The following is a 56,299-nucleotide window of genomic DNA, read 5'->3' on the forward strand; positions in this document are numbered from 1 at the left end:
GTGGGGATCGGCGCGGGCTCAGTGCCGGCGCGGGCGAGCCGCTGGCCGAGCCGGCGCAGGCGCTCCTCGACCGCCGGGCGGGTCAGCGCGGTATCGCCGCCCGCCGTGTTGGTGACCCCGGCGATACCGCGCGTGAGCAGGGCGTCCGTGACCTGGGGCCGGTACGGCGGCGGCGGGCCGCGGTGCCAGGCCGGCGGGAAAGACGTCGCGACCCGGTGGCCGGCCCTTGACGCGGCCCCGGGCTGCCAGGCACGCTGACACCAGCAAGACCTTCCGCGCTTGCGACGGCCACCACGTGGGTAATGCGGCACCGGCACCATCGGCCGCAGCACCTAGGCGGCCCGGCAGGGCGTTGCGTTCCGAGCGGCCCGGTTGACCCGGTTTTCCGGCGTCCCGAGGCACGTTCCGCAATGACCTGCGGGGTGGGCTGGACAGCGGTTAGCCTCTCGGCTACACTGCTAGTTTGCGCTGCCTTCCGTCTTGACCCCTGCGCGGAAATGTCCGTTTGCGGATATTTCTGGTGGGGTCATTGGAGTGCACGCGTACCAGCCGTTCTGCAGCACCGGTCCTCGGAAGGACGCATCTTGGCAGCTTCCCGCCCTGCGAAGACCAGTCGTACGTCGAGCGCTTTCGCTCCCCGCCGAGTTTCATTCGGCAGGATCACCGAACACCTCGAGGTCCCCAACCTCCTCGCCATCCAGAACGAGTCCTTCGACTGGCTCGTCGGCAACGAGGCTTGGCAGGGCCGGTCGGCGGACGACCCGCACGCACGCTCGGGTCTCGCGGAGATCCTCGACGAGATCAGTCCCATTGAGGACTTCTCCGGCACCATGTCGCTCTCCTTCTCGGCTCCGCGCTTCGACGAGGTCAAGGCCTCGATCGAGGAGTGCAAGGAGAAGGACCTGACCTACTGTGCCCCGCTGTTCGTGACCGCGGAGTTCACCAACAACACCACTGGCGAGATCAAGAGCCAGACGGTGTTCATGGGTGACTTCCCGATGATGACGCCCAAGGGCACCTTCATCATCAACGGCACCGAGCGCGTGGTGGTCAGCCAGCTCGTCCGGTCCCCGGGCGTCTACTTCGACAAGCAGCCGGACAAGACCTCCGACCGCGACCTCTCCAGCGTCAAGGTCATCCCCAGCCGGGGTGCCTGGCTGGAGTTCGACATCGACAAGCGCGACACGGTCGGCGTCCGCATCGACCGCAAGCGTCGGCAGGCCGTCACGGTCCTGCTCAAGGCCATCGGATGGTCGGCCGAGCGCATCCGCGAGCGGTTCGGCTGGTCCGAGCTGATGATGACCACGCTCGAGAAGGACCACATCGCCGGCGCCGACGAGGCGCTGCTAGACATCTACCGCAAGCTGCGCCCTGGCGAGCCGCCGACGCGCGAGAACGCCCAGACCCTGCTCGACAACCTCTTCTTCAACCCGAAGCGGTACGACGTCGCCAAGGTCGGTCGTTACAAGTTCAACAAGAAGCTCGAGCTGGAAGTGCCGATCACCACCGGCACGCTGACCGAGGACGACATCGTCGCCACCGTGGAGTACCTCTGCCGGCTGCACGCCGGTGAGGAGGGCTACGAGGCCGACGACATCGACCACTTCGGCAACCGGCGCCTGCGTACCGTGGGCGAGCTGATCCAGAACCAGGTCCGGGTCGGCCTGTCCCGGATGGAGCGGGTCGTCCGCGAGCGGATGACCACGCAGGACGTCGAGGCGATCACGCCGCAGACCCTGATCAACATCCGCCCGGTGGTGGCGGCGATCAAGGAGTTCTTCGGTACGTCGCAGCTGTCCCAGTTCATGGACCAGACCAACCCGCTGGCGGGTCTGACCCACCGGCGCCGGCTGAGCGCGCTCGGCCCGGGTGGTCTGTCCCGGGAGCGGGCCGGCTTCGAGGTCCGCGACGTGCACCCGTCCCACTACGGCCGGATGTGCCCGATCGAGACGCCAGAAGGCCCGAACATCGGCCTGATCGGCGCGCTCTCCACCTTCGCCCGGGTCAACCCGTTCGGCTTCATCGAGACGCCGTACCGGAAGGTCGTCGAGGGTCGGGTCACCGACCAGATCGACTACCTGACCGCGGACGAGGAGGACCGGTTCGTCAAGGCCCAGGCCAACGCGCCGCTGAAGGCCGACGGCACGTTCGCCGAGGATCGCGTCCTGGTCCGCCGTAAGGGCGGCGAGACCGAGGACGTCGCGCCGGGCGCCGTGGACTACATGGACGTGTCGCCGCGGCAGATGACCTCGGTCGCCACCGCGATGATCCCGTTCCTCGAGCACGACGACGCCAACCGGGCGCTGATGGGCGCGAACATGCAGCGCCAGGCGGTGCCGCTGGTCAAGGCCGAGTCGCCGCTGGTCGGTACCGGCATGGAGTACCGGGCCGCCGTCGACGCCGGTGACGTGGTCGTCGCCGAGGTCGGCGGGGTCATCGAGGACCTCTGCGCCGACTACATCACCGTGCACCAGGACGACGGCCACCGCCGGACCTACCTGCTGCACAAGTTCCGCCGCTCCAACGCCGGCTCCTGCGTCAACCAGAAGCCGGTGGTCTTCGAGGGCGACCGCGTCGAGGCCGGTCAGGTCATCGCCGACGGTCCGTGCACCGACGAGGGCGAGATGGCACTCGGGCGCAACCTGCTCGTGGCCTTCATGACCTGGGAGGGGCACAACTACGAGGACGCGATCATCCTGTCGCAGCGCCTCGTGCAGCAGGACGTGCTCACCTCGATCCACATCGAGGAGCACGAGGTCGACGCCCGGGACACCAAGCTCGGTCCGGAGGAGATCACCCGCGACATCCCGAACGTCAGCGAGGAAATGCTCGCCGACCTCGACGAGCGCGGCATCATCCGGATCGGCGCCGAGGTCGTCCCCGGCGACATCCTGGTCGGCAAGGTCACGCCCAAGGGTGAGACCGAGCTGACCCCGGAGGAGCGGCTGCTCCGCGCGATCTTCGGCGAGAAGGCGCGCGAGGTCCGGGACACCTCGCTGAAGGTGCCGCACGGTGAGACCGGAACGGTCATCGGCGTGCGTACCTTCTCCCGCGAGGACGGCGACGAGCTGCCGCCGGGTGTCAACGAGCTGGTACGGGTCTACGTCGCCCAGAAGCGGAAGATCCAGGACGGCGACAAGCTCGCCGGCCGGCACGGCAACAAGGGCGTCATCTCCAAGATCCTCCCGATCGAGGACATGCCGTTCCTTGAGGACGGCACCCCGGTCGACATCGTGCTCAACCCGCTCGGCGTGCCGAGCCGGATGAACATCGGTCAGGTCCTGGAGACCCACCTCGGGTGGGTGGCCAAGACCGGCTGGAAGGTCGACGGCGAGGACACCGACTGGAAGCGTCAGCTCCACTCGATCGGCGCCAACGAGTCCGAGCCGGACACCAACGTGGCCACTCCGGTCTTCGACGGTGCCCGCGAGGCGGAGATCTCCGGTCTGCTCGCGTCGACCCTGCCCAACCGGGACGGCAACCAGCTGATCGGCTCCAGCGGCAAGGCGCAGCTGTTCGACGGTCGCTCCGGCGAGCCGCTGCCGGACCCGATCGCGGTCGGCTACATCTACATCCTGAAGCTCAACCACCTGGTCGACGACAAGATCCACGCTCGGTCGACCGGTCCGTACTCGATGATCACGCAGCAGCCGCTGGGTGGTAAGGCGCAGTTCGGTGGCCAGCGCTTCGGTGAGATGGAGTGCTGGGCGATGCAGGCGTACGGCGCCGCGTACGCCCTGCAGGAGCTGCTGACGATCAAGTCCGACGACGTTCTCGGCCGGGTGAAGGTCTACGAGGCCATCGTCAAGGGCGAGAACATCCCGGAGCCGGGCATCCCGGAGTCGTTCAAGGTGCTCCTCAAGGAGCTGCAGTCGCTGTGCCTCAATGTCGAGGTGCTCTCCAGCGACGGCGTGGCCCTGGAGATGCGCGAGACCGACGACGAGGTGTTCCGGGCCGCCGAGGAGCTGGGCATCGACCTGTCCCGGCGCGAGCCGAGCTCGGTCGAGGAAGTGTGACGTCGAGGTTCCGGGGGCGGGTCACCGCCCCCGGAACCCCGACCCCGATGAGCTGCTGGCGCACAAGCGACGTGTGAGGGATATATAACGTGCTCGACGTCAACTTTTTCGACGAGTTGCGAATTGGGCTGGCGACCGCCGACGACATCCGTCAGTGGTCGCACGGCGAGGTCAAGAAGCCGGAAACCATCAACTACCGCACCCTGAAGCCGGAGAAGGACGGGCTCTTCTGCGAGAAGATCTTCGGTCCGCAGCGGGACTGGGAGTGCTACTGCGGTAAGTACAAGCGGGTCCGGTTCAAGGGCATCATCTGCGAGCGCTGCGGCGTCGAGGTGACCCGGTCCAAGGTCCGCCGCGAGCGGATGGGCCACATCGAGCTGGCCGCTCCGGTCACCCACATCTGGTACTTCAAGGGCGTACCGAGCCGGCTGGGCTACCTGCTGGACCTCGCCCCCAAGGACCTCGAGAAGATCATCTACTTCGCCTCGTACGTCGTGACGAGCGTGGACGCCGAGTCGCGTCACCGTGACCTCTCGACGATCGAGAACGAGATCCTGGCCGAGAAGCGGCAGGCCGAGAACAGCCGCGACTCGGAGATCGAGAAGCGGGCCGCCAAGCTCGAGGCCGACCTGGCCGAGCTTGAGGCCGAGGGTGCCAAGGCGGACGTCCGGCGCAAGGTCAAGGAGGGCGGAGAGCGCGAGATGCGCCAGATCCGCGACCGGGCCCAGCGCGAGATCGACCGCCTGGACGAGGTGCTGGACACCTTCCGCAAGCTCGAGCCGAAGCAGCTGGTCACCGACGAGCTGCTCTACCGCGAGCTGCGGGACCGGTTCGGCGAGTACTTCACCGGCAGCATGGGCGCCGAGGCGATCAAGGCGCTGGTCCAGAACATGGACCTCGACGCCGAGGCGGAGAACCTTCGCGAGACCATCCGCTCCGGCAAGGGGCAGCGGAAGATCCGGGCGCTCAAGCGGCTCAAGGTCGTGGCGGCGTTCCTGAACACCCGCAACTCGCCGCTCGGCATGGTGCTCGACTGCGTGCCGGTCATCCCGCCGGACCTGCGTCCGATGGTGCAGCTGGACGGTGGCCGCTTCGCGACCTCCGACCTGAACGACCTGTACCGCCGGGTGATCAACCGGAACAACCGCCTCAAGCGGCTGATCGACCTCGGCGCGCCCGAGATCATCGTCAACAACGAGAAGCGGATGCTCCAGGAGGCCGTCGACGCGCTGTTCGACAACGGCCGCCGCGGCCGGCCGGTCACCGGTCCGGGTAACCGTCCGCTGAAGTCGCTCTCCGACATGCTCAAGGGCAAGCAGGGCCGGTTCCGGCAGAACCTGCTGGGCAAGCGCGTCGACTACTCCGGCCGTTCGGTCATCGTGGTCGGCCCGAAGCTCAAGCTGCACCAGTGCGGCCTGCCCAAGCAGATGGCGCTGGAGCTGTTCAAGCCGTTCGTGATGAAGCGGCTGGTCGACCTCAACCACGCACAGAACATCAAGTCCGCCAAGCGGATGGTCGAGCGGCAGCGTCCGGTCGTCTGGGACGTGCTGGAAGAGGTCATCGGCGAGCACCCGGTGCTGCTCAACCGGGCGCCGACCCTGCACCGCCTGGGCATCCAGGCCTTCGAGCCGCAGCTGGTCGAGGGCAAGGCGATCCAGATCCACCCGCTGGTCTGCACCGCGTTCAACGCCGACTTCGACGGTGACCAGATGGCGGTGCACGTGCCGCTCTCCGCCGAGGCCCAGGCCGAGGCGCGGATCCTGATGCTGTCGTCGAACAACATCCTCAAGCCGGCCGACGGCAAGCCGGTCACCATGCCCACCCAGGACATGGTCATCGGCCTCTACCACCTCACCCACCTCACCCCTGGTGGGAAGGGCGAGGGCCGGGCGTTCAGCTCGGACGCCGAGGCGCGGATGGCGTACGACAACGGCGAGCTGCACCTGCAGACCCCGGTGAAGATCCGGCTGCGGGACGTCGTCGGTGTCGACAACGGCGCCGGCGCGGAGCCGTGGACCGCCCCGGAGGGCTGGACCGAGGGCGACACGCTGACCGTGGAGACCACGCTCGGCCGGGTCCTGTTCAACGAGACGCTGCCCCCGGGCTACCGCTTCGTGAACTACGAGATCCGCAAGGGTCAGCTCTCCGCGATCGTCAACGACCTCGCCGAGCGCTTCCCGAAGGTGGCGCTGGCCGCCACCCTCGACGGGCTCAAGGAGGCCGGTTTCCACTGGGCCACCTGGTCCGGCGTGACGATCGGCATGGAGGACGTCATCGCGCCGCCGCGCAAGGCGGAGATCCTGGCTCGGTACGAGAAGGAAGCCGACCAGATCGACAAGCAGTACCAGCGTGGTCTGATGACCCCGGAGGAGCGTCGCGGCGAGCTCATCCAGATCTGGACCCGGGCGACCAACGAGGTCGCCAAGGAGATGGACACCGCGCTGCCGCAGGAGAACCCGCTGTGGAAGATGATCAACTCGGGTGCTCGCGGTAACCTGCTCCAGCTCCGGCAGATCGCGGCGATCCGTGGTCTGGTGGCCAACCCGAAGGGTGAGATCATCCCGCGGCCGATCAAGGCCAGCTACCGGGAGGGTCTCTCCGTGCTGGAGTACTTCATCTCCACGCACGGTGCCCGTAAGGGTCTCGCCGACACCGCGCTGCGTACCGCCGACTCGGGTTACCTGACCCGTCGTCTGGTGGACGTGTCGCAGGACGTCATCATCCGCGAGGAAGACTGCGGCACCGACCGGGCGATCCCGATGCAGATCGGCGAGCGGGTGGACGGCAAGCTGGTCGTGCACGAGCACGCCGAGACCAGCGTGCACGCCCGTACCCTGGCCGACGACATCAAGGGGCCGGACGGCACCGTCGTCGCCGAGCGGGGTCAGGACATCAACTCCATCGGGGTCGACAAGATCGTCGCCGCCGGGGTGGAGACGGTCCGGGTGCGCAGCGTGCTCACCTGCGAGTCGAAGCTGGGCGTCTGCGGTGCGTGCTACGGCCGCTCGCTGCCGACCGGCAAGACCGTGGACGTCGGCGAGGCGGTCGGCATCATCGCCGCCCAGTCGATCGGTGAGCCGGGTACCCAGCTGACGATGCGTACCTTCCACACCGGTGGTGTCGCGGGTGAGGACATCACCCAGGGTCTGCCGCGTGTCCAGGAAATCTTCGAGGCCCGGGTTCCGAAGGGTAAGGCGCCCATCGCCGACACCCCCGGCCGGATCCGGATCGAGGACGGCGAGCGCTCGCGGAAGATCATCGTGGTGCCGGACGACGGCAGCGACGAGATCGTCTACGACAAGATCTCCAAGCGGGTCCGGCTGCGGACCCACGACGGCGGTCACGTCGAGGTCGGCGAGAAGCTCACCGAGGGCACCATCGACCCGCACGAGCTGCTGCGCATCCTCGGTCCGCGCGCGGTCCAGGTCCACCTGACCCAGGAGGTCCAGGAGGTCTACCGCTCGCAGGGCGTGCTCATCCACGACAAGCACATCGAGATCATCATTCGCCAGATGCTCAAGCGGGTGACGGTCATCGACTCCGGCGCGACCGAGTTCCTGCCGGGTGTGCTGGTCGACCGGGCGCTGTTCGAGTCGGAGAACCGCCGACTCGTCTCGGAGGGCGGCGAGCCCGCCGCCGGTCGTCCGGTGCTGATGGGTATCACCAAGGCCTCGCTGGCCACCGACTCCTGGCTCTCGGCGGCCTCCTTCCAGGAGACCACCCGGGTGCTGACCGACGCTGCGATCAACTCGCGCAGCGACTCGCTGGTCGGCCTCAAGGAGAACGTGATCATCGGTAAGCTCATCCCGGCCGGTACCGGCATCAGCAAGTACCGCAACGTCCGGGTGGAGCCGACCGAGGAGGCGAAGGCCAAGGTCTACTCGATGACCGGCTACCCGGAGACCGACTACGGGTTCGGGCCGGCCAGCGGGCAGGCGGTTCCGCTGGACGACTTCGACTTCGGGTCGTACCGCTAAGCAGCACGAACGACGAGGCCCCCGGCACCTGCCGGGGGCCTCGTCGCGTCCGGACCGGTACGCGGCCGCCGCCCGGTTCGGCATGATGGGGGTATGACGACCGCTCCCGGGCAGGCACCCGTCGCGGAGCACGGGACGCGCCACCCGCTGGACCCCGACCCGGTCCGCACGACGAAGGCCAGGGCCGTCTTCGCGCTCGGCCTGATCGCCGCGCTGACCGGCCTGTTCATCGGCGGACTGGTACCGGCCACGGTGGCGCTCCAGCTCGCCCGGCAGGCGCGTCGCGAGGCGTACGCCTCGGGGGGTTTCCTGACCGGCGCGGCCTGGCTGCGACGGGGGGAGCGGCTCGCCTGGGCCGGGCTGGTGCTCGCCGCGGTCAGCCTGGTGGCCGTGGTGGTGATCGCGGTGGTCCGGCTGGCCGAAGCGCCGTTCGGGCACGACTATCCCGCGAACGTTGACTGACCGACGGGGGAGCGGCCCGCACCGGCTGCGGGCGTGTTCCCCGGCGGTAGCCTGGCCGGTGTCCGTCGCGTCGGTGGCGGCCCTGTCGAGGAGGAGAAGCCCGTGACGGAACCGGCGCGGCCCCCATCGGGTGACCCCACGCGTCCGTCCGACCTCCCGGACCCGGGCGCGTCCGGCCCCGCGGACTCCCCGGACCGGACGGGCGAGCCGCCGGCCGGCTTCGCGCCGCCGCCGTCGGGCGGCGCACCGCAACCGCCACCGCCGGGCGGAGACACCTCGCCCATGCCGGCAGCCGGCTGGGGTGCCCCCGGGCCGGCGCCGGGTGCTCCGGGATCGCCGGGCTGGGGTGCGCCGCCGACAGCGGCCGACTGGGGTCCGCCGCCGGTGCCCGCCGGCTGGGGCCCGCCGACGGCGTGGGGTGCGCAGCACCCGCCCGGCTGGGGTACGCCCCCGAACCCGTCCGGCGGGGCCTCGCCGGTGCCGTTCGGCCCGGGCGCGCCGACGGCGTGGAATGCGCAGCAACCGCCCGGCTGGGGTACCGCGTCGGGCCCTTCGGGCGGGGGACCGCTGGTGCCGGCCGGCCACGGCGCGGCGCACGGGCCCGTCCCCGCCGGCTGGGGCGCGCCGCCCGCCTCGTCGCCGGGATCGCAGCTGCCGCCGCCGCCCACGGACGCTCAGCGCCTTCCGCCGAAGCGGGTGGAGGTGGTGCCCGGCACCCCGTACGGCGTGGTGCACCTCGACGTGCCGCCGGTCACCTCCGGGCTGGCGGTGGGCGCGTTGGTGGTGGGCATCGTCTCGATCCTGGTCTCGTTGCTGGTCATCTGCTTCGGCGTGACCGGGTCCAGCTGGACCGGCGTCTGGGCCGCCGGCGCGTTCACCCTGCTCGGCGCGCTCACCGGGGCCGGCGCGATCGTTGCCGGCCTGTTCGCCATGCGCCAGATCCGCCGTCCCGCGCCGCCGCCGGCGGTGCGCTTCAGCGGCCGGGGACTCGCCGTGGCCGGGGTGAGCTGCGGCGGCACCGGCCTGCTGCTCAGCCTGCTCGGCCTGGGCCTGGCCCTGCTCGTCTCCCTGACCTGACAGCGCCGCCCCGGGTCGGCGGGCCCCAGCTTGATCGACCCCGGGTCGCCGACCTGGGTGTGTCCTGGGCCCCGGGACAGCCCCAGGTCGGCGAATGGAGTCGACCAGGCCGGATCGGACCCCGCCGGCCCGATGGCGGGCCCGCCGGTATCACGCGGCCCGTGCGGGTGACTCGTCTCACTCGCGGCGGATCGGCCGTGCCGGCCGGACCGGGACGGCGGCGACGCCGCGGGGTTCTGGGCCGAGGGAGGCCGGTGGTGGGGGGTCGAGCGGCCGGATTGGTGCTGCCGGTGCCGGTGGGGTGGCACTGACCTCCCGGGGCCGACGGGCCGCACTCCGGCGAAGCCGGTACACTTGTATCCGTAGGTGCCCATCAGGGGTGCGCAGGCGGGACAGATCCCGACGGCCGCGGCGGCGTGGTTCGGCGGACCACTCCGTTTTGACCTGGGCGGCTGTGGTAGGTAACCTTTCCCCTTGTGCCCGGGCCTGCCCGGGCAACTCGTGCGTGCGCTGGAGCCGGTGATCCGGAGATCGAGCGACAGCACGACACAAGCCAAAGACCCGGCTCGGGGCGACCCGCGTGCCGGTGACAGACCCCGGTACGCGCGCGAGCGTCGACACCGGGACCGTGAGCTGGGCGACACGCCCGACCGCGGGTGCCGGGACCTCCCTGCGGGGCCCTGGTCGGAATGTAGGAGAGCCGATCATCAGGTCGGCTTCGGCAGACGGCGCGGCCGCGACATCGCGGCCGAAGGGAGCGGAGAAACCCGGTGCCCACGATCCAGCAGCTGGTCCGAAAGGGCCGCCAGGCTAAGACGAGCAAGACCAAGACCCCGGCGCTGAAGGGTTCCCCTCAGCGGCGCGGCGTGTGCACCCGCGTGTACACCACCACCCCCAAGAAGCCGAACTCGGCGCTGCGCAAGGTCGCTCGTGTCAAGCTCAGCAGCCAGATCGAGGTGACCGCCTACATCCCGGGCGTGGGGCACAACCTGCAGGAGCACTCGATCGTGCTCGTCCGCGGTGGTCGTGTGAAGGACCTCCCCGGCGTGCGTTACAAGATCGTTCGCGGTTCGCTGGACACCCAGGGTGTCCGTAACCGCAAGCAGGCGCGCAGCCGTTACGGCGCGAAGAAGGAGAAGAGCTGACATGCCGCGTAAGGGACCCGCTCCGCGGAAGCCGCTGGTCGCTGACCCGGTGTACAACTCGCCGTTGGTCACCCAGCTGGTGAACAAGATCCTGATGCGCGGCAAGCGTCAGCTCGCCGAGCGCATCGTGTACGCCGCCCTGGAGGGCTGCCGCGAGAAGTCCGGCACCGACCCGGTCGTCACCCTGAAGCGGGCGATGGACAACGTCAAGCCGACCCTCGAGGTGCGCAGCCGCCGTGTCGGTGGCGCGACCTACCAGGTGCCGGTCGAGGTCCGTCCGGCCCGCGCGACCACCCTCGGCCTGCGCTGGCTGGTGACGTACTCCAAGGCCCGTCGCGAGAAGACCATGATCGAGCGGCTGATGAACGAGCTGCTGGACGCGAGCAACGGTCTGGGTGCCGCCGTCAAGCGGCGCGAGGACACGCACAAGATGGCCGAGTCCAACAAGGCCTTCGCGCACTACCGCTGGTAACACCCTGGTTCCGGCGCCGGACCGGCGCCGGAACCGCCACCAGTTGAGTCGAGACGACGATAAGTAGGGATTGAAGTGGCCGCCGCAGACGCGCTCGCCAACGTACGCAACATCGGCATCATGGCGCACATCGATGCCGGTAAGACCACGACCACCGAGCGGATCCTGTTCTACACCGGTATCACGTACAAGATCGGTGAGGTCCACGAGGGCGCTGCCGTCATGGACTGGATGGAGCAGGAGCAGGAGCGTGGCATCACCATCACCTCCGCTGCCACCAAGTGTGAGTGGAAGGGCCACACGATCCAGATCATCGACACGCCCGGTCACGTCGACTTCACGGTCGAGGTCGAGCGGTCGCTGCGGGTGCTGGACGGTGCGGTCGCGGTCTACGACGGCGTCGCCGGCGTGGAGCCGCAGACGGAGAACGTCTGGCGGCAGGCCGACAAGTACCACGTCCCCCGGATGTGCTTCGTCAACAAGCTCGACCGGACCGGTGCCGACTTCTTCCGCTGCGTGCAGATGATGATCGACCGGCTCAACGCCACCCCGCTGGTGCTCCAGATCCCGATCGGCCTCGAGGGCGACCACATCGGTGTCGTCGACCTGATCGGCATGCGCGCCCTCACCTGGCGCGGGGAGACCCAGAAGGGTGAGGACTACGCCATCGAGGAGATCCCGGCCGAGCTGGCCGACTCCGCGGCGGAGTGGCGCGAGAAGCTGATGGAGACCCTGGCCGACGTCGATGACGCGGTGATGGAGAAGTACCTGGAGGGCGAGGAGATCTCCGTCGAGGAGATCAAGGCCGCCATCCGGCGCGCCACCATCGCCAGCAAGGCCAACCCGGTGCTCTGCGGCTCGGCGTTCAAGAACAAGGGCGTGCAGCCCATGCTCGACGCCGTCGTCGACTTCCTGCCCTCGCCGCTGGACGTTCCGGCGATCGAGGGTACGGCCACCGACGGCGAGACCCCGATGCAGCGGAAGCCGTCCAAGTCGGAGCCCTTCTCCGGCCTGGCCTTCAAGATCCAGACCGACAAGCACCTTGGCAAGCTCACCTACGTCCGGGTCTACTCCGGCGTGGTCGAGACCGGCACCCAGGTGGTCAACTCCACCAAGGACCGCAAGGAGCGCATCGGCAAGATCTACCAGATGCACGCCAACAAGCGGGAAGAGCGCGGCTCGGCCCAGGCTGGCGACATCATCGCGGTGCAGGGTCTCAAGCAGACCACCACCGGTGACACGCTGTGCGACCCGGCGAACCCGGTCATCCTGGAGTCGATGACCTTCCCGGAGCCGGTCATCGAGGTCGCCATCGAGCCGAAGACCAAGGCCGACCAGGAGAAGCTCAGCACCGCCATCCAGCGGCTGGCCGAGGAGGACCCGACCTTCCGCGTCAAGCTGGACGAGGAGACCGGTCAGACGGTCATCTCCGGCATGGGTGAGCTGCACCTGGACATCCTGGTCGACCGGATGCGCCGCGAGTTCAACGTCGAGGCGAACATCGGTAAGCCGCAGGTGGCGTACCGCGAGACGATCCGCCGCAAGGTGGAGAAGATCGAGTACACCCACAAGAAGCAGACCGGTGGTTCCGGCCAGTACGCCCGCGTGATCGTGAGCGTCGAGCCGCTGCCGCTGGACAACGACTCGCCGACCTACGAGTTCGCCAACGCCGTCACCGGTGGTCGCATCCCCCGGGAGTTCATCCCGTCGGTGGACGCGGGCGCCCAGGACGCGATGCAGTACGGCATTCTCGCCGGCTTCCCGCTGGTGGGTGTCAAGCTGACGCTGCTGGACGGTCAGTACCACGAGGTCGACTCGTCGGAAATGGCATTCAAGATCGCCGGCTCGATGGTGATGAAGGAGGCGGCTCGCAAGGCCGACCCCGCGCTGCTCGAGCCGATGATGGCTGTTGAGGTCACCACTCCTGAGGAGAACATGGGTGACGTCATCGGCGACCTCAACTCCCGCCGCGGCATCATCCAGGCGATGGAGGAGCGCAGCGGCGCCCGCATCGTCCGGGCCCTGGTGCCGTTGTCGGAGATGTTCGGCTACGTCGGCGACCTGCGGTCGAAGACCCAGGGCCGGGCTAGCTACAGCATGCAGTTCGACTCCTACGCCGAGGTTCCGCAGAGCGTGGCGAAGGAGATCATCGCCAAGGCGACGGGTGAGTAATCACCTGAGCTGATGGTCCGTGGACGGTCGCGGGAGGATCTTCCCGCCCGCGACCACCACGGTCGGGTTGCGTGAGACCGGGCCTGTAGGCTTCACCGCCGCAGAACCCACAAAGCTCTCCGGCCGCCAGGCCGGAAAGGCTGTCGACAGAGTCCTAAGCGCCGACCGGCGCGCCGGGCGTACGAACCAAGAAGTCCACAGGAGGACACCAGTGGCGAAGGCGAAGTTCGAGCGGACTAAGCCGCACGTCAACATCGGCACCATTGGTCACATCGACCACGGTAAGACGACGCTGACGGCGGCCATCACCAAGGTCCTGCACGACCAGTTCCCGGACCTGAACCCGTACACGCCGTTCGACGAGATCGACAAGGCGCCGGAGGAGAAGGCCCGCGGCATCACGATCTCGATCGCGCACGTCGAGTACCAGACCGAGGCGCGGCACTACGCGCACGTTGACTGCCCCGGTCACGCTGACTACATCAAGAACATGATCACCGGTGCCGCGCAGATGGACGGCGCGATCCTGGTGGTGGCGGCGACCGACGGCCCGATGCCGCAGACCCGCGAGCACGTGCTGCTGGCCCGTCAGGTCGGTGTGCCGTACATCGTCGTGGCGCTCAACAAGAGCGACATGGTCGACGACGAGGAGCTCCTGGAGCTCGTCGAGCTCGAGGTCCGCGAGCTGCTCTCCTCGCAGGAGTACCCGGGTGACGACCTGCCGGTCGTCCGGGTCTCGGCGCTGAAGGCCCTCGAGGGTGACCCCGAGTGGACCGGCAAGCTCATGGACCTGATGACCGCGGTCGACACCGCGATCCCGCAGCCGGAGCGCGAGACCGAGAAGCCGTTCCTGATGCCGATCGAGGACGTCTTCACGATCACCGGTCGTGGCACGGTCGTCACCGGTCGCGCGGAGCGCGGCATCCTCAAGCCGAACGAGGAGGTGGAGATCGTCGGTATCCGCGAGAAGTCGCAGAAGACGGTCTGCACCGGCATCGAGATGTTCCGCAAGCTGCTCGACGAGGCCCGCGCGGGCGAGAACGTCGGTCTGCTGCTGCGTGGCATCAAGCGCGAGGACGTCGAGCGCGGCATGGTGGTCGTCAAGCCGGGCACCACGACCCCGCACACGGAGTTCGAGGCGACCGTCTACATCCTCTCCAAGGAGGAGGGCGGCCGGCACACCCCGTTCTTCCAGAACTACCGTCCGCAGTTCTACTTCCGGACCACGGACGTCACCGGTGTCGTCACGCTCCCCGAGGGCACCGAGATGGTCATGCCGGGTGACAACACCACCATGACGGTGAAGCTGATCCAGCCCATCGCCATGGAGGAGAACCTCAAGTTCGCGATCCGCGAGGGTGGCCGCACCGTCGGCGCCGGGTTCGTCACCAAGATCATCAAGTGAGCTAGGTAACCCCGATTAGACCCGCCGCCGGTCGTGCGGCATACTAGTCAGGTTGCGTAACGGCAGTTCGTTGCCCGTGTTCGGCTACGTCGAACCTCCGGGCGGCAGGACAGTCGAGCGTGGGGTGGTTGGCAGCCTCGCTGCCAACCACCCTCGCACGGCGTTCAGGTCGCGGTAGCGCGATCGACGCCTTGACCCACCGCGTGGTCGGACCGCTCCGGAGCTCGGGGCGGAGCCTGGCCCGAGGGCGCGACACGCCCGACCGCGGGGGTCGGCGAAGTGGGCCTGTGCCAGCCGGCACAGGCGCCCGCAACACAGCGGCATCGAGAGAAGGAACAGAAGCCACCATGGCGGGACAGAAGATCCGCATCCGGCTCAAGGCCTATGACCACGAGGTCGTCGACTCCTCGGCTCGGAAGATCGTCGAGACGGTGACGCGTACCGGGGCGCAGGTCGCTGGCCCGGTGCCGCTGCCCACGGAGATCAACCGTTTCTGCGTCATCCGCTCGCCGCACAAGTACAAGGACTCGCGCGAGCACTTCGAGATGCGTACGCACAAGCGGCTGATCGACATCATCGACCCGACCCCCAAGACGGTCGACTCGCTCATGCGCCTCGACCTGCCGGCTGGCGTCGACATCGAGATCAAGCTGTAGGGACCGGACAAATGGACAGGCAAGTTAAGGGGATCCTGGGCGCAAAGCTCGGCATGACCCAGGTCTGGGACAACAACCGCGTTGTGCCCGTGACCGTGGTGGAGGCCGGCCCGTGCGTCATCAGCCAGATTCGTGACGCCAACAAGGACGGTTACTCCGCGGTCCAGCTGGCGTACGGCACGATCGACCCGCGCAAGGTGAAGAAGCCGATCAGCGGGCACTACGCCAAGGCGGACGTCGCGCCGCGCCGGCACATCGTGGAGCTGCGCACCAGCGACGCCGCCGACTACTCGCTCGGCCAGGAGGTCACGGTCGAGGAGTTCCCGGCGGGCGTCTCGATCGACGTGACCGGTCGCACCAAGGGCAAGGGTTACGCCGGCCCGATGAAGCGGCACGGCTTCCACGGTCTGCGCGCCAGCCACGGTGTCGAGCGCAAGCACCGCTCGCCCGGCTCGATCGGCGCCTGCGCCACCCCGGGTCGCGTCTTCAAGGGCACCCGGATGGCGGGCCGGATGGGTGGCGTGCGCTACACCGTCCAGAACCTGACCGTCCAGGCGGTCGACACCGAGAACAACCTCCTGCTCGTCCGTGGCGCCATCCCCGGCCCCAAGGGCGCGGTGGTTCTGGTCCGCACGGCGGCCAAGACCAAGGCGAAGAAGGGCGGTGTGGCCAAGTGACCACCGTTGACGTCCTCACCGTCGAAGGCACCAAGAGCGGCTCCGTCGAGCTGCCGGGCGACATCTTCGACGCGCAGGCCAACGTTGCGCTGATGCACCAGGTCGTGGTGGCCCAGCTCGCGGCGGCCCGACAGGGCACGCACAAGACCAAGACCCGCGGCGAGGTCGCCGGCGGCGGCAAGAAGCCGTACAAGCAGAAGGGCACCGGTCGCGCCCGGCAGGGCTCGATCCGCGCGCCGCAGTTCGCCGGCGGTGGCGTGGTGCACGGTCCCGTGCCGCGCGACTACAGCCAGCGGACCCCGAAGAAGATGAAGGCTGCCGCGCTGCGTGGCGCCCTCTCCGACCGGGCCCGCGCCGGGCAGGTGCACGTCGTCGAGGCGTTCGTCTCGGGCGAGAAGCCGTCGACCAAGGCGGCCCTGGCCACGCTGGCCAAGCTCACCGAGGCCCGTCGGGTCCTGGTCGTGCTGAGCAGCACCGACGAGCTGAACTGGGTGTCGCTGCGCAACGAGCCGCGGGTGCACCTGATCGAGTCCGGCCAGCTCAACACGTACGACGTGCTGGTGGCCGACGACGTGGTCTTCACCAAGGACGCCCTGGACGAGTTCCTGGGCGTGCCCGCCGAGACCACCGAGGAGGGTGGCAAGTGAGCACGATCGCCGACCCGCGCGACATCATCGTGGCGCCGGTCGTCTCGGAGAAGAGCTACAGCGAGCTGAACCGGAACTGGTACACCTTCCTGGTGCACCCGGACGCGAACAAGACCGAGATCAAGATCGCTATCCAGCAGATCTTCAACGTCCGCGTCCTGACGGTCAACACGCTCAACCGCCAGGGTAAGCGCAAGCGCACCAAGACCGGCTTCGGTCAGCGCAAGGCGACCAAGCGGGCGATCGTGAAGCTGGCTGACGGTGACCGTATCGAGGCCTTCGGCGGCCCGGTCAGCTGAGGGGTGTAGACAATGGCTATCCGTAAGTACAAGCCGACGACGCCGGGCCGGCGTGGCTCGAGCGTTGCCGACTTCGCCGAGATCACCCGGTCGACGCCCGAGAAGTCGCTGCTGGCTCCGCTGCCGAAGAAGGGCGGACGCAACGCCCACGGCCGGATCACCACGCGCCACCACGGTGGCGGCCACAAGCGGCAGTACCGTCTGATCGACTTCAAGCGGGTCGACAAGGACGGCGTGCCGGCGAAGGTCGCGCACATCGAGTACGACCCGAACCGCACCGCGCGGATCGCGCTGCTGCACTACGCCGACGGCGAGAAGCGGTACATCATCGCGCCGAAGGACCTGAAGCAGGGCGACGCCGTCGAGTCGGGCCCGAGCGCGGACATCAAGCCGGGTAACAACCTGCCGCTGCGCAACATCCCGGTCGGTACCACCATCCACAACGTGGAGCTGCGTCCGGGCGGCGGCGCCAAGCTGGCCCGCTCGGCCGGCGTCGGCATCCAGCTGCTCGGCCGCGAGGGCGCGTACGCGACCCTGCGTATGCCGTCCGGTGAGATCCGGCGGGTCGACGTGCGCTGCCGGGCCAGCATCGGCGAGATCGGCAACGCCGACCAGTCGAACATCAACTGGGGTAAGGCCGGCCGGATGCGGTGGAAGGGCAAGCGCCCGACCGTCCGTGGTGTCGCCATGAACCCGGTCGACCACCCGCACGGTGGTGGTGAGGGTAAGACCTCCGGCGGTCGCCACCCGGTCAACCCGCAGGGTAAGCCCGAGGGCCGCACCCGTCGTAAGGGCCAGCCGAGTGACCGGCTGATCGTCCGCCGCCGCTACGCCACGCGTAAGCGCGGCTGAGGGAGATAAGACATGCCTCGCAGCCTGAAGAAGGGCCCGTTCGTCGACGACCACCTGATCAAGAAGGTGGAGACGCAGAACGACAAGGGCACCAAGAACGTCATCAAGACCTGGTCGCGGCGCTCGACGATCATCCCTGAGATGCTCGGGCACACGATCGCCGTGCACGACGGGCGCAAGCACGTCCCGGTGTTCGTGACCGAGGCCATGGTCGGGCACAAGCTCGGCGAGTTCGCGCTGACCCGGACGTTCAAGGGTCACGAAAAGGACGACCGGAAGAGCCGTCGGCGCTGACGCCGCGGGCATACGGATAGAGGATCAAGGGGTTACAGCGATGCCAGGAAAGGGCGACGCTCCGGTGCTTCCGGGCGCGCGGGCGGTTGCGCGGCACGTGCGCATCTCGCCGATGAAGGCGCGCCGGGTGGTCAACCTCGTCCGCGGCCTGCCCGCGAAGGAGGCGCTCACGGTGCTGCAGTTCGCGCCGCAGGCTGCGAGCGAGCAGGTGTACAAGGTGCTCGCGAGCGCGATCGCCAACGCGGAGAACAACGAGCGGCTGGACCCCGACGCGCTGCTCGTCAGCGAGGCGTTCGTGGACGAGGGCCCGACCATGAAGCGGTTCCAGCCGCGGGCGCAGGGCCGGGCCTACCGGATCCGCAAGCGCACCTGCCACATCACCGTGGCGGTCGAGGCGGTCGCGCCGGCAGCGCCGAGGAAGGCCGCGGCGAAGAAGGCCGCCCCGGCGACGCAGGCCGCACCGGCCGAGACGGAGAGCAAGACGGAGGACGCCGAGTAATGGGTCAGAAGGTTCACCCCACTGGGTTCCGGCTCGGCATCTCGACCGACTGGAAGTCCCGCTGGTTCGCGGACAAGCTCTACAAGGACTACATCGGCGAGGATGTCAAGATCCGCCGGATGATGTCCAAGGGCCTCGAGCGCGCCGGCATTTCCAAGGTCGACATCGAGCGCACCCGCGACCGGGTCCGGGTCGACATCCACACCGCCCGGCCGGGCATCGTCATCGGCCGTAAGGGTGCGGAGGCCGACCGGATCCGCGGCGAGCTGGAGAAGCTCACCGGCAAGCAGGTGCAGCTGAACATCATCGAGGTGAAGAACCCCGAGTCGGACGCGCAGCTGGTCGCCCAGGGCGTGGCCGAGCAGCTGTCCAGCCGGGTCAGCTTCCGTCGGGCGATGCGCAAGGCGATGCAGTCGGCGATGAAGAACCCGGCCTGCAAGGGCATCCGGGTTCAGGTCTCGGGTCGCCTCGGCGGCGCCGAGATGAGCCGGACCGAGTTCTACCGCGAGGGCCGGGTTCCGCTGCACACGCTGCGGGCCAACATCGAGTACGGCTTCTTCGAGGCCCGTACCACCTTCGGCCGGATCGGCGTGAAGGTCTGGATCTACAAGGGCGATGCGGTTCCGGGCCGGGAGGCTCCGGCCGAGGCCGGTCCGTCGCGCCCGCGTCGTGGTGAGCGTGGCGACCGTCCCGAGCGTCCGCGCCGTGGCCGGTCGGGTTCGTCCGGCACGACGGCTGGTGGCACCGAGGCCGGCCGGGCTGCCGCGACCACCATCGCGCAGCAGGCCGAGACGCCGAGCGGCGAGCCGGTCGACAGCGCTGCTGTCGCCGCCACGGCTTCCGCTCCGGCAGAAACGCAGCAGGAGGGCTGACAGATGCTGATGCCGCGCAAGCCCCCGAAGGGCTTCCGCAAGCCGCACCACCCGGACCGCCACGGCGCGTCCAAGGGTGGTAACCGGGTGGTGTTCGGCGAGTTCGGGATCCAGGCTCTCGAGCCGGCGTACGTGACCAACCGCCAGATCGAGTCGGCGCGTATCGCGATGACCCGTCACATCAAGCGTGGCGGCAAGGTCTGGATCACGATCTTCCCGGACCAGGCCCTCACCAAGAAGCCCGCCGAGACCCGGATGGGTTCCGGTAAGGGCTCGCCCGAGTGGTGGGTCGCGAACGTGAAGCCGGGGCGGGTTCTCTTCGAGATGTCCTTCCCGAACGAGCAGATCGCGCGAGAGGCGATGCGTCGCGCGATCCACAAGCTCCCGATGAAGTGCCGCATTGTTACGCGCGAAGTGGGTGAATCCTGATGGCAGCGGGCGTTAAGGCGACCGAGCTGCGTGAGCTCTCCGAGGAGGAGCTGGTCACGAAGCTGCGGGAGGCCAAGGCGGAGCTGTTCAACCTCCGCGTGCAGGCCGCAACCGGGCAGCTGGACAACAACCGGCGGCTGCAGGTCATCCGTCGGGAGATCGCCCGGATCTACACGATCATGCGTGAGCGCGAGCTGGGGCTCTCTGCCGCGCCGACTGAGGTGACTGCATCATGACCGAGAACACCACCGCCGCCGCGCGTTCGCGCCGCAAGGTCCGTGAGGGCCTGGTGGTCAGCGACAAGATGGACAAGACCGTCGTCGTCGAGGTCGAGGACCGGGTCAAGCACGCGCTGTACGGCAAGATCATGCGCCGGACCAGCAAGCTCAAGGTGCACGACGAGCAGAACAGCGCCGGCACCGGCGACCGGGTCCTGATCATGGAGACCCGGCCGCTCTCCGCCACCAAGCGTTGGCGGGTCGTGGAGATCCTGGAAAAGGCCAAGTAGCGAAGGCTCGAGCTCGCCCGGCGTCGCGTCGGGCGCGGGTTCCGCCAGGCTCCGGCCGCTACGGCGGCCGGAGAACCGGCAGACATAGGAGATAGACGTGATTCAGCAGGAGTCGCGACTGCGCGTCGCCGACAACACGGGTGCCCGGGAGATCCTGTGCATCCGGGTTCTCGGTGGCTCCGGTCGGCGCTACGCGAGCATCGGCGACGTCATCGTGGCCACCGTCAAGGACGCGATCCCCGGTGCCGGTGTGAAGAAGGGCGACGTCGTCAAGGCCGTCGTCGTTCGCACCGCCAAGGAGAAGCGGCGGCCGGACGGCTCGTACATCCGCTTCGACGAGAACGCCGCCGTCATCATCAAGGACGGCGGGGACCCGCGTGGTACTCGTATCTTCGGCCCGGTCGGGCGGGAGCTGCGGGACAAGCGGTTCATGAAGATCATTTCCCTCGCGCCGGAGGTGTTGTGACCGTGAAGGTCAAGAAGGGCGACACGGTCGTCGTCATCGCCGGCAAGGACAAGGGTGCCAAGGGCAAGGTCATCGCGGCCTACCCGCGGCAGGACAAGGTCCTGGTCGAGGGCGTGAACCGGGTCAAGAAGCACACCCGCATCAGCACCACTCAGCGTGGCGCCAAGACCGGTGGCATCGTCACCCAGGAGGCTCCGATCCACGTCTCGAACGTGCAGGTCGTGGACTCCGACGGCAACCCGACCCGCGTCGGGTACCGGATCGACGAGAACGGCCAGAAGGTTCGTGTCGCGCGTAGCACCGGTAAGGACCTGTGATGACCACGGCTACCGAAACCACGACCATGCCGCGCCTCAAGGAGCGGTACCGCAACGAGATCGTGGCCAAGCTGCGCGAGCAGCACGACTACGCCAACCCGATGCAGGTGCCGCGGCTGGTGAAGATCGTCGTCAACATGGGTGTCGGCGAGGCCGCCCGTGACGCCAAGCTGATCGACGGCGCCGTCCGCGACCTGGCCACGATCACCGGCCAGAAGCCGCAGGTGCGGCGGGCGACCAAGTCCATCGCGCAGTTCAAGCTCCGCGAGGGCATGCCGATCGGCGCGAAGGTCACCCTCCGCGGCGACCGGATGTGGGAGTTCCTGGACCGGCTGCTCTCCATCGCGCTGCCGCGTATCCGTGACTTCCGCGGTCTGGACGGGCGCAAGCTCGACGGGCACGGCAACTACACGTTCGGTCTGACCGAGCAGTCGGTGTTCCACGAGATCGACCAGGACAAGATCGATCGCCAGCGGGGCATGGACATCACGGTGGTCACCACCGCCACGACCGACGACGAGGGCCGGGCGCTGCTCAAGCTCCTGGGCTTCCCGTTCAAGGAGAACTGAGATGGCCAAGAAGGCGCTGATCATCAAGGCGGCCGCGAAGCCGAAGTTCTCGGTTCGCGCGTACACCCGCTGCCAGCGGTGCGGGCGTCCGAAGGCGGTCTACCGCAAGTTCGGTCTCTGCCGGGTGTGCATCCGGGAGATGGCCCACCGCGGTGAGCTGCCCGGCGTGTCCAAGGCTTCCTGGTAATAGCCCGGCGCGCTCCGCGCGTCAGCTGCACTGTCTCTTCGCCGTAGGCCTGCGGGCGAACGCGGGAACCCCGGCGAGAAAGGTTGACGAAATCCATGACGATGACCGACCCGATCGCAGACATGCTCACGCGTCTGCGTAACGCCAACCAGGCGTATCACGACCGGGTGACGATGCCCTACTCCAAGATCAAGGCGAACATCGCCGAGGTCCTGAAGGCCGAGGGCTACATCGCCACCTGGTTGGTCGAGGAGCCCGAAGAGGGTGCCGTCGGCAAGCGACTGGTCGTCGAGCTGAAGTACGGCCAGAACCGCGAGCGGAGCCTGGCCGGCATCAAGCGCGTGTCCAAGCCCGGTCTCCGGGTGTACGCCAAGTCGGACGGGCTCCCCCGGGTGCTCGGTGGGCTGGGCGTGGCGATCATTTCGACGTCCCAGGGGCTGCTCACCGACCGGCAGGCCCGCAAGCGGAGCGTTGGCGGGGAAGTCCTCGCCTTCGTCTGGTAACGGGAGACAGGTAGAAATGTCGCGTATTGGACGTAAGTCGATCCCGGTACCAGCCGGCGTCGACATCACGATCGACGGGCAGACCGTCAAGGTCAAGGGCCCGAAGGGCGAGCTCTCGCACACCGTGGCCGAGCCGATCACCGTCGAGCGGAGCGAGGACGGTCAGCTGACCGTCAACCGCCCGAACGACGAGCGCAAGGCCAAGGAACTGCACGGTCTCAGCCGTACCCTGGTCGCCAACATGATCGTCGGCGTCACCGAGGGCTACCGCAAGAGCCTGGAGATCGCCGGTACTGGTTACCGGGTCACCGCCAAGGGCAAGGACCTCGAGTTCGCGCTCGGCTTCTCGCACCCGGTGCTGGTGCCCGCGCCGGACGGCATCACCTTCACGGTGGAGCGGCCGACCCTGTTCCACGTTGCTGGCATCGACAAGCAGCAGGTCGGTGAGGTCGCCGCCAACATCCGGAAGATCCGCCCGCCGGAGCCCTACAAGGGCAAGGGCGTGAAGTACCAGGGCGAGGTCATCCGCCGCAAGGCTGGAAAGGCAGGTAAGAAGTGACCGCCACGCTGCTCAAGCGCCGCCGCGGCGTCGCCGCCAAGCGCGCCGTCGGGCGGGCGCGTCGGCACTTCCGGGTCCGCAAGAACGTCAGTGGTACGGCCGAGCGTCCGCGCCTGGTCGTCACCCGTTCGCTGCGGCACATGGTCGCCCAGATCGTCGACGACACCAAGGGTCACACCCTGGCGTCGGCGTCGACCCTGGACGCGTCGCTGCGCGGCGCCGAGGGCGACAAGAGCGCCCTTGCCGGCAAGGTGGGCGCCCTGCTCGCCGAGCGGGCCAAGGCCGCCGGTGTCTCCAAGGTCGTCTTCGACCGCGGTGGCAACCGGTACGCGGGGCGGGTCGCCGCGCTTGCCGATGCCGCCCGCGAAGCCGGGCTCGAGTTCTAACAACCCCGTCACGAGAGAGAAGGAAGGCTGCTGATGCCAGGTCAACAGCGCCGTGGCGGCGGGTCCGGTGGCAACGAGGGTGGTCGCCGCGACAACCGCCGTGAGGGCGGCCGCGGAAACGCGCCCGTCGAGAAGACCCCGCACCTCGAGCGGGTCGTCGCGATCAACCGCGTCGCCAAGGTCGTGAAGGGTGGTCGTCGCTTCAGCTTCACCGCCCTGGTGATCGTGGGCGACGGCGACGGCACGGTCGGCGTGGGCTACGGAAAGGCCAAGGAGGTGCCCGCGGCGATCGCCAAGGGCGTCGAGGAGGCCAAGAAGCACTTCTTCAAGGTGCCGCGGATCGGCCAGTCGATCCCGCACCCGGTGCAGGGCGAGGACGCCGCCGGCGTCGTGCTGCTCAAGCCGGCTTCGGCCGGTACGGGCGTCATCGCCGGTGGGCCGGTGCGTGCCGTGCTGGAGTGCGCGGGCATCCACGACGTGCTCTCCAAGAGCCTTGGATCGTCGAACCCGATCAACATCGTGCACGCCACCGTGGCGGCGCTGAAGGGGCTCGAGTCCCCCGAGGCCGTCGCCGCGCGCCGTGGCCTGCCGGTGGAGGACGTCGCGCCGGCCGCCATGCTGGCGTCGCGGGCGGGGGTGGCTTCCTGATGGCTCGCCTGAAGGTCACCCAGCTCCGGTCCGAGATCGGGACCAAGCAGAACCAGCGTGACTCGCTGCGTTCGCTCGGTCTCAAGCGGATCAACGACGTGGTGGTCAAGGAGGACCGGCCCGAGATCCGCGGCATGATCTTCACTGTGAACCACCTCGTGAAGGTCGAGGAGGTCGAGTAATGACGATCAAGGTCCACCACCTGCGCCCGGCGCCGGGGTCCAAGACCGCGAAGACCCGCGTGGGTCGCGGTGAGGGCTCCAAGGGCAAGACCGCCGGTCGCGGTACCAAGGGTTCCAAGGCCCGGAAGAACATCTCGGCGGCGTTCGAGGGTGGGCAGATGCCCATCCACATGCGGCTGCCGAAGCTGAAGGGCTTCAAGAACAAGTTCAAGGTGACGTTCCAGGTTGTCAACCTGGACCGGCTCGCCGAGCTCTTCCCGAACGGCGGCCAGGTTGGCCCGCTGGAGCTGGTCGAGTCCGGCGCGGTCCGCAAGGGCCAGCCGGTGAAGGTTCTCGGCACCGGGGACCTCGGTGGAGTGACGCTCCAGGTGTCGGCGCACGCGTTCAGCGCGTCGGCCAAGGAGAAGATCACCGCCGCCGGTGGTTCCGTCACCGAGCTGTAAGGCGAACGACCCATGGCGCCCGTCCAGTTGGTCTCAACTGGCGGGCGCCATGGTCTACCTGGGACGTATGCGCCCGGTAACATCGGAAGCGGTTTATGTAGCCGGGCACATCTGCCCGGACGGGGATCGGACTGTTAGAGTCCCTTCCCAGCCATGGATATCGGGCACTCGCCCGGCACCCACCCCGATCCGCCAGGGACAACCGGCGGCCCGCCTCGCGCAGGAGGAAGAAGTTGCTGTCCGCCTTTCTCAGTGCGTTCCGTACGCCTGACCTGCGCAAGAAGCTGCTGTTCACAGTCGGCATCATCGCGGTCTACCGACTGGGCGCGACGCTTCCCAGCCCGGGTGTTTCGTACGGCAACGTGCAGAAGTGCCTCGACACGCTCCAGGGCGACACCACCGGTGTGCTGAACCTGCTCAACCTGTTCTCCGGCGGGGCTCTGCTCCAGCTCTCGGTCTTCGCGCTGGGCATCATGCCCTACATCACCGCGTCGATCATCCTGCAGCTGCTGACCGTGGTGATCCCGCGGCTCGAGCAGCTCCGCAAGGAGGGCCAGTCCGGCCAGGCGAAGATCACCCAGTACACCCGCTACCTGACCCTCGGCCTCGGTGTCCTCCAGGCCTCGGCGTTCGTGGCGCTGGCCCGCTCCGGGCAGCTCTTCCAGAACCGCTGCGACCAGTTCCCGATCATCCCTGAGGGCACCGGCATCCCGGACTGGCTGACGCTGACCATCCTGGTCATGACGATGACCGCCGGTACCGGTGTGGTCATGTGGCTCGGCGAGCTGATCACCGACCGGGGCGTCGGCAACGGCATGTCGGTGCTGATCTTCACCTCGATCGCGGCCCGGCTGCCCGGCGAGGGCTGGCAGATCAAGAACACCCAGGGCTGGTGGAAGTTCTTCCTGGTCATCGCCCTGGTTCTGGTGGTCATCACCGCGGTCACCTTCATCGAGCAGGCGCAGCGCCGGATCCCGGTCCAGTACGCCAAGCGGATGATCGGCCGGCGGATGTACGGCGGTACCTCGACCTACATCCCGCTGAAGGTCAACCAGGCCGGCGTCATCCCGGTCATCTTCGGCTCGTCGCTGCTCTACCTGCCCCAGCTGGCGCTGCAGTTCTTCGACCAGACCAACCCGGGCAAGACCCAGGCCTGGATCCAGAACAACCTGGTCGCGCCGGACAGCCCGATCTACATCTCGGTCTACTTCCTGCTGATCATCTTCTTCACGTACTTCTACGTCTCGATCACGTTCAACCCGACCGAGGTCGCGGACAACATGAAGAAGTACGGCGGGTTCGTGCCGGGCATCCGCCCCGGCAAGCCGACGGCCGACTACCTGGACTTCATCCTCAGCCGCATCACCCTGCCGGGCGCGCTCTACCTGGGCATCGTCTCGATCCTGCCGAACTTCTTCTTCATCTGGCTGGACAACCAGCAGTACCAGAACTTCCCGTTCGGCGGCACCGCTGTGCTGATCATGGTCGGCGTCGGTCTGGAGACCGTCAAGCAGATCGAGAGCCAGTTGATGCAGCGGAACTACGAAGGGTTCCTGCGGTAGATGAGACTCGTTCTGGTTGGCCCGCCGGGCGCGGGCAAGGGCACGCAGGCCGAGTTCATCGCGGCGCACCTGGCGGTCCCGAAGATCTCGACCGGTGACATCTTCCGGTCGAACGTCTCCCAGGGCACCCCGCTCGGCGTCGAGGCCAAGCGCTACATGGACGCAGGCGAGCTGGTACCGGACGAGGTCACCATCAACATGGTCCGGGACCGGCTCGCCGAGCCGGACGCCAGCGAGGGCTTCCTGCTCGACGGCTTCCCGCGGACCACGCCGCAGGCCGCCGCGCTGGACAAGCTCCTCGCCGACCTGGGCACCGCGCTGGACGTCGTGCTCGAGCTGGTGGTCGACGACGACGAGGTGATCCGGCGGCTCTCCGGTCGGCGTACCTGCCGGGGCTGCGGCAAGATCTGGCACGTCGAGTTCGACGCCACCAGCCGGGAGGGCATCTGCGACCGGTGCGGGGCGGAGCTGTTCCAGCGCGACGACGACAAGCCGGAGACGATCGCCACCCGGCTCCGCGAGTACGCCGAGAAGACCGCGCCGTTGGTCGACTACTACGGCGCCCAGAACAAGCTGGTCGGGATCGACGCCACCGGCCCGGTGGAGGACGTCACCGTCCGGGCCATCGACGCCCTGCACTCGTACGGCGGCTGAGGTCCCGCCGGCTCACCGGCGGATAGAGTGCGAACAGCGGGGTACGCGCGACGTGCCCCGCTGTTCGGCAACGAAAGGTAACCGCTCCATGCGTCGTCCCCAGCTGGACATCCAGCTGAAGACCCCCGACCAGATCGAGAAGATGCGTGCCGCCGGTCTGGTGGTCGCCGACGCGCTGCGTCGGATGCGCGAGGCGGTGGCCCCGGGGGTCAGCACGGCCGACCTGGACGCCATCGCCGAGTCGACCATCCGCGAAGCGGGCGCCGTCCCCTCGTTCAAGGGCTACCACGGCTATCCGGCGTCGATCTGCTCGTCGGTCAACGCGCAGGTGGTGCACGCGATCCCCGCCGCCGAGCAGGTGCTCCGGGACGGCGACATGATCTCGATCGACTGCGGCGCGGTGCTCGACGGTTGGCACGGCGACGCGGCGATCACGGTCGCGGTCGGTGAGGTCGACCCGGGGCTGTTGAAGATGGCCGCGGTGGCCGAGGACGCGATGTGGGCGGGGATCGCCGCCGCCGCCCGCGGGGCGGCCAGTGGGCGGGGCCGGCTCACCGACATCTCGCACGCGGTCGAGGACGCGGTCCGCCGTGGCGGCCGTTACGGCATCGTCGACGGCTACGGCGGGCACGGCATCGGCACCGAGATGCACCAGGATCCGCACGTGCTCAACCACGGGCGGCCGGGCAAGGGCCCCCGCCTGGTACCGGGCCTGGCCCTGGCGATCGAGCCGATGATCACGATGGGCTCGCCCCGCACGGTTGAGCTGTCCGACGGCTGGACGGTGGTGACCCGGGACGGGTCGATGGCCGTGCACGTCGAACACACCATGGCGCTGCTCCCGGACGGCGTCTGGGTGCTGACCGCCGCCGACGGCGGCCGGGCCCGCCTGGGCGACCTGGTGACGGCCCGCCAGACCGCCGACTCCCCAGCCTCCTGACCCAACCCCCACCCCCATCCCGCACCCCGCACCGGGGTCGGTCCGGCTCGTTCGACGCCGTGATCAAGAGCTGTGCGTCGTCCGGAGGCTGGATCGTGACGCGGATCTCTTGATCACCGGCGCCGGGCGCGGGCCGGGCGCCGGGTGGGGGTCGGCGCTGGGTGGGGGGCGGCGGGGACGGCGGTGGGTGGTGGGGTGGTGGCATGCTTGCCCCCATGGAGGGGCGCGGGGAGATGCGGGCGGGCGACGCCGACCGCGAGGCGGTGGCCGAGCGGCTGCGGGTCGCGCTCAACGAGGGCCGGTTGGATCTGCACGAGTACGACGAGCGGTTGCGGCAGGCCTACGCCGCCCGCACGTACGCGGAGCTGGACGCGCTGCTGACGGATCTGCCGTCGGTCGCGCCGCCGGAGGCGTCCCAGCTGGTGCAGTCACCGCCCGCCGCGGCGGCGCCGGTCGAGCCGCCCACCGTCCGGCCACCCACCGCCCGTTGGCTGGCCGAGGTCTGGATGCCGTACCTCCAGGTGGTCCCGATCGTGGTGGCTGTCTGGGCGGTCTCCTCCCTGTTCGCCCGGGAACTGCTCTACTTCTGGCCGGGCTGGGTGGCCGGGCCGTGGGGCGCCGTGTTGCTGGTGCGTACCTTCACCGGGCTCGCCGGGGGAGAGCCGCAGCGGTGGGCGTCCGAGCGGGAGCGCCGGCGCCGGCGGAAGCGGGCGAAGCGGACGCGGCGGCGGGAGATCGACGCGGCCGGCCCCGACGGGTGGCAGCACACGAGCCGGGCGCGCCCGGAGCAGGACAGGAACCCGGGGGAGCCCGACCCGGTCGGGTGATTGCCGACTTTTGCCCGATTTGACGAATCCGCCGGTGGCCGGTTTGGCGGCGGCGCGGCGTCGGGCGTACACTTTCAGATCGGCGCACAGCGTCCACTCCGGCATGCCCATCCTGCGCTTCGATGGGGCTGGAGCCGCGGCTGGCGCGGGCTACCTGATCTTGACGGTCGGTGACCCGTGTAAGACGTTGTGAGCCGTCCGGAGCAACCGACGTCAGGACAGCGGAGGACATGCCGAAAAAAGACGGAGCCATTGAGATCGAGGGTCGGGTCATCGAGCCCCTGCCGAACGCCATGTTCCGGGTGGAGCTCGCGAACGGCCACAAGGTGCTGGCTCACATCAGCGGCAAGATGCGGCAGCACTACATCCGCATCCTGCCGGAGGACCGGGTCGTCGTCGAACTCTCGCCGTACGACCTGACCCGCGGGCGCATCGTCTACCGCTACAAGTAGTCCTGACGACGGCCGGGGCGTCCCGTGTCCGTCTTCGACGTCCGAGATCGCGCGTGGCGCGTCACCGGGCCTGATGGGAAGTAAGGCAACCGTGAAGGTCAAGCCGAGCGTCAAGAGGATCTGCAACAAGTGCCGGGTGATCCGCCGGCACGGCCGGGTCATGGTCATCTGCAGCGACCCGCGCCACAAGCAGCGCCAGGGCTGAGCCCCTCGGCCGGTCGGCACGTCGATCGGTGAGGACGGCCCGGGCGGCAGATCCGGAACACACAACACATGCTCGTCCCAGCCGCGAGCGGTACGCACCACGCGTACTCCTTCGTGGCTGACCCCCGGTCGGAGGCCGGGGCCCGCTCGGGCAGCGACCGACTCCCGGTCGCCGGCGCGCACCGCGCCGGAGGCAGGAGGAGGCCGTGAGCGGGGTGGGACGGGTGCAGACCTCCGCCACAACATCACGAGGAGCACGCCCGCACATGGCACGTCTAGTCGGCGTCGACCTCCCCCGCGAAAAGCGGATGGAGATCGCGCTCACCTACATCTTCGGCGTCGGTCGTACCCGCGCCCTGGAGACGCTCGCTGCCACCGGCATCTCGCCGGACAAGCGCGCCCGGGACCTCACTGACGAAGAGCTGGTCCAGCTCCGCAATCACATCGAGGGCAACTACAAGGTTGAAGGCGACCTGCGCCGCGAGGTCGCCGCTGACATCCGCCGCAAGGTCGAGATCGGCTGCTACGCGGGTATCCGGCACCGCCGGGGCCTGCCCGTTCGTGGCCAGCGGACCAAGACCAACGCGCGGACCCGCAAGGGCCCGAAGCGGACCGTCGCCGGCAAGAAGAAGCCCGGCAAGAAGTAACTAGGAGCGCACAGACTTATGCCACCGAAGGCTCGTGCCGGAGCCGCCGTCAAGAAGGTCCGGCGCAAGGAACGCAAGAACGTCGCCCACGGGCAGGCGCACATCAAGAGCACCTTCAACAACACCATCGTGTCCATCACGGACCCGACCGGTGCGGTCATCTCCTGGGCCTCCGCCGGCCAGGTGGGCTTCAAGGGCTCCCGCAAGTCGACTCCGTTCGCCGCGCAGCTGGCCGCCGAGGCCGCCGCGCGTCGGGCCATGGAGCACGGCATGCGCAAGGTCGACGTGTTCGTCAAGGGCCCCGGCTCCGGCCGGGAGACCGCGATCCGTTCGCTGCAGGCCGTCGGGCTGGAGGTCGGCCAGATCGCCGACGTCACCCCGCAGCCGCACAACGGATGCCGTCCGCCGAAGCGTCGTCGGGTCTGAGAGGTAGAGAGAGATGGCTCGTTACACCGGTGCTGACTGCCGCCGTTGCCGGCGGGAGAAGATGAAGCTGTTCCTCAAGGGCAGCAAGTGCGATGGCCCGAAGTGCCCGTTCGAGTCCCGGCCGTTCCCGCCCGGGCAGCACGGCCGCGGCCGCACCAAGGAGACGGAGTACCTGCTCCAGCTCCGCGAGAAGCAGAAGGCCCGTCGTGTCTACGGCGTGCTGGAGAAGCAGTTCCGCGGTTACTACGAGGAGGCCGTGGGCAAGCAGGCGAAGACCGGTGAGGTCCTCCTGCAGATCCTCGAGTCGCGGCTCGACAACGTCGTTTACCGGGCCGGCTACGCGCACTCGCGCGACATGGCCCGCCAGCTGGTCAAGCACGGCCACTTCACGGTGAACGGCAAGAAGGTCGACATCCCGTCGTACCGCGTCAAGGAGCACGACATCATCGAGGTGCGGGGGAAGAGCAAGGAGCTGACCCCGTTCATCGTCGCGCAGGCCCAGGCGGGCTCGCGGGCGGTCCCGGCCTGGCTCGAGGCCATCCCCAGCCAGATGAAGATCCTGGTGCACTCGCTCCCGGCCCGGCAGGTCATCGACACGCAGGTCCAGGAGCAGCTGATCGTCGAGCTCTACTCCAAGTAAGAGCTCGTTGCGGTGGCCCGCCCCTCGCCGGGCGGGCCACCGGAACAGTTTGTGTCGTGGGCGTCAAATAGCGGGCGTCCCGGAAGAGAAGAGAAGAAATGCTCATCAGCCAGCGACCGTCTCTCTCCGAAGAGTCGATCAACGAGACCCGCTCCCGGTTCACCATCGAGCCGCTGGAGCCCGGCTTCGGCTACACCCTGGGCAACTCGCTGCGGCGTACGCTGCTGTCGTCGATCCCGGGTGCCGCGGTCACCTCGATCAAGATCGACGGTGTGCTGCACGAGTTCACCACGATCCCCGGTGTCAAGGAGGACGTGGTCGAGCTCGTCATGAACATCAAGGAGCTCTGCGTCAGCTCCGAGCACGACGAGCCGGTCAGCATGTACCTGCGCAAGCAGGGCCCGGGCGACGTGACCGCCGGTGACATCCAGCCGCCGGCCGGCGTCTCGGTGCACAACCCGGACCTGAAGCTCGCCACCCTGAACGGCAAGGGCCGGCTCGACATGGAGCTGACCGTCGAGCGGGGTCGCGGCTACGTGACGGCGGCGCAGAACAAGCAGGCCGGCGCCGAGATCGGCCGGATCCCGGTCGACTCGATCTACTCGCCGGTGCTGAAGGTGACCTACCGGGTCGAGGCGACCCGGGTCGAGCAGCGCACCGACTTCGACCGGCTGATCATCGACGTCGAGACCAAGCCGTCGATGGGCCCGCGTACCGCGCTGGCCTCCGCCGGCTCGACGCTCGTGGAGCTGTTCGGGCTCGCCCGGGAGCTGGACGAGACCGCCGAGGGCATCGACATCGGGCCGTCCCCGCAGGACGCCCAGCTGGCGGCGGATCTGGCCCTGCCGATCGAGGAGCTGGACCTCACCGTCCGCTCCTACAACTGCCTCAAGCGCGAGGGCATCAACACCGTTGGTGAGCTCATCGGGCGTACGGAGGCCGACCTTCTCGACATTCGGAACTTCGGCCAGAAGTCGATCGACGAGGTCAAGATGAAGCTCGCCGGGATGGGTCTCGGGCTGAAGGACTCGGCTCCGAACTTCGACCCGGCGCACGTCGTGGACGCCTTCGGCGAGGCGGACTACGACACCGACGACTACCGCGAGACCGAGCAGCTCTAGTCCGCGCTGCCGCCACATCTGAGGAGCACCAAGCATGCCCACGCCCACCAAGGGCCCCCGCCTCGGCGGCAGCCCCGCGCACGAGCGGCTCATGCTGGCCAACCTGGCCACTGCGCTGTTCCAGCACGGCAAGATCAAGACCACCGAGACGAAGGCCCGGCGGCTGCGTCCGCTGGCCGAGCAGCTCATCACCAAGGCCAAGCGCGGCGACCTCGCGTCCCGTCGGCGGGTGCTGGGCGTCGTCAAGGACAAGGACGTGGTCTACGCCCTGTTCGACCAGATCGCGCCCCGGTACGCCACCCGCAACGGTGGTTACACCCGGATCGTGAAGACCGGTCCGCGCAAGGGTGACAACGCGCCGATGGCCGTCATCGAGCTGGTGGAAGAGCTTCAGGTCGCCGAGCCGAAGGCGAACAAGAAGACCGCCGCCCGCAAGGCCGCCCAGCAGGACAAGGTCGAGGCGCTCGCCCCGGCCGAGGAGACCCCGTCGTCGGCCCCGGCCGACCAGGACTCCGAGGCGCCGGTCTCGGCGTCCGGTGACACCGCCGCCGCCCGCGAGGACAGCGACGAGGCCGCCGAGGGCACCGAGAACAAGGCCTGATCGCAGGCAGCATCGTCGGGCCCGGCATCCCTTCCTGGGGTGCCGGGCCCGACGCCGTGAACGGGAGACACGACGTGGACGAGCGGATCCGGTTGCGACTGGACGTGGCGTACGACGGGACGGCATTCTCCGGCTGGGCCGCGCAGCCGACCCGGCGTACGGTCGCCGGCGTGCTCGTCGAGACGCTCGACCTCGTGCTCGGCGCCGGCACGGCGACCGGCCTGACCGTGGCCGGCCGCACCGACGCCGGGGTGCACGCGACCGGGCAGGTGTGCCACCTCGACCTGCCCGGCGCGGTCTGGCGGGAGCGGGAGGGGACGCTGCTGCGCCGGCTGGCCCGGCTGCTCCCCACCGACATGCGGGTCCGGGCGATGACCGAGGTGCCCGCCGAGTTCGACGCCCGGTTCTCGGCCACCTTCCGCCGCTACGAGTACCGGGTGACCGATGCCCCGTACGGCGCCGAGCCGTTGCGCCGGCACGAGATCCTGGCCTGGCCGAAACGACTCGACGTCGACGCGCTGAACGCCGCGGCGGCCGGCCTGGTGGGGGAGCACGACTTCGCCGCTTACTGCCGGCGCAAGGAGAACGCGACCACGCTGCGCGAGGTGACCCGGCTCGACTGGCGGCGCGGGCCGGACGGCGTGCTGGTCGCCACCGTGCAGGCGGACGCGTTCTGCCAGGCGATGGTGCGCAGCCTGGTCGGCGCCATGCTGGTCGCCGGGGACGGCCGCCGACCGGTCGACTGGCCGGCCGGCCTGCTCGACCGGCGGGAGCGGTCCAGCGAGGTGACCGTCGCGCCGGCGCACGGGCTGACCCTGGTGGCGGTCGGCTACCCGGACGACCCCGCCGAGTACGCCCGCCGGGCCGACCTCACCCGCCGGCTGCGGGTCTCGGCCGAGTCCTGACAACCCGCCCGGCAGGACGAGCAGCGGGTGCGGGACCCGAGGGCCGGCGCACCCGCTGACGTCTCACCCGCCTTCTCGCCCGCCGGCTCAGTCGCCGGGCAGCTCGTCCGTGCCCTCCTGGCCGCCGGTGCTGTCCGAGGGGCCGCCCGTGCTGCCGGAGGGACCGCCCGTGCTGCCGGAGGGACCGCCGGTGCTGCCGGAGGGGCCTGCGGTGGGTTGGCTCGCGGTGCCGCCGTCGGCGCGACGCTCCAACACGCCCCGGTTGAGGTGCAGCTCGATCATGTCGAAGAGGATCTCGCGGACGGCGGTGTCGCCGGACCGGATCGTCTCGCCGTCGGCGCGGGCCACCAGGGCGTACGCCAGGTAGTGACCGCGGACCTGCCAGCCGACCCGGGCCGGGGCGGTGGTGAGGGCCTTGGTGTCGTCGTCGACCGCCATGCCACGGAAGCGGCCCTGTCGCTCGTCGAGCAGCTCCCGGATCCGGTCCCGCGCCCGCTCCGCGCTGGCCCGGTCGGTCAGGTTGAACAGCCCGGTGGTCACCAGGTACTCGCCGCCGGGCGAGCGGAGCGTGGCCCGGACGACCTGGCTGCAGCCGAGCCGGACCAGCAGGTCGGCCACCTCGTCGGTGGCCGCGACCGCGCAGCTACCGCTGGAGTGCGTCTTGAGCACCGGGTAGGCCGGCTCGCCGTCGGTGACCACCAGCTCCTTGCCGGCGAAGACCTCCTTGGCGGTCAGCGGCGCCTGGTCGGTGTCCCGGGAGTCGAGGTGGTGCTGCGCGGGCTCCGGCGAGGGGTTGGCCCCGGCCTGCTGGCTCGGGGTGTTCTGCGGCTCCGGGGAGCGGTCGACGAGCAGGGCGGCGGCGCCGAGCCCGCAGAGCGCGAGCAGCACGAGAACGGCTGCGCCGCCGATCAGGACCTGCCAGAGTCGGCCGCCGCCCCCGCCGCTGCGGGCCCGCTCGGGGGCCGGCGGCTCGACCGGCGGAGGTGCGGTGTAGACCTCCGGGCGGGGCGGTGCCACCGGCGGCTCGTGGCGGACCGGCGCCGGTTCGGACGCGGGCAGCGCGAGCCGGTTAGCCCGGGGCAGCGACGGGGTGGGGAAGCGGGACGGGGAGGGCCCGGCCGGCGGAGGCGGACCGGCGCCGAGCGGGGACAGGTCGGACCCGGGCTCCGGGTACTCCACGAAATCGTCCTCATCGGACTCGTACCGATACACCATGTCGCCCAGAGTAGGATTGATTGTCCCTTTAGGTGGTAATAATGGGAAATTGTGTCTCGGATCGTGGTGAAGCATGCTCACCGCGGTCGCGCCGCCGGCGGGCCGGGCCATTGCGGGTCGACCACCCGGCCGGTGCGAGAATTGCCGCGTGACCGGCGACCACTACTTCACCGCTGAACCCACGACCGCCGCCCGCACCCGCGAGGTCGAGTTCACCGTCGCCGACCGCGACTACACGCTCGCCTCGGCCAGCGGGGTCTTCTCCGCGGTCCGGCTCGACCCGGGCACCGCCGTGCTGCTGCGCAAGGCCGAGCTGCCCAGCCCCGACACCGCCGGCGACCTGCTCGACCTCGGCTGCGGCTTCGGGCCGATCAGCTGCGTGCTCGCCACCACCGCGCCCGCGGCCACCGTCTGGGCGGTCGACGTCAACGAGCGGGCCCGCGAACTGACCGCCGCCAACGCGGAGCGGATCGGCGCCGCGGACCGGGTCCGGGTGCGCGCCCCCGACGAGGTGCCGGCGGAGCTCCGGTTCGCCCAGCTCTGGTCGAACCCGCCGATCCGGATCGGCAAGGACGAGCTGCACGAGCTGCTGCTGCGCTGGCTGCCCCGGCTCGCCGACGACGGGGTCGCCTGGCTGGTGGTCGCCCGCCACCTCGGCGGCGACTCGCTGCACCGCTGGCTGGTCGAGCAGGGCTGGCAGGTGGAGCGGCAGGCCAGCCAGAAGGGCTACCGGGTGCTACGGGTCACCCGGTAATTGGATGTACCGCCCCCACCGGGCTGAGGCAGGATCCCCGCGTGGGATACGTGGACGTGGCAGCGGTAGGGCACATCCTCCCCGACGGCCGGGAGCTCTTCGCTGACGTGTCGTTCCGGGTCGGCGAGGGCGCGAAGGTGGCGCTGGTCGGGCCGAACGGCGCGGGCAAGACAACCCTGCTCCGGATGGTCTCCGGCGACCTGCCGGTGAAGGCCGGCGCCGTCGCCCGGGCCGGTGGGCTCGGCGTCATGCGGCAGTTCATCGGCATGATCGGGGACGAGTCCACGCTCGCCGACCTGGCGCTCTCCCTCGCCCCGCCGGTGCTGCGCGAGGCCGGCCGCCGGCTCGCCGACACCGAGGCGGCCATGCGGGCGGCCGAGGCGTACGGCAAGTACGGCACCGCCGCCGGCAAGGCGCAGCTGGCGTACGCGGACGCGCTCGCCGCCTGGGGCGAGGCCGGCGGCTACGACGCCGAGGTGCTCTTCGACACCGTCACCACCATCGTGCTCGACCTGCCCTGGGAGACCGCCCGGGAGCGCCCGGTGCGGACCCTCTCCGGTGGGCAGCAGAAGCGCTTCGCGCTCGAGCTGCTGCTTCGCGGCCCCGACGAGGTGCTGCTCCTCGACGAGCCGGACAACTTCCTCGACGTCCCCGGCAAGCGGTGGCTGGAGGGGCGGCTGGCGGAGTCGGCGAAGTCGGTGCTCTACGTCTCACACGACCGGGAGCTGCTGGCCCGTACCGCCGACCGGGTGGTCGCCGTCGAGGGGGGCAGCGCGTGGGTGCACCCGGGCGGCTTCGCCAGCTGGCACGAGGCGCGGGTGGCCCGGCACGCCCGCCTGGACGAGCTGCGCCGACGCTGGGACGAGGAGCACCAGAAGCTGCGCGAGCTGATGCTGATGTACAAGCAGAAGGCCGCGTACAACGACGGGCTGGCGTCGCGCTACCAGGCGGCGCAGACCCGGCTGCGCAAGTTCGAGGAGGCCGGGCCGCCGCCCGTACCGCCGAAGGACCAGGACATCCGGATGCGGCTGACCGGCGGGCGGACCGGCAAGCGCGCGGTCGTCTGCGAGAAGCTGGAACTCGACGGCCTGACCTACCCCTTCGACCTGGAGATCTGGTACGGCGACCGCGTCGCCGTGCTCGGCGCGAACGGCACCGGCAAGTCGCACTTCCTGCGGCTGTTGGCCCGCGGTGGCACCGACCCGGATCCCGCGAACGGCCCGGTCGACAGCGGGCCGGTGCTGGCGCCGGTGGCCCACGACGGGATGGTCCGGCTCGGCGCCCGGGTGCGCCCCGGGCACTTCTCGCAGACCCACGACCGCCCCGAGCTGATGGCGAAGACCCTGGTCGAGGTGCTCTGGCGGGGCGACGACCACCGGGCCGGCATGGACCGGCACGGGGCCATGGCGGCGCTCAGCCGGTACGAGCTGGCCGGGCAGGGTGACCAGCGGTTCGGCACCCTCTCCGGCGGCCAGCAGGCGCGGTTCCTGGTGCTGCTGCTGGAACTCTCCGGAGCCACCCTGCTGCTGCTCGACGAGCCCACCGACAACCTCGACCTGGCCAGCGCCGAGGCCCTGGAGGCCGGCCTGACCGCGTTCGAGGGGACGGTGATCGCGGTGACCCACGACCGCTGGTTCACCCGCACCTTCGACCGCTTCGTGCTGTTCCGCTCGGACGGCGAGGTGGTGGAGACCGACGAGCCGGTGTGGGACGTGGGGTGAGGTGGTCCACGGGCAGCGCCCAGCCGGACGGGCATAGGGTTGATCTCGTGACTGAGATGACGTACCGCCGGCTGGGCGACTCGGGGCTCGTGGTGTCCGTGGTCGGTATCGGCTGCAACAACTTCGGCCGCAAGCTCGACTTCGACGGCACCCGGGCGGTGGTGGACGCCGCGCTCGACGCCGGCATCAACTTCTTCGACACCGCTGACATCTACGGGGAGCCGCAGGGCAGCTCGGAGGAGCTGCTCGCCGCGGCGCTCAAGGGCCGCCGGGACGACGTGGTGGTGGCCACCAAGTTCGGCATGGACATGCACGGCCTGAACGGGCCGGACTTCGGTGCCCGGGGGGCCCGGCGCTACATCGCCCGGGCCGTCGAGGCGTCGCTGCGCCGGCTCGGCACCGATCACATCGACCTCTACCAGATGCACGAGCCGGACCCGGACACCCCGATCGACGAGACCCTCGCCGCGCTGGACGACCTGGTCCGCGCCGGCAAGGTCCGCTACCTGGGCAACTCCAACTTCGCCGGCTGGCAGATCGCGGATGCCGACTGGGTGGCCTCGTCGAACGGGCGGTCCCGCTTCATCAGCGCGCAGAACCACTACAGCTTTCTGGAGCGGTCGGTGGAGACCGAGGTCGTGCCGGCCTGCGAGCGGTTCGGCCTCGGGCTGCTGCCGTTCTTCCCGCTGGCCAACGGGCTGCTCACCGGCAAGTACAAGCGTGACGAGCAGCCGCCCGCGGGCAGCCGTCTCTCCGGCGGCGGCCGGTACGCCGAGCGGTTCGCCGCGGCGGACTGGGACACCATCGAGGCGATCGGCCGGTACGCGGACGAGCGTGGGCTCACCATGCTCCAGGTGGCCATCGGCGGGCTGGCCGCCCAGCCGGCGGTGACCTCGGTCATCGCCGGTGCCACCACCCCCGAGCAGGTGCTCGCCAACGCCAGCGCGGGCAGCTGGCAGCCCACCGACGAGGACCTGGCGGCGCTGCGCGCCATCCTCTGACCGTCCGACACGACCGCCGCCAGGGCCAACGGCCCGGCGGCGGTCAGCGTCGAAGCCGGCCTGCGACCTCGCGCCGTGTGATTCAGCCTGCGTCGGAGCGGCGGCGGGTGAGCAGCATCGGCACCGCCACCGCCAGGGCGGCGAGCACCAGGACGGCCAGCCCGACCGGCCACCACCAGGCGCCCCCCGCACCCGCGGTGGCACCGGCGTCGGCCGCCGGCGCGGTCGCTGCGACCGGCGCCGCAGCCGGCGCGGGTGACTGGGCGGGCCGGGCCTGCACCTGGGCGCTCGCCGTGCTCTTGTTCGGCGGCGGCGCGCTCACCGTCACCTTCCAGGTGCCCGGAGAGAGCAGCGGACCGCTGCTGTAGAAGCCCTGCCCCTCGGGGGCCGGCTCCAGCTGCACCGGGCCGATCCGTTGTCCGTCCGGGCCGGTGCCGGTGAGCGTCAACAGCACCGGCTTCTCCAGCCGGTGCCCGTCGGCGTGGACGGCCTGCACGGTCACCCCGCCCGCCCCGTCGCCGGCGACGGTCAGCTTGAGTTTCCCGGTGTGTGCCGCGGCCGGGGCCGACGAGACCAGGGCCAGGACCAGTCCGACGAGCAGGGCGGCGAACGCCTTGCGGGTACGCGTCACGGACGTCTCCTCACTGCGGATGGAAGAGGCCCCTCCCCGACGCCGGAGCGTCGAGGAGGGGCCTCGTCGGATCAGAGTCGGCGGCCCGGGGCGAGCCGGGTGGCATCGCCACCCAGTCGCCCGGCACCGTCGACGGACTCGCCGTCGTTCGCCTTCACCCCGGCCTTGCTGGCCGCGCCGCCGAGCCGGACGATCATGGCATCGGCGTCCCGGACCAGCACGTCCCGGATCTCGGCCTCCGGCACCAGGTTGGCGCTGGCGGCGAGGGTCCGGAACTCGGTCAGCTGCTTGACCGCCTTCTTGTCGTTGCCGGCAGCCTCGGCCTTACGGGCGGCGTCGAGCTTCGCGGTCAGCTGCTTGTGGGCATTGGCCGAGAGGCGCCCCGTCGCCTTGAACCGGTCCAGCAGGTTCTGCATGTCCCGGAACGAGGTGGTGACGAAGAACCGGACCTCCGAGGTGGTCTGGTTGCCCGCCTTGTCGGTCGCGGTGACGGTCAGCTCGTGCAGGCCGAGCGGCAGCTCGTACATGGCCTGCAGGGTGCCGCTGGCGTACGGCCGGCCGTCCAGCTCGCCGACCACGGTCGCGATGCCCGAGGTCGGGTCGACCGCCTGCCAGGACACCCGGACGTCCTGGCTGTCCCCGTAGAGCTGGCCGTCGGCGATCCCGGACACCAGCAGCGTCGGCTTGGTGCCGTCGATCCGAAGCACCGCCGACTTGAGCGTCTCGGCGTTGCCGGCCTTGTCGACGGCCCGGAAGAGCAGCTCGTGCTCCCCGTCACCGGTCACCTCGACCGGCGCCGAGTACGGCGTCCACGCGCCACCGTCCAGCGACCACTCCACCGACTTGACGCCGGAGCCGGCATCGGTCGAGGTCAACACGACCGGGATGGTCCCGTCGTGCCAGCCGGCGTCGTTCGCGGGAGCGAAGGACGCCGAGGTGACCGGCGCGGTGGTGTCGATCTTGAAGCTGACGGTCTTCGTCGACTCCACGTTGCCCGCCTGGTCCGTCGAGCGGAACCGCAGCTCGTGCTCGCCGTCCCCGGTGACCGCCACCGGCGCGGTGTAGTCCGTCCAGGCGGTCGCCCCGTCCAGCTGGTACTGCGTGCCGGCCAGGCCGCTGCCACCGGCCTCGTCGGCGGCGGTCAGGGTGACCGTCACCGGCCCGGTGTGCCAACCCTCGGTCGGGGTTCCGGAGACCGCCGCGGTGGTCACCGGAGCCGTCTCGTCGGCCGTCTCGGTGCTGAGCCGGAAGTAGTCGAACCCGGCGGTCTTCGAGGCGGTCTGGTTGGCGCCGAGGGTGAAGAGCCCGACCTTGGGGGTGGCACCGACCGCGCTGTTGGTGAGCGTGGTCAACGCCGTCCAGGTCGTCCCGTCGGCCGAGTACGACGCGGTGAAGGTGTCACCGCTGCGGGCCAGTCGCAGATACCACACCGAACCGGTCAGGTTCGCCGCCTCCGGCTGCGGGTTCTGCACCGCCCCGCCGATCTCGCTGCGGAACTCGATCCGCCGCGTCACCGGCTGGCCGGCCTGGTTGTCCGCGATGTAGTCGAACTTCAGGTAGTTGTCGTCGTCGGCGTGCACGATCAGACCGGCCTGCTGGTACTGCTCGTTCAGCAGGCTGCCGTCGACCTTCGTCTCCAGGGTCCAGTCGCCGGCCGGCGCGGTCTGCAGGATGAAGTTCTCCGGCCCGGTGTTGTCGGTGCCGTAGATGTCACCGTTCGGCACGTCGACCCGCAGCGCGCCACCGGTCACCCGGTAACCCGTCGGGTCCTCCCGCAGGATCGCGTCCCACCGGCACTTGTCCAGCGTGTCGCCGCTGAACTCGTCCGACGGGTCGACCGGTCCGGCCGGCTCGTCGGGCGAGACCTGGAACCAGTCGAACGCCGCCTCGACCACCGGCGCGTCGGTGCCGCCGTTGAGCGCGAAGAGGCCGATCCGCGGGTTGGTGATGCCGGCGAGCGCGGCCGACCGGCCGACCGGGGTGAAGGTCTGCCCGTCGGCCGAGACGGCGGCGGTCAGGTTCGTCCCGTCGCTGCTCAGCCGCAGGTGCAGCGTGTCGCCCGCCGGAGCGGCGGCGCTGTCGGCGGCCTCGTTGCGCGGCGTGCCGGCGGTCTCCCGGATGAACTCCACCCGCCGGCTGCCCGAGAAGAGCAGGTCCAGCTTGGCGTAGTTGTCGTCGTCGCCGTAGACCAGCAGGCCGGCCTGCTGGTAGTTGGTCGTCACCGGGAGGGTGATCCGGGTGGTCGCCTGCCAGGCCCCGGTCGGCGCCGGCTGGAGCACCAGGTTGGTGGCGTCGTTGCGGGCCCCGTAGAGGTCACCCACCCCGGTCGGCAGACGCAGCGCGCCCTCCGAGACCGAGTAGAGCTGGTTCTCCCGGACCACGCTCCAGCGGGTCTTGTCGAGGCTGGCGCCGCTGAAGTCGTCCGAGCGCGCCCCGAAGCAGGACGTGTTCGGCGCATCCACCCGCACCGGCACCGTGGCGTACGACTTGGCGCCCTTGCTGTCGGTCACCGTGAGCGTCGCCGTGAAGGTGCCCGGGCTGGTGTAGGTGTGGCTGGCGTCCAGCGTGGACGCCGTGCCGCCGTCACCGAAGTCCCAGGCGTACGTCAGCGGGGTGTCGCCCTCGGCGTCGGTGGCCGTGCCGTCGAAGGCGACGGTGACCGGCGCGGTGCCGGCGGTCGGGGTGGCGGTGGCGCTGACCACCGGTGGCCCATTCTCCGTGACGCCGCGGCCGAGGAAGTCCATCCAGTTGACGTTGAGCAGCGACCCCGCGCCGCCGTTCGGGTCCCGGGCCACGAAGTACAGCGTGCCGCTCGCGGCACCGGTCACCGGCGCGGTCACGTCCGTGTACGTCTGCCATCCGCCGGTGCCCGGCACGGTGGCCGAGGCGACCAGCGGTCCGTCGGCCGCGCCGACCCGGACCTCGATCCGACCACCGGCGACGGCCGAGGCGGCCCGGAACCGGATGTCGGTGATGTTGGTCAGGTCCGCCGGGGCGAGCGACCACCAGTCGCCGTCCTCGATGAACCCGATGTTCTGGCCGCCACCGGCGGTGTCGCCGGTGGTCTCCCGCTGCACGCCGGCGTCGCCGCCGCCGGTGCTCACCGGCGCCCGGCCGGTCGCGGTGAAGTACTCGGCCTGCTTGCGCTTGGGCTGCAACTGCTCGATCGCCCGGCCGGTGAGCGGCCCGGCCCCGCCGGCGCCGCCCTCGTCGGTGTAGGTGGCCTCGAAGACGGCGAAGACGTTCGCCTCGGCGCCGTGCCCGGAGGCGAGCGACGTCTGGACGGTGCCGGTGCAGCCGGTGTGCTGCTCCAGCGGGTGGGCGTGTTCGTCGTGGCCGAGCAGCACCTGGAGCTGGACCCGGTCGCAGTCGATCTCCCCGTCCTCCGGGTCGGTCACCTTGACCGTGTAGCGGACCTGGTCACCCCAGTCGAAGAAGCCGCCGTCCGGCGGGAACTCGATGGTCACCGTCGGCGCGGTGTTGCCCACGGTGACCGGCACGTTGGCCACCGCGGTGCGGCCCTTCGGGTTGGTCACCGTGAGCTGGGCGGTGAAGCTGCCCGCCGTCGCGTAGGTGTGCGTCGGGCTCGCCTCGGTGGAGGTCTGCCCGTCGCCGAAGGCCCAGGCGTAGGTGAGCGTGCCACCGTCCGGGTCCCGGGAGCCGGCGCTGGAGAAGCTCACGGTCAGCGGCGCCGGCCCGGAGGTCGGCGTGGCGGCCGCCACCGCGATCGGCGCCCGGTCCCCGGCGATGTAGTCGATCCGGTAGACGCCGGAGTTGTCGTTGTTGCCGCCGAAGCCGCTGCCCCACTCGATCAGGTAGAGCGCGCCGTCCGGGCCGAACTCGAAGTCCATCGGCCGGATCATGCTCATGCCGGTGAGCAGCTGGTTGATGTCCACCAGCGACTTGCCGTCGGCGGTCACCTGCATGGTGTACATCTTCGACTGGTTCCACTCACCGAGCAGCGCCTTGCCGTCGTAGTACGCCGGCCACTTGCGCTCGGAGTTCAGGTCGGCGTCGTAGCGGTAGACCGGGCCGCCCATCGGGGCGCCACCGCCGCCGATCTCCGGGTACCGGGCGTCACCGGCGTAGCCGTAGTCGACGGTGGCCGGGACGACCGGCGGAAGGTTGGTCAGGCCGGTGTTGTTGGGCGAGTTGTTCACCGGCGCGGCGCAGTCGAACTTCGCCCCGCTCGGGCCGGAGGGGAAGGTGTAGTCGTTGTACGCCTCGTTCGTCCCGGTGCAGTACGGCCAGCCGTAGTTGCCGGGCGTGACGACGTTCCACTCGACCAGGCCGCGGGGGCCCCGGGTCGGGTTGTCCGCGTTGGCGTCCGGCCCGTAGTCCGCGACGTAGAGCGTGTTGGTCTTCGGGTCGGTGCCGATCCGGAACGGGTTACGGAAGCCCATCGCGAAGATCTCGGGGCGGGTCTTGTCGGTCCCCGGCGCGAAGAGGTTTCCGGCCGGGACGGTGTACGTCCCGTCGTCCTCCGGGTGGATCCGGATCACCTTGCCGCGCAGGTCGTTCGTGTTGCCCGAGGTGCGCTGGGCGTCGTAGTCCTGGCGGCCCGGCCGCTCGTCGATCGGCGTGTACGCGTTCGACTCGAACGGGTTGGTGTTGTCACCGGTGGCCAGGTAGAGGTTGCCGGCCCCGTCGAAGGCCATGCTGCCGCCGGCGTGGCAGCAGGTGTTGCGCTGGGTGTCGACCCGCAGCACCTGCTTCTCGCTGGCCGGGTCGATGGTGTCGCCGGTCACCGTGAACCGGGACAGCAGGTTGCGCGCGACACCGTCGTTCGGGGCGTAGTAGAGGTAGACCCAGTGGTTGGTGGCGAAGTCCGGGTCGAGCCGGATGCCGATCAGGCCGTCCTCGTTGCCGGTGAAGACGTCCAGGTCGACGGCGGTGACGGTGCTGCCGGTGTCCGGCTTGACGATCTGCACCCGGCCGTCGCGCTCGATGTAGAAGACCCGCCCGTCGGGCGCGATGTCCAGCTCCATCGGGTTGCTGGTGTTGCTGTCCAGGGCGACCTTCTCGAAGCTGGCGGTCTTCGAGGCGCCGCAGTCGGCGTCCGCCGCGCCCGCGGCGGTACGGATGCCGCCGAGCAGGTGGCCCAGGAACTCTGGCTCGGCGTACGACTCCCGGGTGTGGCCGCCCCCGGTGTACCAGGACCGGCCGCCGTCGAAGTCCTGGCACCAGGCGATCGGGTGGTCGGCGCCCATCGCGCCGGCGCCCGGGGTGTAGCTCTTCTCGTCCAGGCTGGCCAGCACGTGCACGTCCGGCCGCGGGTTGGTCTGGTAGTTGTACCACTCGTCGAACCGCGACCAGCGGTCCGGCAGCTCGGCCGTGGACGGGTGGGCGTGGTCCTCCACCTTCACCGTGGCCTGCTGGTTCGCCGGGTGGTTGGCGAAGTAGGCGCCGACCAGGTCGCCGTACCAGGACCAGCTGTACTCGGTGTCCGAGGCGGCGTGGATGCCGACGTAGCCGCCGCCGGCACGGATGTAGCGCTCGAACGCCGCCTGCTGCTCGGGGTCGAGCACGTCGCCGGTGGTGGAGAGCCAGATCACCGCCTGGTACTTCGCCAGGTTGGCGTCGCTGAACGCGGCGCCGTCCTCGCTGCTGTCGACGGTGAATCCGTTGGCCGCGCCGAGCTGCTGGATGGCGGCGATGCCGGTCGGGATCGAGTCGTGCCGGAAACCGGCGGTCTTGGAGAAGACCAGGACGGAGAAGGGGTCGTCGGCCACCTGCGCGGCCTTGGGCAGCACCTGGGTGACGGGGGCCGCGGCCTGCGCGTCCCGCGGGGGGATCTGCGCGGCGGCCGGTGCCGCCTGCGCGGGCGCGCCGAACAGGGTCGATGTGGCCAGAGCGAACGAGAGCAGGGTTGCGGTGAGGGGTATACGGGCACGACGAGATCGGGACACGCCGCCTCCTATGTCGCGGTGGACAGGGATCGCGGGGGCCGGCTCGCCGAAGACCGTCCCAGATGGAGCCGGTGCGGACACCGTGTCAGGGTGTCCACGCCAGCATTTTGTCGAATCGCTGAACAAATTAATTCCGCTGGATGCATGTCGGGCAAGATGCCAGCGGGTAACGGTTCTGCAACGGCGGGCGACATTCCGAACAGGACCGCATGAAGCGCCCAGCCGGATCCGCCACCGACCCCCGCCTTGGCAGCCCGACGGTTCTGTCGTACCGTGACACGCAAGTAACCCACGGGAGCCCGGTGTACCGGGCTGAGAGGGGGGCTGACAGCCCCCGACCGTCGAACCTGATCCGGGTAATGCCGGCGCAGGGAGGAGTGTTGCCGTGCTGTCCCTTGGGCGACTGCATCTGATCACCGACACCCGACCCGGGCGGGACCCACTCACCGTGGTCCGGGCCGCCCTGTCGGCGGCCCGCGCCGAACTCGTGGTGCAGGTCCGGGTCGAGGACTCCGCCACCGACCGCGAGGCGTACGACCTGGCCCGCCGGGTGCTGGCGCTCTGCGCGCCGTACGGGGCGAGCTGCCTGGTCAACGACCGGCTGCACGTGGCGCTGGCGGTGGGCGCCGCCGGCGGGCACGTCGGCGCCGACGACCTGCCCGTCGGGGCGGCCCGCCGGGTGCTCGGCCCGGCCGCCGTGCTCGGCGCCACCGCCCGGGAACCCGGCACGGCCGCCGAGGCGGTCACCGCCGGCGCCAGCTACCTGGGGGTCGGCCCCTGCCATCCCACCGCCACCAAGGAGGGCCTGCCGCCGCCGATCGGGGCGGCCGGGGTGCGGGCGGTGGCCGCGGCGGTCGACGTGCCGGTGATCGCCATCGGTGGGGTGACCGCCGCCGGCGTGCCGGCGCTGCGGGCCGCCGGAGCGTACGGGGTGGCGGTGGTCGGCGCGGTCTCCGCCGCCGCCGACCCGGCCCGCGCGACCACCGAGCTGCTCGGGGCCCTGACGTGCTGACCGGCCGGTCGGCGTCGACGCGATCCGACGACCGGGTCCGGCCGGACGTGGCGGTGGTGGGGGCGGGACCGATCGGGCTGGCGGTCGCCTGGCGGTGCGCCGCCCGCGGGCTGCGGGTGGTCGTGCACGACCCGGCCCCCGGCTCGGGAGCGTCGGCGGTCGCCGCCGGCATGCTCTCCCCGGTCGCCGAGGCGTACTTCGGTGAGCGGGAGCTGACCGGGTTGCTGGTGGAGTCCGCCGCCCGCTGGCCGGCGTTCGCCGCCGAGCTGACCGAGGCGACCGGCGCCGAGCTCGGCTACCGGACCGAGGGAACCCTGATGGTCGGGCTGACCGGGGACGACCTGGCCGAGGCGCGCCGGCTCTGGGCGTACCAGCAGGGGCTCGGCCTGCCGGTGACCCCGCTGCGCCCCAGCGAGCTGCGCGACCGCGAACCGGCGCTGGCCACCCGGGTACGCGGCGGGGCGCTCGCGCCCACCGACCACCAGATCGACCCGCGGCTGCTGGTGCCCGCGCTGCGTACCGCCGCCGAGCGGGCGGGTGCGGTGCTGGTGCCCGCGCCGGTGCGCCGGCTGGCCGAGCTGGGCGCGCCCGTCACGGTGGTGGCGGCCGGCTGCGGCGCCGCCGCGCTGGCCGGGCTGCCGGTCCGGCCGGTGAAGGGACAGGTGCTCCGGCTCCGCGCGCCGGGTGGCGCTGCGCCGGGCTTCCGGCACGTCATCCGGGGGTACGCCGACGGCGAGCAGGTCTACCTGGTGCCCCGGGACAGCGGCGAGGTGGTCGTCGGGGCGACGGTCGAGGAACGCCGGGACACCGACGTCTCCGCCGGTGCGGTGCTCCGCCTGCTCCGCGCCGCGGTCGAGCTGCTCCCCGAGCTGGCCGAGTACGACCTGGTCGAGACGGTCGCCGGGCTGCGGCCCGCCACGCCGGACAACGCGCCCATCCTCGGCCCGTTGCCCGGCCGGCCGGACGTGCTGGCGGCCACCGGGCACCACCGGCACGGGATCGTGCTCACCCCGGTCACCGCCGACCTGATCGCCGACCTGGTCAGCACCGGCGCGCCCGACCCGCTGCTCGCGCCCTTCCGACCGGACCGGTTCGCCATCGCGGGCCCGACCGCCGTCGGTGCAACTGATTCGACGATGAAGGGGGACCGGTGGAACTGACGGTGAACGGGGCCGGGCGCACACTGCCCGGCGGCGCGACGGTGGCCGACCTGGTCCGCGAGGTCACCCCGCAGCAGCGCGGGCTCGCGGTCGCGGTGAACGGCGAGGTGGTCCCGCGGACCGGCTGGCCGGCGACCGTGCTGCGCGACGGCGACCGGGTCGAGGTGCTCAGCGCGGCCCAGGGCGGGTGAGCGGGGTGACGTTCGAGATCGGCGGCGTGCCCTTCACCTCGCGGCTCATCCTGGGCACCGGCGGCGCGGCGAACCTGCACGTGCTGGAGCAGGCCATCCGGGCCTCCGGCACCGAGCTGGTCACCGTGGCGTTACGCCGGGTGGACACCGCGCCCGGCAGCGCCGGTGGCCTGCTGGAGCTGCTGGACCGGTGCGGCGTACGGCTGCTGCCGAACACCGCCGGCTGCTACACGGCCGGCGAGGCGGTCAAGGTCGCCCGACTGGCCCGGGACGCGTTCGACACCGACTGGATCAAGCTGGAGGTGATCGGCGACGAGCGGACGCTCCTCCCGGACGGGGTGGAGCTGCTGCGCGCGGCCGAGGAACTGGTGGCCGACGGGTTCACCGTCCTGCCGTACACCTCGGACGACCCGGTGCTGGCCCGGCGACTGGCCGACGTGGGCTGCGCGGCCGTGATGCCGGCCGGCGCGCCGATCGGCTCCGGGCTCGGCATCGGCAACCCGCACCACATCCGGCTGATCCGCCAGGGCGTCGGCGTGCCGGTGATCCTCGACGCCGGCATCGGGACCGCCTCCGACGCGGCGCTGGCAATGGAACTCGGCTGCGACGCGGTGCTGCTGGCCAGCGCGGTCACCCGGGCCGCCGACCCGGTGGCGATGGCCACCGCGATGCGGCACGCCGTCGAGGCCGGCCGGCTCGCCGCCGGTGCGGGCCGCATCCCCCGCCGCTTCCACGCCCTCGCGTCCACCCCGGACGACGGGCGGCCGGACCTGTGAACGCGCAGCCCGACACCGCTACCCCTCTGGATCTCGGCAGAAGCGGACCCCTGGCGGGGTCGGGAGCTGCCAAGATCCCGGTCGGCGCGGTGCCGACCGGCGTCGTGCTGCTGACCGATCGGCGGGTGGCGCGGCGGCCGTTGGTCAGCGTGGTCGCGGCGGCGGTGGGCGGGGGAGTGCGCTGGGTCGTTCTGCGGGAGAAGGACCTGCCCCGCGCCGAGCGAGCGGCCCTCGCCGTCGAGCTGCGGGCGATCCTGGCCGAGGTCGGCGGCACACTCATCGTCGCCGGTCCCGATCCGCTCGACGGCGACGCCGTCCACCTGCCCGCCGCCGGCCCGTACCCGCCGCCGAGCGTCGGCCTGGTGGGCCGCTCCTGCCACGACAGTGCGGAGCTGGCTCGTCTCTCCACCGAGGACTACGTCACCCTCTCGCCCGTGCATCCCAGCAGGACCAAGCCCGGCTACGGCCCACCTCTGCTCCCGGACGGGCTGGCCGCGCTGATCCGGCGAAGCCCGGTACCCGTCCTCGCTCTCGGCGGCTTTGAGACCCCCAACCAGGTGCACGCGAGCGTCAAGGCAGGTGCCGCCGGAGTAGCGGTCCTCGGCGCGATCATGCGAGTCGACGAACCCGCGAAGGCAGCCGCCACGTTGACGGGAGCCTTCGACGAGGCGGTCACCCCGGTGCCGCGAAGCGGGCCGCAGCCCTCGACACCGACCACGGGAGGGCGACGATGACCCCACCGGCCGTGCTCACCATCGCCGGCTCCGACTCCGGCGGAGGCGCCGGCATCCAGGCCGACCTGAAGGTCTTCGCCGCCCTCGGCGCGTACGGGACGAGCGTGCTCACCGCGGTCACCGCGCAGAACACCAGGGGCGTCGACGCGGTGCTGCCGCTGCCGCCGCGCACCGTCGCCGAGCAGCTCGACAGCGTGCTGGCCGATTTCGGCGTGCGGGCGGCGAAGACCGGCATGCTCGGCAGCCCGGCCGTCGCCGCCGTGGTGGCCGACGCGGCCCGCGACGGTCGGTTGCCGCACCTCGTCGTCGACCCGGTGCTGGTCGCCACGAGCGGGCACCGGCTCGGCGTGGTCGCCGCGGTCGAGCGGCTGCTCCCGTACGCCCGGGTGGCGACGCCGAACTGCGCGGAGGCCGCGGCGATCACCGGACGACCGGTCGACGACCTGGCCGGGATGGTCGCCGCGGCGGAGGCGCTGGCCGCCGGGGGCCCGGAGCACGTGGTGGTCACCGGCGGCGACCTCTCCGGCGGCGAGGCGGTGGACGTGCTGCACGGCGGCGGGATCACCACGCTGCTGCGGGCGCCCCGGGTGGACACCCGGCACACCCACGGCACCGGCTGCTCGTTCTCGGCGGCGATCGCCGTCCGGCTGGCGCTGGGGGATCCGGTGCCGGCGGCGGTCGGTGCCGCCAAGGAGTACGTGCACCGCGCGCTGACCGGCGCGCGGGGCTGGGAGCTGGGCGCCGGGCGGGGTCCGTTGGACCACTTCGGCTGGACCGCTTGATCACCAGGGAGGCTGTCATGCAGGCACGACGCAAGGTGTACGTGGAGGGGTCCCGACCGGATCTCCGGGTGCCGTTCGCCGAGGTGGCGCTGACCGGGGACAACCCGCCGCTGCGGCTCTACGACACCTCGGGGCCGGGCTCCGACCCGGAGGTGGGGCTGCCACCGCTGCGCGGGCCCTGGATCGCGGCCCGCGGCGATGTCGCTCCGGTACGCGGTGCGGGCACCCCGCTGGCCGGGGTCGACGGGCGGCGTCCGACGCAGCTCGGCTACGCCCGGGCCGGGATCGTCACGCCGGAGATGGAGTTCGTGGCGATCCGGGAGGGCGTCGCACCGGAGTTCGTCCGGGACGAGATCGCGGCCGGCCGGGCGGTGCTGCCGCTCAACGTCAACCACCCGGAGTGTGAGCCGGCGATCATCGGCAAGGCGTTCCTGGTGAAGGTGAACGCCAACATCGGCACCTCGGCGGTCAGCTCGTCCGTCGCCGAGGAGGTGGAGAAGCTGACCTGGGCGACCCGGTGGGGCGCGGACACGGTGATGGACCTCTCCACCGGCAAGCGGATCCACGAGACCCGCGAGGCGATCGTCCGGAACTCGCCGGTGCCGATCGGCACGGTGCCGATCTACCAGGCGCTGGAGAAGGTCGGCGGCGACCCGGTGAAGCTGAGCTGGGAGGTGTTCGCCGAGACCGTCGTCGAGCAGGCCGAGCAGGGCGTCGACTACATGACCGTGCACGCCGGGGTGCTGCTGCCGTACGTGCCGATGGCCGTCGACCGGGTGACCGGGATCGTCTCCCGAGGTGGATCGATCATGGCGGCCTGGTGCCTGGCGCACCACGAGGAGAACTTCCTCTACACCAACTTCGCCGAGTTGTGTGCGCTGCTCGCCAGGTACGACGTGACCTTCTCCCTCGGCGACGGGCTGCGTCCGGGGTCCATCGCGGACGCCAACGACGAGGCGCAGTTCGCCGAGCTGCGTACCCTCGGCGAGCTGACCAAGGTCGCCTGGGAGCACGACGTGCAGGTGATGATCGAGGGCCCCGGGCACGTGCCGATGCACAAGATCAAGGAGAACGTGGACCTGCAGCAGGAGTGGTGCCACGAGGCGCCCTTCTACACGCTCGGCCCGCTGACCACCGACATCGCGCCCGCGTACGACCACATCACCTCGGCGATCGGCGCGGCGATGATCGGGATGTTCGGCACCGCGATGCTCTGCTACGTCACGCCGAAGGAGCACCTCGGGCTGCCCGACCGGGACGACGTGAAGGCCGGCGTGATCGCGTACAAGATCGCGGCGCACGCGGCAGACCTGGCCAAGGGCCACCCGGGCGCGCAGGCCTGGGACGACGCGCTCTCCAAGGCCCGGTTCGAGTTCCGCTGGGAGGACCAGTTCAACCTCGCGCTGGATCCGGAGACCGCACGGGCGTACCACGACGCGACGCTGCCCGCCGAGCCGGCCAAGACCGCGCATTTCTGCTCGATGTGCGGCCCGAAATTCTGCTCCATGAAGATCACCCAGGAGCTCAAGGAGTACGCGGCGCGCGGCATGCGGGACAAGTCGGCGGAGTTCGTCTCCGGCGGCGGTCGGGTGTACCTGCCGCAGGCCTGAGCCAGCAGGGCGCTGCGCGCACCGGCGCCTGCCCGTTCTGCCAGGGCATCCCCGCCCGGGTGTCGCCGCGGCGACACCCGGGCGGTCGGGTTCAGTCCCGGTGGTGCCGGCCGCTGGAGCGCAGCGACCGTCGCCCGCTCTCCTGCTCGGGCTCGTTGTCCGGCACCGGCTTGCTCAGCCCGGCGACCCAGTCGACGAATTCCTCGTCCTGCTCCGGCAGCGGTTCCGGCTCGGTGACGGTCTCGGCGTCGGTGCGGGAGCGGCCGCGCCGGAACAGCCCGAGCCGGCCCCGGCCCCGGCCGGCGGCCTGGTCCGCCGCAATCGGCTCGGTGGTCGCGCCCTCGGCCGGCTCACCCGACAGCTCGGCCTCGGCCGTTTCGGGGCCGGTCGACGGTCCGCTCGGCGCGGTGTCCGGAGCGCCGGTCGACTGCGGGCCGGTCGACTGCGGGCCGGCGCGGCGCGCGGTGGCGAGGGCCTCCCAGTCCGCGGCCCGGTTGAGGTCCGGCAGCGGGGCCCGGTGCCGGGCTCGGGCGGCCGGCGCGGTGGGCTCCTCCCGAGCCGGCGGTGCCGCGGGGTCGGCGCTCGGCGGCGCGGATCGCGGCGGGACCGGCCAGGCCGGTGCGACCTGCCACGCCGGCGGGAGCGGGCTCGGCCGCTCGGTCTCGGACGTGCCGGCAGGATCGCCGCTCGCCGGCAGGCCGGCCGGTGCGCTCGACGCCGGCTCCGCCGGGAACGCCGGAGCGCCGGTGGGCTCCGTCCGGAACGTCGGGGTGGGGCTCGGCTCGTCGTGCGGGGCGGGGCCGCCGCTCAATTCGTCACGCGGGGCCGGCGCTGTGGTCGGCTGGGCCGGGAACGCCGGGGCGCCGGTCGGCTCGTCCACGGCAGACGTCCCGGCGGCGTCCGGCGCGTCGGCCGGTGGGACGGCGGCGTCCGGCGGGGTGCTCCCGCTGACCGGCTTCGCCACCGCGCCGGACTTGCCGGTCGAGGTGGAGCGGGGCTTGCGGGTCCGCCGGGGCTTGGGCGCCGGTGCCGCCGTCGTGCCGGTGGCGGCGGCTGCCGGGTCCACGGTGGCCGCCGGGTCGCCGGTGGCCGGTCGGCCGGCGCCGGTCGGGTCGCCGACCGTCCGGTCCGGCGCGGCCGGGTCGTCACCGGTGCGCTGGTCCGTCCCCGTGGCGGTCGGTGACGTGGTGACCGGGTCACCGGTGGGACGTGCCGGGCCGCGCCGCGCCCTCGGCGGTTTCGGTGCCTCGGCCGAGGTGGCCGGGCCGGGTGCCGGAGCCGCGCTCGCCCCGTGCCCCGACGCGACGCCGCCCTCGACCGGCTGGCCGGCCCCGGCGGCGCGGTGGGATTCGCCGGCGATGGACCCGGCGGCGTCGACGGCCTCCTTACCGGTCCGGTCGGTCTCGACCGCGGTGGTCCGGGTGGCGCCGTCGGGCCCGGCCGGTCCGATGGGACGGGCGGTCGGGGCCGCCTCGGCCGCGGTGGGTTCGGCGGTCGGGCTGGCCTCGGCCACGGTGGGCTTGGCGGTCCGGGTGGCCTCGGCCACGGTGGGCTCGGCGGTCCGGGTGGCCTCGGCCACGGTGCGCTCGGCGGTCCGGCCGGCCCCTGCCGCGGTGGGCTTCATGGAGTGGCTGGTGGAGTGGGGACTGGCGGCGGGCTGCGCCGGCGGCGCGACCGGCCGACCCAGCGTCGACTCGACCGTCAGCCGTGACGTGGGCAGGTCAGCGCCGGGCCGAGCGTTCTCGGGGTCCGCGCCCGACCAGGTCGGCGCGGGCCGGGCGGCCGCCGGCCAGTCCCAGTGGGCGGGGGTGCTCCGGGGCGAGGCGTCCCCGTCGCCCGGGGTGCCGCCGGTGGCGGGGACCGTACCGCCGGACCGGCCGGCCAGGTCCGCGCCGGCCGGCTCCGCCTGCTCGCCGGCCGAGTGGTCGGTGACGGTCGACTCGGCGGTCGGCAGCGCCGGCCCGGCGGGCAGCGGGCGGAGGATGTCGCTCGGCTCGATGGCGTGCGCACCGGTGGCCCGGGCGCGTGTCGGCCAGCGCAGCACGGCGGCCGCGGTCGCGCCGAGCGCCCCGGCGGCCACCGCGATCAGCGCGCCGTAGTAGGGCGTGGTCTGGTACCGGTTCACCGGGTCGCCGGGACCGGCGGTCAGGTAGGCGAACGCCACCAGCACCGGACCGGCCACCCCGGTCGCGGCGCTGATCAGCGGTACCTGGCCCCGCCAGCGGGCCAGCCCGGCCGTCGCCGCGCCGGCGAGCAGCGCCACGAGGGGCAGCAGGATCAGCGACAGGCGCTGGGCCGCGTCCGTGGCCAGCCAGGTCGGCTCGAGCACGCCGAGCCGGACGGCACGCAGCGGCCCGTCGACGCCGAGCGACGGCAGCGCGGAGACCAGCGCGAACAGCCAGATCGCGCCGGCGACCGCCGCCGCGTTCCAGCCCAACGGCGGGTTGAGCAGGACTGCGATCGCCGCGCCGGCGCCGACGACCGCGCCGAGGACGGCGCAGATGCCGACCGCGAAGACCGGGTCGACGGAGACCAGCTCCGCGGCCCGCGCGGGCTGCATGCAGAGTGGGGCGATGACGGTGGCGCCGAGCGCGGCGGCCGCGCCGACGGCCAGTTGCCGGCCGGTGCTGACGGGTAGCGCGTCCCGGCGGGCCAGGCGCTCGGTGAGCACCGCGCCGGCCACGGCCGCGTTCGCCGCGAACCAGCCCACCCAGACGAGCTGGGCCGGCCACTGGTTGACGGTCGCGCCGGTGAACCCGCCGGTGAGCCGCACGATGCCGAAGCCGTACGCGATGCCCAGCTGGCCGGCCCCGGCCAGCACGCTCACTCCGAGCGCGGTGAGCAGCAGTCTGCCCCAGGTCCGATAGGCCATATCGGGCACGTTACGCACCCGGTACACCGGACCGCCACCGGCGCGCCGCGCGCGACCGCCCGCCTGACCGGTCGGTCTACTTGAGTTCGACCAGCCGGGCCAGGTACGTCGTATCCCCGACATTGGTGAGCATGTGCACCGCGCCCGGATCGCGGTAGACCACTCCGCCGGTCGGCTCGTCCGCGTCGATCCGGGTGCCGTCGACCGTCTGCACCACGTTCCTGGCGCCCTCGATCGCCACCACCAGGTAGGGGTGGTCGTGCCGGTGCAGGGGCTGGCGCTCGCCCGGCTCCAGCCGGATGTGCCAGACCCGGACCCGGTCGTTCTCGTACACGATCTCCTGGCCCACCGGCCCGAGCTCGACTGCGTCGGTCACGTTCGTCACGTCGGTCATTGGTCTCCGTCCAACTGCGGAAGCACCTCGCTGCCGATCAGTTCCAGGTGGTCCAGGTCGGCGAGGTCGATCAGTCGCAGGTGCACCCGGGTGGCGCCGATCGCGGCGAACTCGCCGATCCGCTCGACCAGCTCGGCGGGCGAGCCGATCACCGGGGACTCCGGCGGGAGCGCGCTGGCGACGTGCAGTGGCGCGGCTCGTCGCTCGGCCTCGGCGTCGGTTCGGCCGATCGCCACCACGATCCCGGCGGAGAGCACCAGCGGGGCCCGCCCGGATTCGGCCCGGCCCACCCGGTCGCAGGCCTCCCGCACCCGCTCGTACGCCTCGGCGGTCTCGTCCACGGACTTGAACGGCATGTTGAACTCGTCGGCGTAGCGGGCCGCCAGGTCCGGGGTCCGCTTCGGGCCGCGGCCACCCACGATGATCGGTGGGCCGGGCACCTGCACCGGCTTGGGTAGCGCCGGGGCGTCCACCAGGCGGTAGTGGTCACCGGTGAAGGTGTAGGAGCCACCGACCGGGGTCCGCCACAGCCCGGTGATGACTTCGAGCTGCTCGGCCAGCCGGTCGAAGCGTTCGCCGACCGCGGGGAACGGGATGCCGTAGGAGCGGTGTTCGCGCTCGAACCAGCCGGCGCCGATGCCCAGCTCGATCCGGCCACCGCTCATCTGGTCGACCTGGGCGACCATCACCGCGAGTGGGCCGGGCAGCCGGAAGGTGGCCGAGGTGACCAGCGTGCCGAGCCGGATCCGGGTGGTCTCCCGGGCCAGCGCGGCCAGGGTCAGCCAGGCGTCGGTCGGCCCGGGCAGCCCCGGGTCGGCACCCATCGACTGGTAGTGGTCGGCGCGGAGGAAACCTTCGAAGCCGGCCGCCTCGACCAGCCGGGCGAAGCGGAGCTGGTCGTCGTAGCTGGCGCCCCGGTGCGGCTCGGTGAAGACCGACACCCGCATGTTCATCGTCCCTCCGCGCCGGTGCTCGCCGGCTGGTCGCGTTCCATCAGCAGCTCGTGCAGGTCTGCGCTGACCCGGGCGACATCGGCGAGGTGCGCGTTGCGGCCGAGGGTGCGCGGCCGGGGGATGTCCACCTCGACGACCTTGCGGATCCGGCCGGGTCGGGGACTGAGCACGACGACGCGGTCGGCGAGCAGCACCGCCTCGTCGATCGAGTGGGTGACGAAGACGACGGTCGCGCCGTTCTCCATGTGCACCCGCTGGAGTTCACCGGCGAGCTCCTCGCGGGTGAGCGCGTCCAGCGCGGAGAACGGCTCGTCCATCAGCATCACGCGCGGCTCGCCGATCAGCGACCGGCACAGCGCGACCCGCTGCTGCATGCCGCCGGAGAGCTCGTGCGGCAGGCGTTTCTCGAAGCCGGCCAGCCCGGCCAGGTCGAGCAGTTGCCGGGCGCGCTCTTTGTGCTTCGCCCGGCTCCAGCCGAAGATCTCGACCGGCAACAGCACGTTGTCGAGCACGGTGCGCCACGGCAGCAGGGCCGGCCGCTGGAACAGCATCGCGATGTCCCGGCGGGGCTTGGCGACCGGGGCACCGGCGACGGTGATCTCGCCGGCGGTCACCGGTAGCAGTCCCGCGACGAGCCGGAGCAGGGTGGACTTGCCGCAGCCGGAGCGGCCGAGAACGGCCACGAACTCGCTCTCGGCGACGTCGAGGTCGATGCCCCGCAGTGCCTCGACCCGGCCGGACCGGCCTTCGAAGGTACGGGACACACCGGACAGTCGGATCATCTCCGGCGGCCTCCCCTGATTGGTCGGTCAGGAATCCGGGAAAGGCTATCCGGCTCGTGTCTCCATCGCACCGTCCGGGGTGGACGTCAGTTTGTTTCCGTTCC

59 protein-coding genes and 1 riboswitch are annotated in these 56,299 nt (G+C 70.9%); of the genes, 51 read left to right on the forward strand and 8 right to left on the reverse strand.

The window, feature by feature from the left end; all coding sequences use genetic code 11:
* Positions 1-320: hypothetical protein (locus tag AB0C04_RS09295; protein WP_357050826.1), on the reverse strand; the 320-nt coding region annotated here is incomplete at its 3' end.
* 264 nt (positions 321-584) lie between these two features.
* Between AB0C04_RS09295 and AB0C04_RS09300 the strand changes: the two genes are divergently transcribed.
* The 41 genes from AB0C04_RS09300 to truA all read left to right on the forward strand — a co-directional run bounded on the left by AB0C04_RS09300 (position 585) and on the right by truA (position 33,698).
* On the forward strand, positions 585-4,016 hold the full coding sequence (locus AB0C04_RS09300) for a DNA-directed RNA polymerase subunit beta (protein ID WP_350871185.1): 3,432 nt from the start codon (positions 585-587) through the stop codon (positions 4,014-4,016).
* An 89-nt stretch (positions 4,017-4,105) separates the two neighbouring features.
* Complete coding sequence (locus AB0C04_RS09305) at positions 4,106-7,993, forward strand: DNA-directed RNA polymerase subunit beta' (protein WP_357050830.1); 3,888 nt, start codon at positions 4,106-4,108, stop codon at positions 7,991-7,993.
* Positions 7,994-8,086: 93 nt separating this feature from the next.
* Positions 8,087-8,455 (forward strand): hypothetical protein, encoded by a 369-nt coding sequence (locus AB0C04_RS09310; protein WP_357050834.1) that lies wholly within the window; start codon positions 8,087-8,089, stop codon positions 8,453-8,455.
* Positions 8,456-9,151: 696 nt separating this feature from the next.
* Positions 9,152-9,532, forward strand: coding sequence for a hypothetical protein (locus tag AB0C04_RS09315; RefSeq protein WP_357052177.1), 381 nt, complete (start codon positions 9,152-9,154; stop codon positions 9,530-9,532).
* Between the two features lie 770 nt (positions 9,533-10,302).
* Complete coding sequence (gene rpsL / locus AB0C04_RS09320; protein ID WP_014440718.1) at positions 10,303-10,677, forward strand: 30S ribosomal protein S12; 375 nt, start codon at positions 10,303-10,305, stop codon at positions 10,675-10,677.
* A gap of 1 nt (position 10,678) precedes the next feature.
* Complete coding sequence (rpsG, locus tag AB0C04_RS09325) at positions 10,679-11,149, forward strand: 30S ribosomal protein S7 (protein WP_091242043.1); 471 nt, start codon at positions 10,679-10,681, stop codon at positions 11,147-11,149.
* Between the two features lie 75 nt (positions 11,150-11,224).
* A complete protein-coding gene (gene fusA / locus AB0C04_RS09330) occupies positions 11,225-13,321 on the forward strand; it encodes an elongation factor G (protein WP_350871194.1) in 2,097 nt (698 codons plus the stop codon).
* A gap of 211 nt (positions 13,322-13,532) precedes the next feature.
* Positions 13,533-14,726, forward strand: a complete 1,194-nt coding sequence (gene tuf, locus AB0C04_RS09335; RefSeq protein WP_357050837.1) for an elongation factor Tu — start codon at positions 13,533-13,535, stop codon at positions 14,724-14,726.
* Positions 14,727-15,073: 347 nt separating this feature from the next.
* Entirely contained in the window at positions 15,074-15,382 is a 309-nt protein-coding gene (rpsJ, locus tag AB0C04_RS09340; RefSeq protein ID WP_007073037.1) for a 30S ribosomal protein S10, read from the forward strand.
* A gap of 11 nt (positions 15,383-15,393) precedes the next feature.
* Positions 15,394-16,059, forward strand: coding sequence for a 50S ribosomal protein L3 (gene rplC, locus AB0C04_RS09345; protein WP_350871197.1), 666 nt, complete (start codon positions 15,394-15,396; stop codon positions 16,057-16,059).
* Complete coding sequence (gene rplD / locus AB0C04_RS09350) at positions 16,056-16,706, forward strand: 50S ribosomal protein L4 (protein ID WP_350871200.1); 651 nt, start codon at positions 16,056-16,058, stop codon at positions 16,704-16,706. Before rplC ends, rplD begins: the two co-directional genes overlap by 4 nt.
* The gene (gene rplW / locus AB0C04_RS09355; RefSeq protein ID WP_007465304.1) at positions 16,703-17,005 is read left to right on the forward strand and encodes a 50S ribosomal protein L23; all 303 of its coding nucleotides are present in this window, start codon (positions 16,703-16,705) and stop codon (positions 17,003-17,005) included. Before rplD ends, rplW begins: the two co-directional genes overlap by 4 nt.
* Positions 17,006-17,017: 12 nt before the next feature.
* Positions 17,018-17,857: a 50S ribosomal protein L2 gene (gene rplB / locus AB0C04_RS09360; RefSeq protein ID WP_148793471.1), complete on the forward strand. Its 840-nt coding sequence runs from the start codon at positions 17,018-17,020 to the stop codon at positions 17,855-17,857.
* 12 nt (positions 17,858-17,869) lie between these two features.
* Complete coding sequence (rpsS, locus tag AB0C04_RS09365; RefSeq protein ID WP_091125151.1) at positions 17,870-18,151, forward strand: 30S ribosomal protein S19; 282 nt, start codon at positions 17,870-17,872, stop codon at positions 18,149-18,151.
* 40 nt (positions 18,152-18,191) lie between these two features.
* Positions 18,192-18,650 (forward strand): 50S ribosomal protein L22, encoded by a 459-nt coding sequence (rplV, locus tag AB0C04_RS09370; RefSeq protein ID WP_350871204.1) that lies wholly within the window; start codon positions 18,192-18,194, stop codon positions 18,648-18,650.
* The gene (rpsC, locus tag AB0C04_RS09375) at positions 18,650-19,522 is read left to right on the forward strand and encodes a 30S ribosomal protein S3 (protein WP_350871207.1); all 873 of its coding nucleotides are present in this window, start codon (positions 18,650-18,652) and stop codon (positions 19,520-19,522) included. Before rplV ends, rpsC begins: the two co-directional genes overlap by 1 nt.
* Before the next feature lie 3 nt (positions 19,523-19,525).
* Positions 19,526-19,951 (forward strand): 50S ribosomal protein L16, encoded by a 426-nt coding sequence (rplP, locus tag AB0C04_RS09380; RefSeq protein WP_073834927.1) that lies wholly within the window; start codon positions 19,526-19,528, stop codon positions 19,949-19,951.
* Entirely contained in the window at positions 19,951-20,187 is a 237-nt protein-coding gene (gene rpmC, locus AB0C04_RS09385) for a 50S ribosomal protein L29 (RefSeq protein WP_007465283.1), read from the forward strand. The genes rplP and rpmC overlap by 1 nt, the downstream gene beginning before the upstream one ends.
* Positions 20,184-20,459, forward strand: a complete 276-nt coding sequence (gene rpsQ / locus AB0C04_RS09390) for a 30S ribosomal protein S17 (protein WP_350871209.1) — start codon at positions 20,184-20,186, stop codon at positions 20,457-20,459. The genes rpmC and rpsQ overlap by 4 nt, the downstream gene beginning before the upstream one ends.
* Before the next feature lie 97 nt (positions 20,460-20,556).
* The gene (gene rplN / locus AB0C04_RS09395) at positions 20,557-20,925 is read left to right on the forward strand and encodes a 50S ribosomal protein L14 (protein WP_007073026.1); all 369 of its coding nucleotides are present in this window, start codon (positions 20,557-20,559) and stop codon (positions 20,923-20,925) included.
* Positions 20,922-21,242, forward strand: a complete 321-nt coding sequence (gene rplX / locus AB0C04_RS09400; protein WP_350871211.1) for a 50S ribosomal protein L24 — start codon at positions 20,922-20,924, stop codon at positions 21,240-21,242. The genes rplN and rplX overlap by 4 nt, the downstream gene beginning before the upstream one ends.
* Positions 21,242-21,811, forward strand: coding sequence for a 50S ribosomal protein L5 (gene rplE / locus AB0C04_RS09405; protein WP_350871213.1), 570 nt, complete (start codon positions 21,242-21,244; stop codon positions 21,809-21,811). Before rplX ends, rplE begins: the two co-directional genes overlap by 1 nt.
* Before the next feature lies 1 nt (position 21,812).
* Positions 21,813-21,998 carry a type Z 30S ribosomal protein S14 gene (locus tag AB0C04_RS09410; RefSeq protein WP_007465272.1) on the forward strand — a complete coding sequence of 62 codons (186 nt, stop codon included), beginning with the start codon at positions 21,813-21,815 and terminating at the stop codon, positions 21,996-21,998.
* Positions 21,999-22,093: 95 nt separating this feature from the next.
* Positions 22,094-22,501 (forward strand): 30S ribosomal protein S8, encoded by a 408-nt coding sequence (rpsH, locus tag AB0C04_RS09415; RefSeq protein ID WP_067301438.1) that lies wholly within the window; start codon positions 22,094-22,096, stop codon positions 22,499-22,501.
* Between the two features lie 16 nt (positions 22,502-22,517).
* Positions 22,518-23,060 carry a 50S ribosomal protein L6 gene (gene rplF / locus AB0C04_RS09420; protein ID WP_350871215.1) on the forward strand — a complete coding sequence of 181 codons (543 nt, stop codon included), beginning with the start codon at positions 22,518-22,520 and terminating at the stop codon, positions 23,058-23,060.
* An 8-nt stretch (positions 23,061-23,068) separates the two neighbouring features.
* Complete coding sequence (gene rplR, locus AB0C04_RS09425; protein WP_231393072.1) at positions 23,069-23,446, forward strand: 50S ribosomal protein L18; 378 nt, start codon at positions 23,069-23,071, stop codon at positions 23,444-23,446.
* A 33-nt stretch (positions 23,447-23,479) separates the two neighbouring features.
* A complete protein-coding gene (gene rpsE / locus AB0C04_RS09430) occupies positions 23,480-24,094 on the forward strand; it encodes a 30S ribosomal protein S5 (protein ID WP_091102580.1) in 615 nt (204 codons plus the stop codon).
* Positions 24,094-24,276, forward strand: a complete 183-nt coding sequence (rpmD, locus tag AB0C04_RS09435; protein WP_350871217.1) for a 50S ribosomal protein L30 — start codon at positions 24,094-24,096, stop codon at positions 24,274-24,276. The genes rpsE and rpmD overlap by 1 nt, the downstream gene beginning before the upstream one ends.
* Positions 24,276-24,719, forward strand: a complete 444-nt coding sequence (rplO, locus tag AB0C04_RS09440) for a 50S ribosomal protein L15 (RefSeq protein ID WP_350871219.1) — start codon at positions 24,276-24,278, stop codon at positions 24,717-24,719. Before rpmD ends, rplO begins: the two co-directional genes overlap by 1 nt.
* Before the next feature lie 233 nt (positions 24,720-24,952).
* A complete protein-coding gene (secY, locus tag AB0C04_RS09445) occupies positions 24,953-26,281 on the forward strand; it encodes a preprotein translocase subunit SecY (RefSeq protein WP_350871221.1) in 1,329 nt (442 codons plus the stop codon).
* On the forward strand, positions 26,282-26,935 hold the full coding sequence (locus AB0C04_RS09450) for an adenylate kinase (RefSeq protein ID WP_350871223.1): 654 nt from the start codon (positions 26,282-26,284) through the stop codon (positions 26,933-26,935).
* Positions 26,936-27,023: 88 nt separating this feature from the next.
* Positions 27,024-27,875 (forward strand): type I methionyl aminopeptidase, encoded by an 852-nt coding sequence (gene map / locus AB0C04_RS09455; RefSeq protein ID WP_357050850.1) that lies wholly within the window; start codon positions 27,024-27,026, stop codon positions 27,873-27,875.
* A 233-nt stretch (positions 27,876-28,108) separates the two neighbouring features.
* Complete coding sequence (locus tag AB0C04_RS09460) at positions 28,109-28,702, forward strand: DUF1707 domain-containing protein (RefSeq protein WP_357052180.1); 594 nt, start codon at positions 28,109-28,111, stop codon at positions 28,700-28,702.
* Positions 28,703-28,932: 230 nt separating this feature from the next.
* The gene (gene infA, locus AB0C04_RS09465) at positions 28,933-29,154 is read left to right on the forward strand and encodes a translation initiation factor IF-1 (protein ID WP_007073013.1); all 222 of its coding nucleotides are present in this window, start codon (positions 28,933-28,935) and stop codon (positions 29,152-29,154) included.
* A 91-nt stretch (positions 29,155-29,245) separates the two neighbouring features.
* Complete coding sequence (gene rpmJ / locus AB0C04_RS09470) at positions 29,246-29,359, forward strand: 50S ribosomal protein L36 (protein ID WP_043965539.1); 114 nt, start codon at positions 29,246-29,248, stop codon at positions 29,357-29,359.
* 265 nt (positions 29,360-29,624) lie between these two features.
* Positions 29,625-30,005, forward strand: a complete 381-nt coding sequence (rpsM, locus tag AB0C04_RS09475; RefSeq protein ID WP_130340099.1) for a 30S ribosomal protein S13 — start codon at positions 29,625-29,627, stop codon at positions 30,003-30,005.
* A gap of 18 nt (positions 30,006-30,023) precedes the next feature.
* The gene (gene rpsK / locus AB0C04_RS09480) at positions 30,024-30,431 is read left to right on the forward strand and encodes a 30S ribosomal protein S11 (RefSeq protein ID WP_030329919.1); all 408 of its coding nucleotides are present in this window, start codon (positions 30,024-30,026) and stop codon (positions 30,429-30,431) included.
* A 13-nt stretch (positions 30,432-30,444) separates the two neighbouring features.
* Entirely contained in the window at positions 30,445-31,071 is a 627-nt protein-coding gene (rpsD, locus tag AB0C04_RS09485) for a 30S ribosomal protein S4 (RefSeq protein WP_089018952.1), read from the forward strand.
* A 98-nt stretch (positions 31,072-31,169) separates the two neighbouring features.
* Complete coding sequence (locus AB0C04_RS09490) at positions 31,170-32,192, forward strand: DNA-directed RNA polymerase subunit alpha (RefSeq protein ID WP_120684293.1); 1,023 nt, start codon at positions 31,170-31,172, stop codon at positions 32,190-32,192.
* A gap of 34 nt (positions 32,193-32,226) precedes the next feature.
* Positions 32,227-32,793 carry a 50S ribosomal protein L17 gene (gene rplQ / locus AB0C04_RS09495; protein WP_350871228.1) on the forward strand — a complete coding sequence of 189 codons (567 nt, stop codon included), beginning with the start codon at positions 32,227-32,229 and terminating at the stop codon, positions 32,791-32,793.
* Positions 32,794-32,867: 74 nt separating this feature from the next.
* The gene (gene truA / locus AB0C04_RS09500; protein ID WP_357050855.1) at positions 32,868-33,698 is read left to right on the forward strand and encodes a tRNA pseudouridine(38-40) synthase TruA; all 831 of its coding nucleotides are present in this window, start codon (positions 32,868-32,870) and stop codon (positions 33,696-33,698) included.
* A gap of 87 nt (positions 33,699-33,785) precedes the next feature.
* Here the strand turns inward: truA and AB0C04_RS09505 are convergent, their stop codons facing one another.
* Positions 33,786-34,913, reverse strand: coding sequence for a hypothetical protein (locus AB0C04_RS09505; protein WP_357050858.1), 1,128 nt, complete (start codon positions 34,911-34,913; stop codon positions 33,786-33,788).
* Positions 34,914-35,061: 148 nt separating this feature from the next.
* Here AB0C04_RS09505 and AB0C04_RS09510 point away from each other — a divergent pair, with 148 nt between their 5' ends.
* Genes AB0C04_RS09510 through AB0C04_RS09520 form a run of 3 tightly spaced genes read left to right on the forward strand, consistent with a single transcriptional unit; the run spans position 35,062 to position 38,389 of the window.
* The gene (locus AB0C04_RS09510; RefSeq protein ID WP_357050862.1) at positions 35,062-35,667 is read left to right on the forward strand and encodes a methyltransferase; all 606 of its coding nucleotides are present in this window, start codon (positions 35,062-35,064) and stop codon (positions 35,665-35,667) included.
* Between the two features lie 41 nt (positions 35,668-35,708).
* Positions 35,709-37,388 (forward strand): ATP-binding cassette domain-containing protein, encoded by a 1,680-nt coding sequence (locus tag AB0C04_RS09515; protein ID WP_357050865.1) that lies wholly within the window; start codon positions 35,709-35,711, stop codon positions 37,386-37,388.
* Positions 37,389-37,444: 56 nt separating this feature from the next.
* Positions 37,445-38,389 carry an aldo/keto reductase gene (locus tag AB0C04_RS09520; RefSeq protein ID WP_357052183.1) on the forward strand — a complete coding sequence of 315 codons (945 nt, stop codon included), beginning with the start codon at positions 37,445-37,447 and terminating at the stop codon, positions 38,387-38,389.
* 82 nt (positions 38,390-38,471) lie between these two features.
* On the opposite strand, the gene AB0C04_RS09525 is transcribed toward AB0C04_RS09520, so the two are convergent.
* Together AB0C04_RS09525 and AB0C04_RS09530 are read right to left on the reverse strand one after the other, a co-directional pair.
* Positions 38,472-39,020: a hypothetical protein gene (locus AB0C04_RS09525; RefSeq protein ID WP_357050868.1), complete on the reverse strand. Its 549-nt coding sequence runs from the start codon at positions 39,018-39,020 to the stop codon at positions 38,472-38,474.
* A gap of 71 nt (positions 39,021-39,091) precedes the next feature.
* A complete protein-coding gene (locus AB0C04_RS09530) occupies positions 39,092-44,929 on the reverse strand; it encodes a ThuA domain-containing protein (RefSeq protein WP_357050871.1) in 5,838 nt (1,945 codons plus the stop codon).
* Positions 44,930-45,210: 281 nt separating this feature from the next.
* Positions 45,211-45,320, forward strand: a riboswitch (TPP riboswitch).
* On the opposite strand from AB0C04_RS09530, the gene thiE reads away from it, so the two are divergent.
* The 7 genes from thiE to thiC all read left to right on the forward strand — a co-directional run bounded on the left by thiE (position 45,315) and on the right by thiC (position 51,194).
* Positions 45,315-45,941 carry a thiamine phosphate synthase gene (gene thiE / locus AB0C04_RS09535; RefSeq protein WP_357050873.1) on the forward strand — a complete coding sequence of 209 codons (627 nt, stop codon included), beginning with the start codon at positions 45,315-45,317 and terminating at the stop codon, positions 45,939-45,941. (Overlaps the previous riboswitch by 6 nt.)
* Complete coding sequence (thiO, locus tag AB0C04_RS09540) at positions 45,935-47,101, forward strand: glycine oxidase ThiO (RefSeq protein ID WP_357050874.1); 1,167 nt, start codon at positions 45,935-45,937, stop codon at positions 47,099-47,101. The genes thiE and thiO overlap by 7 nt, the downstream gene beginning before the upstream one ends.
* Complete coding sequence (gene thiS, locus AB0C04_RS09545) at positions 47,092-47,292, forward strand: sulfur carrier protein ThiS (protein ID WP_350871246.1); 201 nt, start codon at positions 47,092-47,094, stop codon at positions 47,290-47,292. The genes thiO and thiS overlap by 10 nt, the downstream gene beginning before the upstream one ends.
* Entirely contained in the window at positions 47,289-48,068 is a 780-nt protein-coding gene (locus tag AB0C04_RS09550; protein WP_357050879.1) for a thiazole synthase, read from the forward strand. Before thiS ends, AB0C04_RS09550 begins: the two co-directional genes overlap by 4 nt.
* Before the next feature lie 89 nt (positions 48,069-48,157).
* Entirely contained in the window at positions 48,158-48,802 is a 645-nt protein-coding gene (locus AB0C04_RS09555; RefSeq protein WP_357050881.1) for a thiamine phosphate synthase, read from the forward strand.
* The gene (gene thiD / locus AB0C04_RS09560) at positions 48,799-49,584 is read left to right on the forward strand and encodes a bifunctional hydroxymethylpyrimidine kinase/phosphomethylpyrimidine kinase (protein WP_357050885.1); all 786 of its coding nucleotides are present in this window, start codon (positions 48,799-48,801) and stop codon (positions 49,582-49,584) included. Before AB0C04_RS09555 ends, thiD begins: the two co-directional genes overlap by 4 nt.
* A 17-nt stretch (positions 49,585-49,601) precedes the next feature.
* A complete protein-coding gene (thiC, locus tag AB0C04_RS09565) occupies positions 49,602-51,194 on the forward strand; it encodes a phosphomethylpyrimidine synthase ThiC (RefSeq protein ID WP_357050888.1) in 1,593 nt (530 codons plus the stop codon).
* Between the two features lie 91 nt (positions 51,195-51,285).
* Here the strand turns inward: thiC and AB0C04_RS09570 are convergent, their stop codons facing one another.
* The 4 genes from AB0C04_RS09570 to AB0C04_RS09585 form a co-directional block, all read right to left on the reverse strand.
* The gene (locus AB0C04_RS09570; RefSeq protein WP_357050891.1) at positions 51,286-54,066 is read right to left on the reverse strand and encodes a hypothetical protein; all 2,781 of its coding nucleotides are present in this window, start codon (positions 54,064-54,066) and stop codon (positions 51,286-51,288) included.
* A 76-nt stretch (positions 54,067-54,142) separates the two neighbouring features.
* Positions 54,143-54,460, reverse strand: coding sequence for a cupin (locus AB0C04_RS09575; protein ID WP_357050894.1), 318 nt, complete (start codon positions 54,458-54,460; stop codon positions 54,143-54,145).
* The gene (locus AB0C04_RS09580) at positions 54,457-55,407 is read right to left on the reverse strand and encodes an LLM class F420-dependent oxidoreductase (RefSeq protein WP_357052186.1); all 951 of its coding nucleotides are present in this window, start codon (positions 55,405-55,407) and stop codon (positions 54,457-54,459) included. The genes AB0C04_RS09575 and AB0C04_RS09580 overlap by 4 nt, the downstream gene beginning before the upstream one ends.
* 2 nt (positions 55,408-55,409) lie before the next feature.
* Positions 55,410-56,195 carry an ABC transporter ATP-binding protein gene (locus AB0C04_RS09585; protein ID WP_357050897.1) on the reverse strand — a complete coding sequence of 262 codons (786 nt, stop codon included), beginning with the start codon at positions 56,193-56,195 and terminating at the stop codon, positions 55,410-55,412.
* Positions 56,196-56,299: the final 104 nt, after the last annotated feature.

The organism is Micromonospora sp. NPDC048909 (genome assembly GCF_040649635.1).
Lineage (GTDB): Bacteria > Actinomycetota > Actinomycetes > Mycobacteriales > Micromonosporaceae > Micromonospora.

Bases quoted from the DNA above. Each gene is read 5' to 3' on its own strand.
- AB0C04_RS09310 (WP_357050834.1), top strand. From the start codon at position 8,087: ATGACGACCGCTCCCGGGCAGGCACCCGTCGCGGAGCACGGGACGCGC.
- rpsG (WP_091242043.1), top strand. From the start codon at position 10,679: ATGCCGCGTAAGGGACCCGCTCCGCGGAAGCCGCTGGTCGCTGACCCG.
- rpsJ (WP_007073037.1), top strand. From the start codon at position 15,074: ATGGCGGGACAGAAGATCCGCATCCGGCTCAAGGCCTATGACCACGAG.
- rplC (WP_350871197.1), top strand. From the start codon at position 15,394: ATGGACAGGCAAGTTAAGGGGATCCTGGGCGCAAAGCTCGGCATGACC.
- rplB (WP_148793471.1), top strand. From the start codon at position 17,018: ATGGCTATCCGTAAGTACAAGCCGACGACGCCGGGCCGGCGTGGCTCG.
- rpsS (WP_091125151.1), top strand. From the start codon at position 17,870: ATGCCTCGCAGCCTGAAGAAGGGCCCGTTCGTCGACGACCACCTGATC.
- rplV (WP_350871204.1), top strand. From the start codon at position 18,192: ATGCCAGGAAAGGGCGACGCTCCGGTGCTTCCGGGCGCGCGGGCGGTT.
- rpsC (WP_350871207.1), top strand. From the start codon at position 18,650: ATGGGTCAGAAGGTTCACCCCACTGGGTTCCGGCTCGGCATCTCGACC.
- rplP (WP_073834927.1), top strand. From the start codon at position 19,526: ATGCTGATGCCGCGCAAGCCCCCGAAGGGCTTCCGCAAGCCGCACCAC.
- rpmC (WP_007465283.1), top strand. From the start codon at position 19,951: ATGGCAGCGGGCGTTAAGGCGACCGAGCTGCGTGAGCTCTCCGAGGAG.
- rpsQ (WP_350871209.1), top strand. From the start codon at position 20,184: ATGACCGAGAACACCACCGCCGCCGCGCGTTCGCGCCGCAAGGTCCGT.
- rplE (WP_350871213.1), top strand. From the start codon at position 21,242: ATGACCACGGCTACCGAAACCACGACCATGCCGCGCCTCAAGGAGCGG.
- AB0C04_RS09410 (WP_007465272.1), top strand. From the start codon at position 21,813: ATGGCCAAGAAGGCGCTGATCATCAAGGCGGCCGCGAAGCCGAAGTTC.
- rpsH (WP_067301438.1), top strand. From the start codon at position 22,094: ATGACGATGACCGACCCGATCGCAGACATGCTCACGCGTCTGCGTAAC.
- rplF (WP_350871215.1), top strand. From the start codon at position 22,518: ATGTCGCGTATTGGACGTAAGTCGATCCCGGTACCAGCCGGCGTCGAC.
- rpsE (WP_091102580.1), top strand. From the start codon at position 23,480: ATGCCAGGTCAACAGCGCCGTGGCGGCGGGTCCGGTGGCAACGAGGGT.
- rpmD (WP_350871217.1), top strand. From the start codon at position 24,094: ATGGCTCGCCTGAAGGTCACCCAGCTCCGGTCCGAGATCGGGACCAAG.
- rplO (WP_350871219.1), top strand. From the start codon at position 24,276: ATGACGATCAAGGTCCACCACCTGCGCCCGGCGCCGGGGTCCAAGACC.
- AB0C04_RS09450 (WP_350871223.1), top strand. From the start codon at position 26,282: ATGAGACTCGTTCTGGTTGGCCCGCCGGGCGCGGGCAAGGGCACGCAG.
- map (WP_357050850.1), top strand. From the start codon at position 27,024: ATGCGTCGTCCCCAGCTGGACATCCAGCTGAAGACCCCCGACCAGATC.
- AB0C04_RS09460 (WP_357052180.1), top strand. From the start codon at position 28,109: ATGCGGGCGGGCGACGCCGACCGCGAGGCGGTGGCCGAGCGGCTGCGG.
- infA (WP_007073013.1), top strand. From the start codon at position 28,933: ATGCCGAAAAAAGACGGAGCCATTGAGATCGAGGGTCGGGTCATCGAG.
- rpsM (WP_130340099.1), top strand. From the start codon at position 29,625: ATGGCACGTCTAGTCGGCGTCGACCTCCCCCGCGAAAAGCGGATGGAG.
- rpsK (WP_030329919.1), top strand. From the start codon at position 30,024: ATGCCACCGAAGGCTCGTGCCGGAGCCGCCGTCAAGAAGGTCCGGCGC.
- rpsD (WP_089018952.1), top strand. From the start codon at position 30,445: ATGGCTCGTTACACCGGTGCTGACTGCCGCCGTTGCCGGCGGGAGAAG.
- AB0C04_RS09490 (WP_120684293.1), top strand. From the start codon at position 31,170: ATGCTCATCAGCCAGCGACCGTCTCTCTCCGAAGAGTCGATCAACGAG.
- rplQ (WP_350871228.1), top strand. From the start codon at position 32,227: ATGCCCACGCCCACCAAGGGCCCCCGCCTCGGCGGCAGCCCCGCGCAC.
- AB0C04_RS09505 (WP_357050858.1), bottom strand. From the start codon at position 34,913: ATGGTGTATCGGTACGAGTCCGATGAGGACGATTTCGTGGAGTACCCG.
- AB0C04_RS09520 (WP_357052183.1), top strand. From the start codon at position 37,445: ATGACGTACCGCCGGCTGGGCGACTCGGGGCTCGTGGTGTCCGTGGTC.
- thiD (WP_357050885.1), top strand. From the start codon at position 48,799: ATGACCCCACCGGCCGTGCTCACCATCGCCGGCTCCGACTCCGGCGGA.
- thiC (WP_357050888.1), top strand. From the start codon at position 49,602: ATGCAGGCACGACGCAAGGTGTACGTGGAGGGGTCCCGACCGGATCTC.
- AB0C04_RS09570 (WP_357050891.1), bottom strand. From the start codon at position 54,066: ATGGCCTATCGGACCTGGGGCAGACTGCTGCTCACCGCGCTCGGAGTG.
- AB0C04_RS09575 (WP_357050894.1), bottom strand. From the start codon at position 54,460: ATGACCGACGTGACGAACGTGACCGACGCAGTCGAGCTCGGGCCGGTG.
- AB0C04_RS09580 (WP_357052186.1), bottom strand. From the start codon at position 55,407: ATGCGGGTGTCGGTCTTCACCGAGCCGCACCGGGGCGCCAGCTACGAC.
- AB0C04_RS09585 (WP_357050897.1), bottom strand. From the start codon at position 56,195: ATGATCCGACTGTCCGGTGTGTCCCGTACCTTCGAAGGCCGGTCCGGC.